The following is a 49515-nucleotide window of genomic DNA, read 5'->3' as shown; positions in this document are numbered from 1 at the left end:
GACCGCATGCTTATTCTACAACAAAGGGAGTTTTTTTGTCCTTTTCAACGCTAAAGCTTTTTTCGCTCCACCGGCACAGCCGGTGGTTGTTTGAACAAACCAAAAACCGCCTGTTTATAAAACATAAACAGGCGGTTTTTCAATCGCATTTTACTTATTTATGGTACTTAGCAGCAATATCCGCAACCGCATCAATAATATACTGTACCTGCTCATCGGTCAGGCCGGGGTAGAGCGGCAAAGATAAGCAGCGCTCAAAATGCTTCTGCGTATTCGGGAAGTCTTCGGGCTTATAACCGTAGCGCTTGGTATAAGCAGACATATTATGCACCGGAATAAAGTGAACACTGGTGCCTATATTGCGTGCATTCAGCTCGGTAATAAACTGGTCACGATCAATGGTGAGCACCTCCGGCACAATGCGAAGCACATACAAGTGCCAACAGTGCGTGGTGTACTCCGGAACAAACGGCTCCTCAATCGCATCCATTGCGCCGAACGCTTCTTGGTAACGAGCGGCAATCTTTAGGCGAGCCTCCTGCATTTCTTCCAGACGGCGCAGCTGTACCAGACCCAAAGCGGCCTGCATATCAAACATATTATTTTTGTAGCCAAACTCAGCAATATCATATTTCCAAGTGCCGCCTTTGGCATATCGGTTCCAAGCATTCTGGCTCATACCGCTGTTTGAGAACATGCGTGCTTTTACCGCTGTTTCCTCATCATCGGTTACCAGCATGCCGCCGTCACCCGTGCACAAGTTCTTTGTTGCATAAAAACTGTAACAAGCGGCGCCTTTCAGCGAGTTGCCAATCAGTCTGCCTTTATAACGGCTCCAAAGAGCATGAGCAGCATCTTCTGAAACAAATAGATTGTGTTTCTCTGCAATATCGTAAATACGGTCAAGGTCGCACACCTGCCCGCTGTAATGCACAGGAACAATTGCCTTCGTTTTCGAAGTAATCTTCTTTTCAATCTCATCGGGGTCAATACAGGTAGTGTGGTAATCAATATCTGCTAAAACGGGGGTAGCCCCCAAGTGAACAATTGTATTTGCAGTAGCCACATAGGTCATCGGTGTGGTGATTACTTCATCCCCCGGGCCGATTCCCTGTGCCGCCAGTGCCATATGAAGAGCCGCTGTACAGGAGTTCATTGCAACAGCGTATTTTGCACCCAAATACTCCGCAAACTGTTTTTCAAACTGCATGGTACGAGGGCCTTTGGCAAGCCAGCCGGATTTCAGCGTGGCAACCACTTCATCAATCTCTGCCTCTGTAATGTCTGGGACATTATAGGGAATAAATGTATCGCGGCTAACAAACTCGCTCATAACTGTTCCTTTCCCCTGCTTAGGCACTCACCGGATCGGCCGAGCAGGAATGAATACGCAAAATATCCGGTTTTCTACAATTTACTAGACGAAAGTTATTGTTTATGATAATACGAACGGAAATTCTTGTCAATATGAATCCACGGTATTGCAGATTGAAACGATTGACTCTGGTAAATAATAGCGATATAATAACTTGACGGTATTAGAAAAAGAGCGTATGGATGCCTGATGAGCTTGGGTTTGAGAGCCCCCCACAGTTTAGAGCTCACAGCAGGTTGTTCCTTTTGCCCGTTCTTTCGGTTTGTATTAAGGTTGAGAATAAACCGAAAGAATGCCGAAAACAGAGAAAAAGAGAAAATCGGAAACCGTGCGCAAAATTCGGCAGCTGCGTGCGAACTACCCGGCTATTTCTATTTTGCTGCCGAAGAATGGCGGTTACTCACAGTGAGCGAGAAAAATTTTTATGTACATGAAAGTGCTTTCGCAGATGACGGCTGTCTTGTTGGAGAAGGAAGTAAGATTTGGCACTTTAGCCATATTTCCTCCGGTTGCCAAATTGGCAAGGGCTGCACATTAGGGCAAAACGTATTCATTGCCCCTGGTGTAACCGTAGGCGATCACTGCAAAATTCAAAATAATGTTTCTATTTATGAGGGCGTAGAGCTTGGCGATTATGTTTTCTGCGGCCCCTCTATGGTATTTACAAACGTACCGCGCCCACGCTGCAAATACCCGCAGCGCGGTACTGAGTTTTACGTTCGCACACCGGTAGGCGAAGGCGCCAGCATCGGCGCTAATGCAACGATTGTGTGCGGGCACAGTATTGGCGCACACGCGTTTATTGCCGCAGGCAGCGTGGTTACAAAAGACGTTCCTGCGCACGCTATTATGATGGGCAGCCCCGCTCGGCAGCGCGGCTGGGCATGCGAATGTGGCGAAACGCTGGAGGAAGCTCTGCACTGCCCCAAATGCGGCAGGCAGTACACACAAACGCCGGAAGGCCTGAAGGAGGAACAATCACATGCAGAAAATTGAATTCAACGACTTGTCGGCCCAGTACCGCAGCCTAAAACAGGAAATTGACGCGGGAATTGCAAAGGTTTTGGAAGAATGCCACTTTATCTCCGGCCCTCAGGTAGAAGAATTGGAGCAAGAGCTTTGCAAATACGTTGGGCGCAAGTACTGCGTTAGCGTTTCAAACGGAACCGACGCACTGCAAATGCCGTTGATGGCTTGGGGCGTAGGCGCAGGCGACGCTATTTTCGTACCTGCCTTCACCTTTGTGGCAACCGCCGAGGTAGCCAGCCTGATGGGTGCAACCCCCATCTTCTGCGATGTAAAAGAAGATACCTTTAACCTTGACCCCGCTTCTCTGCGCCAGCAAATTGAGCGCGTAAAAGCAGAAGGAAAGCTCAACCCCAAGGTTGTTATTCCGGTTGACCTTTTTGGCCAAACTGCTGATTATAATGAAATTGAAGCCATTTGCAAGGAATTCGGTCTTTGGATGATGGAAGACGCCGCGCAGGGCTTTGGTGGTATTTACAATGGCCGCAAGGCATGCGCATTTGGTGATGTTTCTGCTACCAGCTTCTTCCCGGCAAAGCCTTTGGGCTGCTACGGGGATGGCGGTGCTATCTTTACCGATGATAAAGAAATGTACGACCTGCTGGTTTCCATTCGTGTACACGGTAAGGGAAGCTTTAAGTACGATAACGTTCGTGTCGGCCTGAATGCCCGCCTCGATACTTTGCAGGCTGCCATTCTTCTGCCGAAGCTTCGCGCTTTCGATACAGAAAACGAAACCAGAAACAAAGCAGCAAAGCTGTACACCTCTCTTCTCAAAGATAAATTCGATGTTCCGGTCGTTCCGGAAAACTATGTGTCGAGCTGGGCACAATATACCATCAAGGCAAAAACCACGGAAGAGCGTGACCGCCTGATGAAAGGCCTTGCAGAAAAGGGAATTCCTACTATGGTTTATTACCCCAAGGCTCTGCACCTGCAAAAGGTTTATGAAGAGTACGGCAACAAAGAGGGCGATTTCCCGGTGAGTGAAAGCCTGAGCAAGCGCGTTTTCAGCCTGCCCATGCACGGCTATATCACCCCAGAAATTGTCACCTATGTAGCTGAAGCGCTCAACGCACTGGCAGAATAATTTATTTACACGCAACGGCGGAGTGTTCCGCCTGAAGTATAAAAGTGAAAGAAATGCAAACAAAAAGGTAGGTAACAAACTATGTCAAATCGCAAGACGGAGCTTCTTTCCAAAATAGAAAGTAAAACCGCCACAGTAGGTATTATTGGGTTAGGCTATGTCGGCCTGCCCCTCGCTGTGGAAATCGCCAAGGCCGGCTACAAAACCATCGGCTTCGACGTTCAGGAGCAGAAGGTGGAGCAGGTTAACCGCGCGCATAACTATATTGGCGACGTGGTAGACAGCGCTTTGGAGGATGTGGTAAAAAGCGGCAAGCTTTCCGCCACCAGCGATTTCTCCTTTATTAGCAACGTAGACTGCGTTGCCATTTGCGTACCCACTCCGCTTGATCAATACCAGCAGCCCGACATCAGCTATGTGAAGGGCTCCACAGAATCCGTTTCAAAATACCTGCATGCCGGTATGCTGATTGTTCTGGAATCCACCACATACCCCGGCACAACAGAAGAGCTGTTAAAGCCCATTTTGGAGGAAAGCGGCCTCGTGTGCGGAGAAGACTTCTTCCTTGCGTTTTCTCCCGAGCGTGTTGACCCCGGTAACAAGCAGTACAAAACCAAAAACACCCCCAAGGTTGTGGGCGGCGTAGGCAAAGACAGCACCGAGGTTGCCGCTGCTTTGTACCGCAACGTTCTTGAGGGCGGTGTTTATGAGGTTGACTCCCCTGCTGTTGCAGAAATGGAGAAGCTGCTTGAAAACACCTACCGCAACATCAACATTGGCCTTGCCAATGAAATGGCGATTATTTGCAATCGCATGGGCATTAATGTGTGGGATGTAATCGACGCTGCGAAAACAAAGCCCTATGGCTTCCAGGCGTTTTATCCCGGCCCGGGCCTTGGTGGTCACTGCATTCCGCTTGACCCCTTCTACCTCACTTGGAAAGCTCGCGAGTTTGATTACCACACCCGCTTGATTGAAACCTCTGGCGAAATCAATACCGCTATGCCCGAATACGTAGTAGACCGTGCGATGAAGGTTCTAAACCGGAATAAAACCGCAATGAACGGTGCACGTGTTCTGATATTGGGCGTTGCCTATAAGAACGATATTGACGACTACCGTGAGTCCCCCGCTCTGAATGTGATTGACCATTTGCTGGAGCAGGGTGCAGACGCAGTTTTCTTTGACCCCTATATTTCGGAATATAAGCACAAGGGCAAGACTCACAAAGGTCTTACCGAGCTGACAGACGACGAGCTGAAAAATGCCGATATTGTTATCGTTTGCACCGCTCACGAGTGCTTTGATTACAACCGGATTCAGTCTCTCTCCAAAGCGATTTTCGATACCAGAAACGCAATGAAGGGCGTAGAAAACAGAAGCAACATTGAGCTTCTGTAATATGGTTCCTGTAATTTAAACAGCATTTCCCCTGTTAAAATGGTGAAAATAAGCCCGCTCACGGCTTGGCTGTTTTCTGTAAAAAAACAAGGCAAGGAGCGCCGGCGGGGCCAGCGCTCTTTGCTGCGTAAGAAACTAAAATATTGGATGTAAAATGAAGGATGGGAACGTTATGAAAAAACTGAATTTCCTGCTGATTGGCTGCGGAAGAATCTCGAAAAACCACATTGATGCAGCAGCGGAAAACGATGGACTTATGGAACTTGTAGCCGTATGTGACCTCATTCAGGAACGGGCAGAACAAAAGGCAGACAGCCTGCAAGAAAAAACCAGTAAGCGCCCTGCCGTTTACACCGATTATAAAAAGGCACTCGAAGAGCAAGAAATTGACTGCTGCTCCATTGCCACCGAAAGCGGCTACCATGCTGAAATTGCGCTGGACTGCCTGCGCCGCGGCAAGCACGTTTTGGTAGAAAAGCCGATGGCACTTTCTACTCACGACGCACAGCTCATGATTCAAGAAGCCAACTCCCGTGGCCTGAAGCTAGCTGTTTGCCACCAGAATCGCTTTAACGCTCCGGTTCAAGAGCTTCACCATGCGGTAGAGGCAAACCGCTTCGGGAAGCTGGTAAACGGTACTGCCCGCATTTTGTGGAACCGCTCCATGCCTTATTACGAGCAGGCTCCGTGGCGCGGTACTTGGGAACAGGACGGCGGCACACTGATGAACCAGTGCATTCATAACATTGACCTGCTGCAATGGAACCTTGGTGGTGAGCCGGAAACGATTATGGCAATGACCGGCAACTACCTGCGCGACATTCACGCGGAGGACTTTGGCGCCATCATTATTCGCTTTAAAAACGGTGCAATTGGGTTGGTTGAGGGCACCGCTTGCGTGTACCCCAAGAATCTGGAAGAAACCCTTTCCATCTTCGGTGAAACCGGTGCGGTTGTTATTGGCGGCCTTGCGGTAAACCGTGTAGAAACCTGGAATTTCTCTGCTCCCGCCGCACAGGACGAAGCGGTATCTGCCATGGCAGGAACAGACCCCACCGATGTATATGGCCATGGCCACAATGCGCTGTACGCCAATTATATAGAAGCAATTAACAACAACACACAGCCGCTTGTTAGCGGAACCGAGGGCATTAAGGCTCTCAAGATTATTTTAGCGGCTTATAAATCCCAAAAAACGGGACAGGCTGTTGGGTTTGATGATTTGGAATTCTCTACTCTCGATATGAGCGACAGCGACGTGCGCTACCGTTCAGAGGAGGCCGCCCAGTGAAGATCGTAACGATTGTTGGCGCAAGACCGCAGTTCATTAAGGCTTCTGTGGTGTCTGCCGCGCTGGCACCCGCATGTGAAGAAATTATTGTGCACACCGGGCAGCACTACGACCACAATATGTCTGACGTATTTTTTGAAGAGCTTTCTATTCCTCGTCCCAAATACAATTTGGGAGTTGGCTCTGGCTCACACGGCAAACAAACCGGTGAAATGCTGATGCATATTGAAGAAGTTCTTCTGGAAGAAAAACCGGATGTTCTTCTTGTTTATGGCGACACCAACTCCACACTGGCCGGAGCTTTGGCGGCTTCCAAGCTGCACATTCCCGTAGCGCATGTAGAAGCTGGTTTGCGCTCCTATAACCGCCGCATGCCGGAGGAGCAGAACCGTGTACTCACCGATCATATCTCCACTTGGCTGTTCTGCCCTACTCAAACAGCGGCAGACAATCTCAAAATTGAGGGAGTCACTGCAGGCGTTTCCATTACGGGAGACGTTATGCTCGATTCAGTTCTGCATTTTCTGAAGCTAGCAAAAGTTAACCCGGAGAAATCGGCAATCTATGAAAAGCTTGGCATTACTCCCAAGGGGTATCGTTTGGCCACGCTTCATAGAGCAGAAACAACAGATGGCGGCCTGCCGACTCTGGTTCGTATCTTCCGTGCATTTGAGCAGCTTCCTGAGCCTGTGGTTCTACCGATTCACCCCCGTACCCGTTCGTTAGCGGAAGAAGCCATCTCGAAAGAAGGCTTTCGCAACATCCGCCTAATTGACCCAGTCGGTTATCTCGAAATGCTCCTTCTAACCAGCGGAGCAAAGCAGGTAATGACGGATTCCGGCGGCTTGCAGAAAGAAGCATGGTTTATGGAGGTTCCCTGCGTTACTTTGCGTCAGGAGACCGAATGGGTGGAAACGCTGGTTGGCAACTGGAACATTCTTGCAAAGCTTGAAACCGAGGATATTCTTGAGAAAGCACTACACACCATTCCAGACCCCGCAGCACGCGGACTGATGCCGTTTGGAGACGGCGCAGCCAGCGAGAAAATTGCGGCGGCACTTCTCACACAAAACAACTAAGGAGGCTGCGGCATGAACATCATTTTGTCCAATCACTACGCCGGAACCGGCAAAAGCATGGAATACCGACCGTATTTCATGACAAAACGCTGGGTACGGCAGGGGCACCAGGTCACAATTGTGGCCTCCTCCTATTCCCACCTGCGCGGCGATAATCCCGACCCGGAGGGTAGACCCTACTGGGTAGAAATGATCGACGGCATTCGTTATTTTTGGATTACCGGGCCGGAATACCACGGTAACGGAATGGGGCGCATAAAAAACATGCTCTCTTTTTTCCGTGGGCTTTCTACCTTTGAGAGCGAGATTACTCAAACCGGTATGCCAGATGCGATTATTGCCTCTTCCACCTACCCGCTTGAGATTTACCCGTTGCGTAAAATGGCAAACAAGCATGGCGCAAAGCTGATTTACGAGGTGCACGACCTATGGCCGCTCAGCCCAATGGAGCTGGGAGGAATTCCCAAATATCACCCGTACATTATGCTGATGCAGGCGGCGGAGAATTACTGCTATAAGCATTGCGATACCATCGTTTCTATTTTGCCGAATGCGCAGGAGCACATGATTGAGCACGGCATGCGGCCGGATAAATTTGTGTGCATTCCCAACGGAATTGTAAAAGAGGATTGGGAAAACGCTGAAACCGGTACGCACGTGTATGCAGAAAAGCTGACCCGTTACCACGAGGAAGGTTATTTTTTGATTGGCTATACCGGAGCACATGGCGTAGCCAACGCACTCGACAGCTACTTGGAAGCCGGAGAGCTGCTGCGCGATAAAAAAATAAAGCTGCTGCTGGTTGGCCAAGGGCCGGAACGTGATCGCCTGATTCAAAAAATTAAGGATCTGGAGCTAAGCGACGTGGTAGAAGCTTTGCCCGCCGTGAAGCGCGATGAGGTTCCCGGTTTACTGGAGCAGATGGATGCTCTGTATGTTGGCTTGCAGCGTCAGCCGCTGTTCCGTTTTGGTGTAAGCCCCAATAAGCTGATGGACTACATGATGGCGGCAAAACCAGTCATCTTTGCAATTGAAGCGGGTAACGACATGGTTGCCGACGCAAGATGCGGCATTTCCATTCCGCCGGAAGACCCAGCCGAGATTGCGCGCGCCGCACAGATTCTTGCCTCTACTCCCAAAGCAGAACTAGAGGTTATGGGCAAACGCGGGCAAGACTATATTTTAAAGCACCACGAATACGATGTGCTTTCGAACCGTTTTCTGGAGGTTCTTGCCGAACCAAAATAAAAAGGTTATACCCCACTTATCCCCTGCCTATGGCAGGGGATTTTTATTTTGATTTTTTGTTTTACTTATCAAATATTAAAAAGCCGCCCTGCTCTCTTAATAAAGAAGCAGGGCGGTTTTTATATCATGTTTTTAAACTTATGACTTTGTAAATATTAGAAATTAAAGTCTGCGAACGGGTCTACATCAGCCTCTGGAATCTGGTTTACGGCCTCGGCCTGCTCCTGCGCAGATTTGCCCATGCCAACCACCGCTAGATTCGTTTGTGTCCCCAACTCAATAACGGTTTGAATGGAGCCGGAGACTTCCTCCACAGCTGAAACACCCAACTCTACCGTATGGTTCGATTTTGCGAGCAGCTCTGCGGTACGTTTTACTGCTTCCGCAGATTTTGCCGCCAAGTTACGAACCTCATCGGCTACTACGGCAAAGCCCTTACCCGCCGCACCGGCTCTCGCCGCTTCAATAGCGGCATTCAGTGCCAGAATATTGGTCTGGAATGCAATGTCTTCAATGGCACGAGTGATTCCCATAATGGTTGCAGAGGAATCGCTGATGTCGCGCATATGGCCTTCTAGCATTGCCACACTTTTGCTGATGGACTGGAACTTCTGGTTCGACTGCTCATACACAACCACCGTATTCTCTGCATTCTTGGCATTCTCTCTCGCTGAATCATCAATACGGGCAATCATGGAGGAAAGCTCTTCAATGGATGCTGCCTGCTGTGTTGCACCGGCTGCCAAAGCCTGTGCCGCGCTCGAAACCTGCTCTGCACCAGAATTTACCTGTGCTGCAATTTCATCTATGGAAGAAAGGGTCGAACCGAGTGAGGAGGAAATATCGAGCAAGGCTTTTTTAACCGGTGCAAACTCCCCTGCATACTCCTGCTGTAAATGAATCCTCATATCTCCGTCAGCCATTGTTTCCAGCGTGCTGGCAATCTCTTGAATATAACCTCTGTAATTGGAAAGCTGAGACACCGTTCGGCTGAACGCATCTCCCAAACGCCCAATCTCATCCTGGCTTTTTACAACGATTTCAACATCCAAATTCCCATCGGCTATCTGGTTAGCGGTAACCGTCAGCTTACGCAAGGGGGCAATCAGCCTTCTGGAAATAAGGATTAACAAAATTAAAATGGCGCCTAATGCAATGCCAAAGCTGATTATAAGTACCCAGCGAACTGCGTTAAACTCCTGATAATACTCTTGGTTTGGTAGCCCAGTGGCGACCATCCAGCCGGTATCCCCTACTGCACAGGTATAGCCATGGCTTTCTATTCCGTGAGAGGTGTACTGTACTGATCCCACCGTCTTGTTTTGAAAATTCTTTATAATCGAATCTGTTAATTCGGTCTTTGAAATATTCTGGTTCAGGTAATCATCTTTCGGGTGAGAGACGATATTACCATCGGCAGATACCAAAATATAATATCCCTCTTTACCGATTTTAAAATTACGTACTGCCTCACTCAAATTGGTTAATGTTAGGTCAAGCCCAACCGCACCAATGATTTGCGATGTTCCTTTTTTATAAACCGGCGAAGCAATGGTTACAACCTGCTGTTTTGTATTAATATCCTCATAAGGTTCCGTTAAGGTAACGCCATTCTTCTCCTGCATTTGAATAAACCATGGGCGTTCGGCAGTTTTGTAGTTCTTGTTATTACCACCATTTGTGTTAATGCTTTGTTCTGCATCCAAATCTGCAATAAAAATAGAAAGTATGTTTTTATCGCTACCACGCATGTTCTGCATCGTCTGGTACAAGTTTGCAAACTTTGCATCATCACTCATGTAATGGGTTTTGCTTGATTCTGTCATCATTTGCTGTAAATCTGCATTTTGGGAAAGTCTGCTTGAAATTTGCGAATACTGCATTAAAAACTGTTCTACTTGGTACGATGCACTTTCCGATTTTGCCTGAAGCTCGTTTTCCGTTAAGCGACTTACTGAGGAGCCCACTAAGCTTAGCAAAATTGCCCCTATAATTGCATAAGAAAGTAGTACTGGTACGCCAATAAAGGCCATCATTCGAGCTCCCAAGCTCTGAAACCCTATCTTTGCCGTGCTTTTGGTTTCCGTTTGATTTTCTCTTTTCATTTCTTGTTCCCTTTCAAACTTTCATTCACTTTTAAACAGAAACGCACTTACTGACGCTCTATTCAAAAGCGCTATACAGATAGCTGCCAATTCTATCCGTATCCTCTGGTATGTATATCGGTTGGTCAATTGTAAAAATTTAATAAAAAACATAGATTTAATTTATGATTTTTTCCTTATGGAATTATGAAGTCGCCAAATATCTCCATATATCCCCATTATTTGCAATTGCTAATCTACGTATTATCAAGAAAAAAGCCGTATCTTCCAGTGGGAAGATACGGCTTTTTTACTTATGCTTACGTTTCATTTGATTATTGATTTTTAAAGAATTTCTCCCAGCTCAAAATTGGACTGCGCTTCTCCCATAGGCGAAAAGGGAGACTCTTCCGCTTCATGAAGTTGGAACTTGCGAATTTCATGGTGCAGTATTTCCGACTGATTGGAAAGCTCGGCACTGGAAGCGGAGCTTTCTTCCGCTGTGGCAGCATTGGTTTGCACCACGGCAGAAATTTGAGACAAGCCCTCTGAAATTTGATTCACAGCTTCCGCCTGCTCCTGTGCCGATTTGCCCATGCCCACCACCGCTTGATTGGTTTGGGTTCCCAACTCAATCACTGTTTGAATGGAGCCAGAGACTTCATCCACTGCGGATACACCCTGCTCAACCGCCAAGTTCGATTTAGCGAGCAGCTCTGCCGTACGTTTTACCGCTTCCGCAGATTTTGCCGCCAGATTTCGAACCTCATCCGCCACTACGGCAAAGCCCTTACCAGCTGCACCGGCTCTCGCCGCTTCAATGGCGGCATTGAGAGCCAGAATGTTGGTTTGGAATGCAATGTCTTCAATCGCACGGGTGATTCCCATGATGGTTACAGAGGACTCGCTGATGTCGCGCATATGCTCTTGCAGCATCTTCACACTTCTGCTGATGGACTGGAATTTCTGGGTCGACTGCTCAAACACAACAACTGTATTTTCTGCATTTTTGGCATTCTCTCGCGCTGAGCTATCAATGTGAGAAATCATGGAGGAAAGCTCCTCAATGGAAGCCGCCTGCTGTGTTGCACCGGCGGCCAGTGCCTGCGCTCCACTCGAAACCTGCTCCGCACCGGAATTCACCTGCGCCGCTACTTCGTCAATAAACGAGAGAGTATTCCGCAGTGAATCCGAAATACCAAGCAACGCCGTTTTTACAGGGACAAACTCGCCTACATACTCATACTGCAGGTGAATGCGCATATCTCCCTTAGCCATGGTATCCAGCGTAGTGCTAATCTCTTGAATATATCCCCGGTAGTCACGAAGCTGCGCAATCATGCGTTCAAACGCCTGCGCGAGCTGGCCGGTTTCATCTTGAGATTTTACAGAGATTGATACATTCAAATTACCTTCCGCTACCTCGCTCGCCGCTTTCTCCAGCAGCTTAATGGGAGCTACCAATCGGCTCGAAATAAGCAGAATCATCAGCAGTACCAGCATCATAGATACCAGCATTACAATTTCCCAAATCCAAACAAGCTGATTAAAATTTTCGAAGAACTCTGCATCCGGTAGGCCGGTTGCTACCATCCAGCCGGTATCGCCGACCGAAGAGAGGTACCCGTAGCTGTGTGTGCTTGCGGAGGTGTAGTCTAAAAGCCCCTCCGTTTTTTCTGAAACAGCATTTTTAAAATTCTGTGAGAAAGCAACATCCGCTAATTCTTTCCCCAGATTTTCTTTGTCTGGGTGAAAAATCATTTGCCCGCCGGATGAGATTAATACATAAAACCCGGTTTTACCAAGCTTATAGCTTTGCATATCTTCGCTTAAATTATCAAGGATTAAATCGAGGCCAACTGCACCGATGATATCATTGGTGTTTTCGCGAAACACAGGAGTAACAATGGAAACTACATGCTTTTTTGCCGTCAGGTCTTCATACGGGTCCGTCATGGTCATTCCACCGCGTTGCTTCATCTCTATAAACCAAGGGCGTTCCGAGGCCGGGTAATCATTCTCAACAGAATCTTTGGAGTCAACGTATTGCATTGCATCAACGTCTGCAAGCCAAAGCGCCAGAATATTGTCGTCATTGCCAACCATATTCTTCATGGTTGCATTCAAATTCTGAAACTCTGGGTATTGCTCCATGGACTGCCCTTTACCCGTGCTGCTCATCATCTTTTGTATGGCAACATTTTTTGAAAACTCACCCGGCAAAGACATGTACTGCTGAAAGAAGTTTTCAATTTGCCTGGAAGCCGCTATGGAATCGGACGCCAACTGCTGATTGGTCAATTGGCTAATGTTATTCCTTACAAGCATTAATATAACAGAACCCACAATTAGATAAGAGAGCATCACTGGTATTCCAACAAATAAAATGATCTTACTGCGTAAGCTTTTTCTACGTTCATTTGTATTTTTTCTGATCACACGATATCCCCCATTCTTTTACCCAGATTGTATTCGTCTGCTTTTGAGAGGGAATTTGCCAGCAGACATCAAATTACTCCGGGCACATAAAGGGTATATCGGCTACTAAAATGGAATCTTTATTCAAAAACGGCAGAACATGGTGAAGAAAATATTGTAATAATTTGTAGAAAATGCTCAACTTTATGTCGTTATCCGTATATATAATGCTAAATTAGAATTAAATCTTTCTATATTCCTGAGTGGAAATTAGAAATCAAAGTCTCTTTCTGCGGCGAAATCCAATGGTGACTCTTCCGCAATCTGGTTTACGGCCTCGGCCTGCTCCTGCGCAGATTTGCCCATGCCAACCACCGCTAGATTCGTTTGTGTCCCCAACTCAATAACGGTTTGAATGGAACCAGAAACCTCATTGACCGCTGAAACACCCAACTCTACCGTTTGGTTCGATTTTGCAAGCAGCTCTGCCGTGCGTTTTACCGCTTCCGCAGATTTTGCAGCCAAATTGCGAACCTCATCGGCTACTACGGCAAAGCCCTTACCAGCCGCACCGGCTCTCGCCGCTTCAATGGCAGCATTCAGTGCCAGAATATTGGTCTGGAACGCGATGTCTTCAATGGCACGAGTAATTCCCATAATGGTTGCAGAGGAATCGCTGATGTCTCGCATATGGCCTTCCAGCATTTGTACACTTTTGCTGATAGACTGGAACTTCTGGTTCGACTGCTCAAATACAGCAACCGTATTCTCTGAGTTTTTGGCATTTTCTCTTGCCGAATCATCAATATGGGCAATCATAGAGGAAAGCTCCTCCACGCTCGCGGCCTGCTGTGTTGCACCGGCTGCCAGCGCCTGCGCCGCACTCGATACCTGCTCCGCACCGGAATGAACCTGAGCCGCCACTTGATCAATAAACGAAAGGGTATTGCGCAGTGAATCGGATATACCCAGTAGTGCCGTTTTTACGGGTGCAAATTCGCCCACGTATTCCTGCTGCAAATGAATGCGCATATCGCCCTTCGCCATAGTGTCTAAGGCACTCGTAATCTCTTGAATATAATCACGGTAATCGCGAAGCTGTGCAATCATACGCTCAAAGGCTTGGGCGAGCTGTCCGGTTTCATCTTGAGATTTTACAGAGACCATCACATTCAGGTTGCCCTCTGCCACCTCACTTGCCGCTTTCTCTAGGAGCTTAATGGGTGCTACCAAACGGCTTGAAATAAGCAATATCATTAATAGTACAAGACTCATCGAAACAAGCATGACCACGCCCCAAATCCACACAAGCTTGTTAAAGTTAGCATAGAATTCTGCGTCCGGCAGACCGGTAGCAAGCGTCCAGCCCGTATCACCTACCGGGGAAAGATAGCCGTGTGTTTTTACCTCACCGGAGAGATACTCAACAAGGCCTTCTGTATGAGTTGTTGTTGCTTTCTTAAAATTCTCAGACAAATTTACATCTGCAATGCCTTTATTTATGTTATCGTGAACAGGGTGGTAAATGACCTGCCCCCCTGCCGAAACCAAAATGTAAAAGCCCGTATCGCCCAGCTTATAGGTACCTATACTCTTTTCTAAGCTATCCAAAACCAAATCGAGTCCAATTGCGCCAATTATTTCGCTTGTATTTGCTTTTAATACCGGAGTTACAATGGAAACCACCTGTTTTTTGGTAGTAAAATCTTCGTACGGGTCCGTCATGGTTAGGCCGCCCCGTTCCTTCATTTGTAAAAACCATGGCCGTTCGGATGTTGGGTAGTTTTTCGAGTTTTGTCCATTTGAATCAACATACTGCTTTGCATCTACATCTGCCATCCACAAAGAAAGAATGTTTTCGTCTTTCCCTGCCATGCTTTTCATCGTTTCATTCAGGCTGGAAAATTGTGCGGCTTGCTCCAGCGCCTGCCCCTGACCGGTAGCCGTCATCATCTTTGCTATTTCAACATTCTTTGAGAACTGGCTCGGCATAGCCATATACTGCTGAAAAAAGTTCTCAATTTGCCGTGATGCCGCCTTGGAATCGGAGGCCAACTGCTGATTGGTCAACTGGTTCACATTATCTCTTACAATCATTAATATAACAGAACCAACAATCAAGTAAGATAAAATGACCGGAATGCCAACGAATAAAATGATTTTCCCTCGCAGGCTTTTCTTACGTTTCAATTTCTCATTCACGCTGCATACCCCCTATTTTCATCTGTTGAAGTACGACGGCTCCCACAAGTTATTCCGTCAATTTTTCACCCTCACAGATGCTTACACGATATATCGGCTTAATAAAGAAAATCATTATTAAATATCAGCAAAATATCGAGAGAGAATATGATGATAATTTTGAATTTTTTTGTAGAAAACGTGCGATTTTGTGATGAATAACCCTTTTCTTAGAAAACTGGTGAAAATTTCCAGCTGTAATGGGGTGAAAAAAGGGTCGGTACTGCAATATAGTACCGACCCTTTTCAATCACTTTGTTTTTATTTTAGAATGGAAGATCTCCCGGAGCAGGAGCAAGGTGAAGTTCATCCAGCTTTTTACGCAGCTTTAAAAAGTCTTCAAATGCAGCGGGTTTGTTGTTTGGGTTGCGCAGCAATGCCGCCGGGTGCAGCGTTGCCATCATCAAAACGCCGTTTCGCTCGTAAAACTCACCATGCTCTTTGGTTATCTTCATATCTGGCTTTATTAGCTTCATCGCCGCTACACGCCCCAAACACACAATAATTTTGGGGCGAACCAACGCAACCTGGCTGCGCAGCCAAGGCAGGCAGGCGTCCTGCTCCTTTGCCTCTGGGTCACGGTTTTTGGGCGGGCGGCATTTTACTATATTCGCAATAAAAATATTGGTGTGGCGGTCGAGGTCTACTGCTGCAAGCATTTTATCCAGTAGCTGCCCCCCACGCCCTACAAAGGGTTCCCCCTTTAAATCCTCATTTTCACCCGGGCCCTCTCCAATAAACATCACGTCTGCATTGCGGTTGCCCACACCAAACACTACATTGGTGCGTGTCTCACACAACCCACATTTTTGGCACTGCAAACACGCAGGCTCTAGTTCTTCCCATGTCATTTTCATCTCGTCCTCCATGAAGGCTTTTATTTTCAAGCTTTATTCAAACTGAAACTTAGAATATCTTTTTCTATAACTCGCTTTTTACCTGCCATACCATGCAGATACTGCTTACGCTTAAAGCGTTCTCTTGCTCCGTTAAAGTGATTCAATTATAACACAAAAGCCTTATTATCGGTTGCAAAAATTTCTTACACCTGTTAAAATAGTAGCGAAAACGGAACATGCTGCTTGTGAATCATAGAAAAGTGTTGTTTTTTTTTCAAAAATCGTTTATAATATTTTAGTTAGCTTATGATAAAGCAAGGCAGAATTACGTGCAATAGGATATGCGGGCGGGCGGGCTCTGTACGGCTGGCCGCCGTGAACCATGTCAGGCGGGGAACCGAGCAGCATTAAGCGGATTGGCTGGTGCGATGCAGGTTGTGTCTGTTCGTCCGCATATCCTATTGCATGTATCGTCAATTGGGGCGAACTGTCTTGCTTTCGGTTTATTAGCGCAAAGGCAGGTGGACTCATCCCAATGTACCAGGTTTTATACCGAAAATGGCGGCCTCGGCAGTTTTCAGATGTTGTAGGGCAGCCGCAGGTTACGTCCACACTAAAAAACGAGCTGATTTCCGGCCGTTTGGCTCATGCGTATTTATTTACCGGCTCAAGGGGAACTGGTAAAACCACCTGTGCCAAAATATTGGCCAAGGCGGTAAACTGCCTAAGCCCCAAAGACGGCGACCCTTGCGGCGAATGCGATATTTGCCGTGGGCTCGACAACGGCTCTGTTTTGGATGTTGTTGAGATTGACGCCGCCAGCAATAACGGTGTAGAAAATATTCGTTCCCTTCGGGAAGAAGCCAACTTCACACCGGCAGCCGCAAAATACCGAGTTTACATTATTGACGAGGTTCACATGCTTTCCATTGGTGCATTCAATGCACTGCTCAAAACGCTGGAAGAGCCGCCGGAACACGTCATCTTTATTTTAGCTACCACTGAGGTGCATAAGCTCCCTGCAACCATTCTTTCTCGCTGCCAGCGGTTTGATTTTCGCAGGATTGCACCGGCGGATATTGCAGACCGACTTACCTACATTGCGGGCGAAGAAAACGCAAGCATTGAACCGCAGGCTGCACTTCTCTTGGCCAGATTAGCCGACGGCGCATTGCGTGATGCTCTTTCTCTGCTCGACCAATGCCTTGGGCGCAGCCGCAACGTAACGGTAGATACCGTTACCCAAACAGCAGGCTTGGCAGGCCGCGAGCACCTGTTCCGCTTGGCAGATGCCATTACCGGAAAAGATGCTGCCGCCGCTCTTCTTGTGATAGACGAGCTGTACACCTCCTCAAAGGATATGGCAAGGCTTTGTGAAGAGCTTTCGGGTTATTTTCGCGGATTAATGCTGCTGAAAACCATGAAGGATGCTAGAGATATTCTTGCGGTTCCCGAAGAGGAATACCAAGCGATGTCATCACGGGCGCTACCCACTCCTTTGCCGGTCATTCTGCATTGTTTGGATACCATGCAGGAAACGTTGGAGAAAATGTTCCGTGGTGGAAACCGCCGAATTGAAATGGAAATGGCCGTACTTCGGCTTTGCTCCCCGGAATTGGATTCCGGCACCGATGCACTGGTTCGGCGAATCGCCGCACTGGAGAAAAAAGGAGTTTCGGCTCCTGCTCCTGCCGTTCGGCAGGAATCCGTGTCTCCTCCTGTTGTTGCTGCGGCTCCGGCTGTTACAGCTCCACTTCCTACCCCGGCTTCACCCGTGGTACAAAAGCAGGAGAAAAACGATGCACCACCGTGGTTGGAAGAGCCACCCCCTGCTCCTTATGAGCCGGAGGTACTTACGCCCCCCTCTTACCCTGAAGTGATGGCGGAACTGGAGGTACAAGCTCCAAGCACACCCTCACAGCCGACAAGAGAACCGGGTACTCCTCTTTCACTGGAGGATTTGCAAGCAACCGCCCAACCGCTTGACATTTGGCCGGAAATTTTGCAGACGATGAAAGACTATTCCAGAGTAGTTGCCGCCTCGTTTGCAGGCTCTAACGCATATGTAAGCGGGGATTATGTTTTAATTGACGCACCAAGCCCCACCGCACTTGAGCTGCTTCGCAGACCCACTCAGCGAGATAAAATGCGAGATGCGATCAAGCAGGTAACTGGGCGTACCTATAAATTGGGACCTTATAAGAAGACCCAAGCAGAACAACAAACGGAACAAGACCCGCTGAAAGCTTTGGCTGAAAACGCTGCGGCGGCGGGTATCCCAGTAATTCAACAATAACGGGAGGTTTTTTAGATATGAAAGCAAGATTACCGGAAGGCTACGGCAAAGGCGGAGCCGCAAACTTACAGCAAATTGCACGCCAGGCACAGAAGCTGCAAGAAGAAATGGATAACGCTACCACGGAGCTGGAAGCAAAAGAGTACACCGCTACCTCTGGCGGAAACGCCGTAGAGGTTGTTGTAACCGGCAAAATGGAAGTAAAATCGATTACCATTAAACCCGAGGTCGTAGACCCCGAGGATGTGGAGATGCTCTCCGACTTGATTATGGCTGCAACCAACGAGGCACTTCGCGCTGCTGTTACCGACAAAAACGAGCGCATGGAATCCCTTTCCGGCGGACTCAACGTACCCGGTATATTTTAATCCATGCCCGCGTATTATGTAGCGCCGCTGGCACGGCTGATTGAGCAGTTTGAACGACTGCCCGGGATTGGCCATAAAAGCGCCCAGCGACTTGCTTATTATGTTCTTGGCCTCTCCAAAGAGGATACGGAGCAGTTTACCAAAGCAATTAGCGAAGCGCACGAGAAAATTCATTACTGCAAAGACTGCTGCAACCTTACCGACCAAGAGCTTTGCCCGGTTTGCCGCAGCGGCGGGCGAGATCACTCCATTATTTGCGTGGTGGAAGACCCGCGAGATGTATTTGCGTTGGAGCGCACCAATGAGTTTAAGGGACTTTACCATGTACTGCATGGTGCAATCTCCCCTCTGAATGGTGTAGGCCCCGAACAGCTTTGCATTAAAGAGTTACTCGCCCGCATGAACGACGAAGTGAAAGAAATCATTATGGCTACCAACCCCACCGTAGAAGGTGAGGCCACCGCTATGTACCTTTCACGCCTGCTCAAGCCCTTGGGCATTACCGTAACACGTTTGGCCTACGGCATTCCCGTTGGCGGCGATTTGGAATACGCCGACGAGATTACCCTAACCCGTGCAATGGAAGGCCGCAGAGAAATTTAAATGTTAGGAGGCTTTTTTGTATGGCCGGAAAAGTAGCAACCAAAACTATCGCTCAAAACAAAAAAGCCTTTCATGATTACTTTGTGGAAGAAAGCATGGAGGCCGGCATTGAACTGACGGGAACTGAAGTAAAATCCCTTCGCCAAGGGCGCGTAAACCTGAAGGATGCTTGGTGCTCGGTCATAAATGGCGAACTTCTTATCAACGGCATGCACATTAGCCCGTATGAGCAAGGGAATATTTTTAACAAAGACCCGCTTCGTGTACGACGCCTGTTAATGCACAAACGTGAAATCATGCGGTTGTTTGGGCTGGTCAAGCAGGATGGCTACTCCCTGATTCCCATTTCACTGTATTTTAAAGGCTCTATGGTAAAAGTACAGGTTGGTCTTTGTAAGGGCAAAAAGCTATACGACAAACGGCAAGACCTAGCAGAGAAAGCTGCAAAACGAGACATTGAACGTGCTATGAAAGACAAAAACAGGGCATAATACCAGAAGAAACCCTTATTCAATTTTTATATGGGGATGTAATGGTTTCGACGGGGGTTGTGAGCCTAAGTAAGCGAGTAGCGGCGCGGATCCGCTTTAAAAGCCGCAAACTTAAAATTAAACAACAACAATAAAGTTGCTTTAGCAGCCTAATTTAGGCTGCTCGTTCTTACCGGGAGTACCGCGGCCTGGATAAGAGCGTCATTTAGCGGTGAACATGAACCGGGCTACGCCTTTAACCCGGTCATGGATCAAAGGCTACTAAAGCACAGAGCCTGCCGACGGGCGCTGTGTGGAGGGAATGTAAAAACACCGGCTACACTCGTAGAAAGCTTTGGTAGGCGGTCTTCGGACAGGGGTTCAATTCCCCTCATCTCCACCAAATGGACATTACACGAACACTTATTATTTTAAAGGCGGCTTTGCCGTTACGGTGTGGATGTAATACCAAACAGAAAAGCAGCAGTTAAGGTAGAAATGCCTTGACTGCTGCTTTTTTGTTCAATCGTGAAAAATATTGCTTCAATCCAAAATATAGAGTATGATGATATTTAAGAGGTAAAGAGAATATGGAACAAAATGTATTTTTCCCAATATATAAACAATTAGAAAAAGAATTTATCGAGCTTAGTTATTTCATTACTTTTGATAAGAGGCAATTAAGTGTTTACTCCATTAAAATAGCTGACTTAATTTTAAGGTCAGTATCAGAATGTGAAAATATTATTAAGGAATTATGTAAAAAGGAAGGAATAAAATTTTACGATAAAAATCATCACATAAAGAAGATGATATATTTTCAAGAATATTTTGAAAAAATTGATTCACTTTATAATCTCAGCGACAAATTTGTTTCTGTTTGCTTAGATAATTGTGCTCCAAACACATTTGATGAAAAGTTAATTCCTTTTCGAAAAGATATTGAAATCAAAAAAAGTGCTTCAACACGAAAAATATGGTCTTGGTATAACGCTTATAATAAAATCAAACATGACCGCGTTAAACATTTTAAGCAAGCAAATATAAATAATCTTGTTTTATCTTTAGCTGCTTTATTTCTATTAAATGTATATTACAAAGATCAGAAATTTTATTCGGAAGACAATTATAATATTGAGCCTATTGGGGCGAAAATCAAAGAATTTTCAAACATATTTGAAGTTGATTTCGCTATGGATGTGAGTGAAATGGTTACAAAAGCTGATACTTATAATGATACTTTTTTTCACCCATTAACTTATTGGGAAGTTGCTCGCAATTCATCTACATATATTTTATATTATGATAAACAAATAAAGACCGACGCGGATAAAGGATCAGATTTAATGGATAAACTTGAATCTTCAGTTTACATTCGCGCTGAAGATGGAGCGCTTAAAAGAAAGTATGATTCTTATAAATTCACCGACCATACCACTAAATGTGCGTTAGTAGCATTATTAAACAAATTGTATTGAATATAACTCATTTTGGGGGGGAATTAATTATGTTCAAGCTTGAAAATATTTTAGCGAATGAGTACTTTCCACAAGAATTGCCACCGTGTTTTAATAGTGAAATGATTGCTGAAAATGTAGAAGATATAAGAAAATGGATTACAAGTTGTAATCCTAAACAGTCCATCCCACTAATTTATAGCGGATATAAGAGCGAAAATTCCAGACGGCGTTTTGCTGTTCCTAATATTTTTCATTATTTCAAAGCGGCCTGTTGCATAGTTGACTATAGTCAAGAGATTATTGATATTACTTCATCAAGTCATGCATCGCTTTCTGCTCCGATAGATAAGCCTGCTGAAACGAATAGACCATATTGTAAGAAATCAAATTCAATACAAGATACGAAAAAGGAAATAGAAAGTTTATATCAGAATAATATGTATTGCTGTAAGCTAGATATAGAATCGTTTTTCGATAGTGTATATACTCACACTATTTCGTGGGCGATGCATACACAAAAAGTCGCAAAAAAAAGCAAAGAAGAAACCCTCATAGGTGGTCAATTAGACATAGCGGTTCGAGCAATGAATTATAGTCAAACTAATGGAGTTTTAGTCGGTAATGCCATATCCAGAATTATTTCAGAAATAATATTATGCACCGTAGATAAAGAAATACAAAAACAATTTCCAAACCTAAAATATCGGCGATTTGTAGATGATTATACTATTTTTCTTGAAGATGCCTCAGAAATACAGCATGTTATATCCTTTGTTCGTAATCAGCTAGGCAAATTTGAACTTGCATTAAATGAAAATAAAATTGAAATAACCCAAAGCCCTTTCTTATATGGGAAAATGTGGGTCGAAGAAATAAAATTATTTTTGCATTTAGATAGTGAAGTATTCTTAAATAAGGCAATATCTTTGTTTTCTCAATATAAAGACATCAGTATTTTAAGATATGCATTAACGGTAATTTCATTTCATGATATAAAGAAAGATGAATGGAGTCATATTGAATCAAAAATATTAAATTTATGGGTTCGTTTTCCATCCTTGGCTGACTTAATACTCGAGATTTTATTTGACAAAAAAGATTATTTACATAAATCAAATGTTAAAGAAGCAATTTATGCAGTACTAAATCGTTGTATTCCATTAAGTCAAGACCAAGAAGTTATCTGGGCAGTATGGTTTGCTAAAGTTTTTTCTGTCCAGTTGAATAAGCAATATGTGATAAAAGTTCTAGAATCTAGCAATCAATTGGCTAAAATCATTCTTTTAGATATGATTTCTTTAAATATTATTGAAAAATCTGCTGATGTTGTAAATGCACTGGAAGATTTAGTGAATCAATTATATGATAGTGATTTAGATGAAAATCAAAATCCTGGAAATTTAATGTGGACTGAAAATTGGCTCCTGGCATATGAAGCGGATTTAAATAAGTGGTTAAATAGTGAAAATAAAGATTTTAATCCACCAAGGAACAATGTGTTCTTTAAATGTTTAATAAAAAAGAGGATTAAATTTTATAATACTTCATTTTCCTATTTACCCAAACAAAAGAAAACATTGCAGTATGTTACTAGAGATGAATTCTATACTTATGTAAAAAAGGTTAACCAATTTTTATTAAGGGGAACCGGTTCTAAAGAAATAGATAATGAGATGCTTATTGATGTAAAAAACTTGCAGAAAGAATTAATTGAGAAGATTGAATCCAAAGCCTTTAATTACTAAACTCAAAACAAGTTCATTCTCACTAGCAGTTATGGCGTGGCTGTATTGTCAATAGAAAAAACAGCAGTTAAGAAAAATCTTATCTGCTGTTATTGTTTACTTATCTTTGTTATGCTTTAGTTTCCATTCCTGAAATTCTCGTTGCCCTTCTTCGCTTGCGTAAAACTTGCGAATTTCCGGGAGAAGAAAACGGGCGAAGGATTCTATAACGGACTGCGGCAGTTCCACATCATAAGGCTTTTGTTGCTCCTTAGGTTTTTCCATCACCTATCCCCCTCTCTGTGAAAGGGCAATCCCTTGTGTCCTTGATTTCCGTCCTGCCATCCAACACCTTTTGGCGTGGTGCAAAATATTCCTGTGTGGTCATTTCATCATACTGGTTAATGCCGGTAAAATGCACCACCTTGTGAATACGGCGTATAAAGGCGTTCCAGACCGTAGGAGTATCCAAGCGCACATTGGCATATTGGTATTCCAACGGAATGTTGCTGATGATGTACGCCTTTGAATAGCACGCCACACGGTTTGCATACCGGCAGGGTAGCATAAGCGGGTAGCCATCAAGGAAATTGTTCATATCATTACGCTTGTCGAGAGTTTTTCCTCGATTTATTCTAGAAATAAATGTCGAAAAAATTATCTTTTCTTTTTTCAAGCCTTGTGTTATGATTTGGGTATTCCCAGATGCTTCATTTTCTGGGTCTGTAATCACATTTTACAAACATGAAAAAGAAGGAGACTATTTTTTGAAACTGTTTAATTCTATGGATATAGTTGTAAACCGGGAGGTTTGCGACTAATTGTATCCGCATTCCTCCCAAAAGGAACAATTCACTTTTTGGAGGAGTTCATTCATGAACCGTGAAAATAAACGCAAGCAATACGAAAAAGGGTATTTAAAAACACACGCCTGCAATGATGTATTTACCTGCAAGGTTTGCGGCCGTGAGGTTGTACCCACCGGAGCGGGAAGTAACCACCGCAACCATTGCCCCAATTGCCTTTCAAGCCTGCATTTGGATGTTGAGCCGGGCGACCGAAGCTCTGACTGCGGCGGGATTATGGAACCCGTAGCCGTTTGGGTACGCAAAGGCGGCGAATGGGCCATTATTCACCGATGCCGGCGCTGCGGGGAGTTTTCATCGAACCGTGTTGCGGCAGATGATAACCCGATGAAGCTGATGAGCATCGCTATGAAGCCGTTATGCGAGCCCCCCTTCCCAATTGAAAGAGTGGAAGAAATGGTTCGGCAAATGGGTGGAGACGGCAGCTATTAAACTAAAAAAAACAGCGTTCTTACTTTTTTGTAAGGACGCTGTTTTTCTGCCCGTAAACCCTTATTTACCGTCTACGATTTCCTGCAAGCATCGCATTAAGTCGTTCATGGTGTATAGCTTTACATCACGACCAAGAATCTCATTTTTTAAATCAATGGACAGAGATTCAAACTTCGGCTTAATTTTAGGGTCAATATAAGACATACCATCACCTCAAAGCTAGTGTGCGCAAACGGTTTGCCTTTATGAAGGCATTCTCTTATTTTCACACATAATATCTAATCTTTAACATTTTAAACTTCTTCTGATTCATGAAGAGAAAGCTATTACGCCTGGTTTAAATTATTTACATATGAGCGCATTTCTTGTTTGGAAGAAACCTGCTTTGCCCCTATGATAAAAGAGTCCTGTGCGGCTGGTGGCATAGCAGTAAACTGGCTTAAAGCGTCCAAGTTTTCAGTAAGTGCCATTCGCAAGCCTGCCGGCATTTCATGATTGTTCTTTTGAAAATTCAAGTAAAATCACCTCAGTGATTAGTGTTTGCAAGGAATGTCTGATTATCAAACAAAAATATACGAGCTATAAAAATCGAACCGTAATAAATCTTTTTATACATACAAAAAACGTACTTTCCATGGAATAGACAAGCTAAAATAAAGACTGCCAATTTTTGGCATAACAATTTGTTAAATTCATCACTAAATCAAAAAAAATCAGAAAAATACACAATTAATTATTTTATTCTTATCTTTATTTAAGATAGTTTAAGGACACCAACTGTGCTACAATATGGTCAATTTCGATTATTTTTTAACAAGGCAAGGAGTTGACATACTGTGAAAGACAATGTAAATCTGTTTTTGGCAATTTCTGTAATCGTCTCTCTCTGTTCCTTTCTTTTCGCCGCATGGCTGTATAAATGGGTGGATCGGCAGCCATCCTCCAATGAAAAAATCGCCAAAGTTGGCGAGCTGATCCGCGGTGGTGCCAATACATTCCTAAAAAAGGAATACACCGTGCTTGCTAAATTTGCAGGCGCTGCGGCTGTACTCATCTTTGTGTTTTTGCCATCCCCCGTGTGGACAGGCGATGTAACCGCTAATATTATTATGGCAGTCTCTTATTTAGCCGGTACCGTTTTTTCTGCTGCGGCAGGTAAAATCGGCATTCAAATTGCTACCATTGCCAACAAAAAGACAGCTGAGGCCGCACAAAAGGGCATTCAGCCCTCGTTTATGTGCGGGTTCCGCGGCGGTGCGGTAATGGGCATGGCGGTAGTAGGCAGCACCCTGTTGGGCGTATCGCTGGTATTCATTTTAACCAATAGCACAACTTCTCTTCTCGGCTTTAGCTTTGGCGCAAGCTCCCTTGCCCTGTTTGCAAAAGCAGGCGGCGGTATTTTTACCAAAACAGCAGACATTAGTGCGGATCTGGTTGGAAAGGTTGAGCTTGGTATCCCAGAAGATGACCCTCGTAACCCTGCTGTAATAGCGGACAATGTTGGCGATAACGTAGGCGATGTTGCCGGTATGGGAGCCGACCTGTTTGATTCAAACGTCGCCTCAATGGCGGCCGCTCTTGTAATGGCAGTTACGTTAGATAAAGCAGCAGGCGGCACGCAAAATGCGGCAACGGTTTTCTGCTACGCGGCAACCGGCTTATTGGCCTCGATTATTGGTGTAGCAACCGCTCGTATGGGTAAAAACGGGAACCCCACTCGAGCACTCAATAGCAGCACGTACGTTACCACCGCTATTTTTGCTCTGTTAACCGCTTTGGCAACCTGGTTCTTCGGTTTAGAGTGGAGAATTTGGGGCGCAAGTATTATTGGTTTGCTCGTTGGCGTTGTCATCGGTATCGCAAGCGACTACTTTACCGACGATACAAGACCGCCCGTACACCACGTTGCAAACGCTTCGGAAACCGGTCCTGCATTTACAATTCTATCCGGTGTATCGTTTGGTTTCATCAGCACGCTACCGGCCATGATTGGTATCGGTGTTTCTGCTCTGGCGGCTTACAAAATCTGCGAACCGCTGGGCGGCAACTACCCCATGTTCGGCATAGCAATGTCTGCCGTAGGCATGCTCTCCATTGTTGGTATGATTATTTCGAACGATGCGTATGGGCCGATTGTAGACAACGCCCGCGGGCTTGCTGAAATGGGCGATTTGGGTGACGAAGTACTCGACATCACCGATTCGCTGGACAGCGCCGGTAACACCGTAAAGGCAGTAACAAAGGGCTTTGCCATTGGCGCCGCTGGCCTTACCGTAATTGCTCTGTTAGGCGCATTTATCAGCGAGGTAAACGAAGCCGGCGCATCCATTGCCGGGTTTGTGCCCATCACTGGGTTTGATATTATGAACCCCACTGTATTCTTTGGTATGCTGGTGGGTGCATCGATTCCTGCCGTATTCAGCGCTATGCTGATGCTTGGTGTTGACCGCAACGCACAGCGAATGATTGCCGAAATTCATCGCCAGTTCCGTGAAATCAAAGGCCTGAAGGAAGGCGACCCGGATGTTGTTCCGGAGTATGACAAATGTATTGAAATCGCCACGCATGGTGCATTAAAAGAACTCATCCCTGCCGGACTTATGGCGATTCTTTCAACCATTATTGTTGGCTTTATTGGCGGAGTCGAAGCCATTGGCGGCTTCTTAACGGGTAATATCGTCAGTGGACTTTTACTGGCTCTGTTTATGAGCAATGCCGGTGGACTTTGGGATAACTCAAAGAAATTCATTGAATCTGGTCACAACGGCGGCAAGGGCAGCGATGCTCATAAAGCGGCTGTGGTGGGTGATACGGTTGGCGATCCCTTTAAGGACACCGCAGGTCCCTCCATTAATACGCAAATTACCGTTGTTTCTCTAATTGCCTCCTTAATGTCTACCCTATTTCTTACCATGTCTCTCTTCCATTGAGTTTTGTATTTATATTAAAAAAACGCACTTTACATCTGTAAAGTGCGTTTTTATTCTAAATTTGTTTTAAACCTATAAATCCTGTAAATCGGCATCCGGAATATTATTCTCTAAATTGTCACGAGCTAAGTCTGTATCAATTACCGGGTATATATCCTCCGGAATTGGTTTTTCTCCCCGCTCCTCAATTGGCCATACACTTTTTGGTTTTTTCGGTTCCATGTTACAGTCCCTCTTATTGTTTTAGTTTAAATCGCTCAATGCAGTCGTGAAGATCTGCGCCGGAACGAAATTCTTCCCGTAGGATCTCTTTTTGTGCGTCTTCCGGCAGGGACAAAAAATCATCTTTCATTCCTGTGTCTTTATCAAAGAACTCACGGAAAGCAATTGGAAAGATTAAGCCATTGGTTCCACTTTCAATCACACAAATCACCTCAAAAATAGCTTGCACCAATTCCATCCGATTTATCCGTAAGTAGATTTCACGTAATATCAATTCAACTTTTTAAATTACAAACGCAGAACAACCCTGCTTTCGCAGGGTTGTTCTTTACATTTTGTGGTCTTCATTTCCAAGCAGCTCAACGCTTTTACAAATTCCTCTTAAACGCTTTTCAATTGCGGATACATCAGTACCGGTGCTGTCATAATCGACTGCAACCCGGTCTTCCTGTGCGTTTGCACTTACGGAAATCACACCCGGAATTTCGTCTAAGTCGTGCTTAATTTGCTTAATTTCATGAATTCCGTGAAGTCCCGGTATTTTGAAATACGCACTTTGTTTTGACACAAACATCACCTCGCCCATAGTATCGGCTAAGGCAATACGGTTATTCACCCATTGTGGCGAGCTTTTCAACAAAGATATTTTATTCTGTTGATAAGTAAAATCTGAAAGAAGACGGCATTATAAAAGCTCATGAAAATCTCGAATAAATCGGTCTGCATGCTCCCGTAAGCGAGGTTCTTCCCCCGCGCTATATGGGTCAAACACACCAACCGTATAAAACCCGCCTTCCTTTGCACCGCGCAGTGCATCCGGTAAATCTTCAAAAACCGCACATTGCTGCGGATTAAACTCGATTCTTCGAGCCGCTTCTTCATAAATATCTGGGAAACCCTTGCCCCTGCTTACTTCCGATACCGTTACGATTGCATCAAACCAATCTATAATTCCATGGCGTTCCAAGGTAGGAAGAAACAACTCACGGTAAGACGATGTGGCAACTGCAAGCCTAACACCCCGCTCCCGCAAATGCGAGAGATATTCCTTTGCGCCGGGCTTTAGCTCTACCCGCAAGCGGTATGCGTCAAGCGCCATTTCGCTCCATTCTTCGGTTAGCTGCTGCGGTGTTTCGCTCAGGCCAAACCGGCGAATGGTATACTCTGCCGACTGCCAAAAGCCAAGAAGCGCCACGGCTTGTGCGTAATCTTCCGGCACCGGTATTCCTCTTCGCCCCAACGAGCCTTGGTCAATCTCTTTCCATACGCCCATGGAATCGAGCAAGGTACCATCCAAATCAAAAACTGCACCCTGAATCTGTTTCACACGCATTCTCCTATTTCCATTCTCATGAAGCGGATTCAATCTGCTATGTATAAGAAGAACCCGAACATTCTTTCTGCTATTCTAGCACACAACGCTCAAACATTCCATCCCTATATATAGGCAAAATTGAGACAAAAAAGGAGCCCTCTTTTCAGAGAGCTCCTCATATAAATAATGGTTATTCCCCAATGGGTGTTTCAAAGAATGCCTTAAAACCACGATATGCCATGTGAATATCGAGCTTTGCCGCAATCTCAAGCGGTGCATGCATGGAGAGCACCGGAACGCCAACATCCACAACATCCACATTCAGGTTTGCAATGAACATGGCTACCGTTCCGCCGCCGCCTGCGTCTACCTTGCCAAGCTCACCCGTCTGCCACAGAACATCGTGCTGGAAGAACAGATTGCGAACCTGTGCCATAAATTCCGCAGAAGCGTCAGATGTGCCGGATTTGCCGCGTGAACCGGTGTATTTCATCACCGAAACACCGTTATTCAGGTAGCAGGAGTTTGCCGGCTCGTAAGCACTGGCATAAATGGGGTCATATGCTGCGCAAACATCCGCAGAGAGGCACTGGGATTGTGTGAATACATCTCTGGCCTCCACACCGTCCTGCTGTGCTAAGGTTTCTACAAAATAGCGCAGGAACGAGGAGTTCAGACCGGTGTTGCCGTCACTGCCCACTTCCTCTTTGTCTGCAAGAACGGTAATGGCGGTATGCTCGGGGGTTTTGCAATCCAATATCGCCATCAGCGCCGGGTAAGAGCAAACGCGGTCATCGTGACCATAAGCACCTACCATGCTGCGGTCAAAGCCCAAATCTTGTGCATGCCATGCGGGAACAAACTCAATTTCAGAAGAAACAAAGTCTTCTTCCGTTACCCCATACTTTTCGTTAAGGATACGCATGACATTGAGCTTAAACAAGCTTTCGCCTTTTCCTGTTTCGGTGCGAACGGGGCGGCTGCCAACCAAAATATTCAGGTTCTCCCCTTCAATGGCTTTTGAAAGCGGCTTCGACATTTGCTCCGCTCCCAAATGAGGGAGAAGGTCTGTTACGCAGAACTGCGGCTCGCCCGGCTCTTCACCAATGCGAATATCTACAAAGCTGCCGTCTTTGCGCACAATGCGGCCGTGCATAGCAAGCGGAATCGCCGTCCACTGGTATTTTTTAATACCACCGTAATAGTGAGATTTGAGCAGTGCCAAATCATTGGATTCATAAAGCGGGTAGGGTTTTAAATCGAGACGAGGGGAATCAATATGAGCGGCAGAAATACGCACGCCCTCGCGGCAGCCCTTTTTGCCGATTACCGCCAGAACAATCGATTTGCCCCTGTTGTTGTAATAAACCTTATCGCCGGGCTTATAAACCGCTTTGGAATCGAGCTCGCGATAGCCGCGCTTCTTGGCTTCTTTGATCGCAAACGCAACGCACTCGCGCTCTGTTTTGCACTGGTCGAGGAATTCTTTATAGCCCTCGCAGTACTCATCTGCTTCTTTTACCTGCTCATCGGTAACTGAGAAAAAGCCATTTTTACGGTTAATTAAAAGCTCTTCACGCAGTTTATCTACCTCTGTCTTTTCCTTTTCCGCGGTTTTCTTCTCGCTCTTTTTTTCTTCTTTCTTCGCCATAGCAAATACCTCCTTCGTCATAATAAAGCCATACGGCTTTTCATCAGGCGCCCTCTGCTCCACAAAAATAAAGCAGATTCTTCCTTCCAAATAGTTAGTATCTATTCAAACAGGAACTAAAAATCGTATAATTCCTGATAGATTTTATAATTCTCCGTCACTGCTTTGGCATAGTGCGCCGTTTCTGGGTAAGGGATTTTCTCAAGCTTTACACCATCTGGCGAAATGGAACGGTCTGCCAGCCAGCGGTCAACCGAACCCATACCAGCGTTATACGCACACAGCACCGTAGTTTGGTCGGAATAGAGTGTTTTAAGCAGCGCCAAAAGGTAGCAACCGTATTTTACGTTGATTGCCGGGTCTAACAGTGATTTCTCATCCATCACCGATTGCCCGGGGAGCTTCGTTTGCAGCCATTGAAAAGTTTTAGGCGTAATTTGCATTAGCCCCATTGCCCCCGCACGAGATTTTGCATCTTCGTCAAAATTGCTTTCTGCCTTTACTAAAGCATACACCAAAGCAGGCTCCAAACCATTTGCTTTGGCTTCCTTCTCTATGATGTCCTGATAAGCCAGCGGATACTGTTGTTTCTTAAAAATTTCGTAGCTCTGAGACAGACAAAAATAACCAATTCCAGTTAAAAACAGCAGAAACAGCAACACAGGCAGAATTCGCTTCTTCTTTTTTCTCTTATTACCGTTTGCATAAAGGATTTTCATCTGTGCCACCTTTCCAGAAGGGCGGCCATTTGTCGCCGCAATTCCCCAGGCTCTTCGTCACCGCGGAGGGTAGCATCCGAGCGCTCTGTATAATAAGAGTCTTCCTGCTGGGCATGAATTCGCGAAAGCGCCATTTCGCGGTCAATTTGGTCGCGCCGAATAATGCGCTCTAACCGCACAGGCATTGGTGTGATTACCGCAAGGTTTTTATCGCAAAACGCTTCGGCACCACTTTCAAACAGCAAAGGAGCATCCACAATAATAAACTCCTTGCCTGCTGTCTTCCATTGCTCAATTTCATCCTTAACTCTCCGCAGAATCCACGGGTGTGTAATTGCATTGAGCCGGTGAGATTTTTCAGGGGTAGAGAACGCACGGCGCGCTAAAAGCGCTCTGTCTACGCTTCCGCTCTCAGTAATAATATCTTCCCCAAACTCGTTACAAAGCTCCTGCACACAAGGCTTGCAATCCACAAGCACCTGCCGTGCGGTTTTGTCGCAGTCAATTACCGCACAGCCCAATTCAGCAAAGATGCCTGCCACAGTCGATTTTCCCGCTCCGGTTGGCCCGGTAAGCCCTATTACCACAGTGTTAGCCAAGCTCTACCACCTCAAATCCTGCTGCGCGAATCAGCCGGTTATACACCGCCAAGCCAACGCCGCTTGGCTGGGGACTATGAGCATAAACTACCTCTGCTCCTAGTTCATCGAGTTTGCGAAGCGCATCAAACAAATGACGTGCCTGCGAGCAGGCATCCTCCTGTTCGCCGTAGGCGACCGCAGGAACCTGCAATGACCTTTGCTCGCCATTGTAACAAAGTGCAAATACACCTTCGTTCGCATGGCTGTTCACGTAATCAATATAAGCCGAAAGATTCCCTTTTACTAACACTACGTTCGCCCTCGGCGAATAATGCTTGTACTTCATACCGGGAGAAAGAACTTTTTCACCCGCGGCAAGCGGATTGAGCACTGCGGGGTCAACCTCCACATGCCCTAAGACCTGCGAAAGCTGCTCCGGAGTAATTCCACCCGGGCGAAGGAGCCGTGGAACCTCTTGCGCTAAAGTGATTACGGTTGATTCCACTCCAACGTCACATGCACCGCCATCTAACACCGCATCGATTCTACCATCCAAATCCGCCAATACATGCTGGGCTTCTGTTGGACTTGGGCTGCCGGACAAATTTGCTGACGGAGCTGCCAGCGGCACGCCTGCGGCATCAATTACCGCGCGGGCAACCGGGTGTGAGGGAAAACGCACCGCCACCGTAGCTTGCCCTGCGCTCACTTCATCTGGAATCAGCTCAGACTTTGGTAAAATAATGGTAAGCGGGCCTGGCCAAAAGTGCTTTGCCAGTTCCATTGCGCGCGGTGGTATTTCGCTTACCAAAGGCGCCCATTGTTCTAAATGTGAAATATGAACAATCAAGGGATTGTCCATCGGCCGCCCTTTGGCAGCAAAAATTGCGGCAACGGCCCTACCATTGAGCGCATTTGCCGCAAGGCCGTAGACCGTTTCTGTAGGTATGGCAACAAGGCCACCCTCACGGAGCAGCCTGCCAGCCGTTTTTATCTCTTCTTCCCTGTTCGCCGAAAGGCGCAGGGTTGTTTTTTGCTCATCCATGAATTTGCTTTAATACTCCTGACGTTCCATCGTTTCTTCCAGTTGTCTGGCGCGGTCCGCTGTAATCAGCGCATCGATTACTTCGTCAATATCTCCGTTGAGCAGTTCCTCCAACCGGTAAAGCGTAAGACCGATACGATGATCGGTCAACCGCCCTTGCGGGAAGTTATAGGTACGAATGCGCTCCGAGCGGTCACCCGTGCCAACCTGCGATTTTCTCTGCTGTGCTACCTGTGCATCCTGCTCGCGCTGCTTTGCTTCATATAAGCGTGAGCGCAGAACTTTCATCGCTTTATCTTTATTTTTAAACTGACTTCGTTCATCCTGGCATTCCACCACCGTGCCAGTAGGCAAGTGGGTAATGCGGATTGCCGATTCTGTTTTATTAATGTGCTGACCGCCCGCACCGCTGGCACGGAAAGTATCAATCTGTAAATCGACTGGGTTAATTTCAATTTCCACATCGTCGACTTCTGGCAAAACAGCTACCGTTGCTGTTGAAGTGTGAATACGCCCCTGCGTTTCCGTTTCCGGCACACGCTGAACGCGGTGAACACCGCTTTCGTATTTCAGACGCGAATACGCACCATCACCGGTAATTTGAAAGCTAATTTCTTTATACCCGCCAAGCTCCGTTTCGTTTACGTTTAAAAGCTCGGTTTTCCAGCCGCGCCTTGTAGCGTACATGCTGTACATACGGAAGAGTCGCGCCGAGAATAGGGCTGCCTCTTCGCCGCCTGCACCGCCGCGAATTTCTAGAATGACGTTGCGGTCATCATTGGGGTCACGCGGTAAAAGCAGGATTTTCAGTTCATCCGCCGTTGTTTCAATCTGGTCTTTGGCGTCCTCCAGCTCCTGCTGAATCATTTCCTTCATTTCGCGGTCAATGCCGGATTCGCCGAGCATTTCGGTCGATTCCTGCACGGTTTGAACGGCTTTTAGATACTCGCGGTATTTATCTACAATAGGCTCCAGATTTTTATATTCCTTCATCAGCTCGGCATAACCCTTGGCATCTGCCGCGACGGCAGGGTCGAACATCCGCTGATTCAATTCCTCCAGCCGGTTCACAAACACGGTTAGATTTTCAAACATTTAAGCTACCACCTTAATCATTGTTTTATTGCCTGTATTCTACAAAACAGTTTTAACTGGTTTGGTAGCTACAACGTATCCTGCGTTTCTTCTCTCAAGATTTTCTTAATGTTTTTTTCGCATTTCAACCTTGGTACCATTACCTCATGCCCGCAGCCCTTGCAGCGGATTTTAAAATCCATACCGGCGCGGAGCACTAAAAAATCTTTACTGCCACAGGGATGCGCCTTTTTCATTTGCAAAACATCACCGGGTCTTATGTCCATTCCGTACCCCTCCCGCTATTTTATCTCTACACGAGTAAAACACTACGTTAAAAACACCTTTATATTCTAATATTATAACATGATAAGCACCATAAAACCATTCTCTTCCTCAAAAAGAGAGTTTGCAGATTTTACAGTTGCCCCAGCACATGCGACACCATCCCTGCATGCACCGTGTGATAAATTTAGGTGCACTTTATTATAACACCATTTGAAAAAAAGTCCCACGATTTTCCGAAAATACTTGTGTTTGCTGTTCTATGCTTGCCTATTGAGTGGCATACGGGCTATAATGGAAAAACAAGCGTATAAAAAAGGACGGAGAATAGAATATGAAAAAGGAAGAAATTATTCTTCAATATTTAAAAGAAAGCACAGATTACCTTTCCGGCGAGGAGCTAAGCCGTAGGCTTGGAATTTCACGCTCTGCTATATGGAAGAACATTAACAGCCTGCGGGAAAGCGGCTACGTCATTGAGTCGGTAACCAACCGCGGTTACCGCATTGTAAATTCCTCCGATGCACTCACTCCTATGGAGATTCAAGGCGGGCTTAAAACCAAAGCATTTGGCAAAACAGTCAGCGCGTTTGCAGAAATAGATTCCACCAATGAAGAAGCCAAACGCCAAGCACATAATGGCGAGGTACATGGGGCTGTTTTTGTTGCAGAGCAGCAAAATGGTGGTAAAGGCCGGTTGGGCCGCCCTTGGCAAAGCCCTCCCAAATCTGGTCTTTGGTTTTCCCTCTTGCTAAGACCCGATGCAGCACCGGCACAGGTTTCGAACCTGACTTTGCTGGCGGGGCTTGCCGTGAGCCGTGCCATTCGCACATACACGGGGTGCGATGCAAAAATCAAGTGGCCGAACGACATTGTCATCGGCAGTAAAAAGGTGTGCGGCATCTTAACCGAAATGACTGCCGAAATTGACCGCGTCCATTTTGCAGTGGTCGGAATAGGCGTAAACGTAAACGATGAGAGCTTCCCCGAAGAACTCAAGGAAAAAGCAACCTCACTCCAGCTTGAAACAGATGCACCGGTTTCACGTGTGGCTTTACTGCAAGAAATTTTAAAGGAATTTGAAGCATTATATGAGGAATACTTTGTACAAGGTAGCAATCATTGGCTTGTATCCTACAAAGAAAATTGTATTTCGCTCAACCGCACCGTCGGGGCGACCCGCGGGCACGAAAAAATCGTTGGCACAGCGGTAGACATTACCGAGGGCGGCGAGCTGGTCGTGCAAAAGCAGGACGGTGAACGCATCGAAATTAACTCTGGCGAGGTTGTTGTGCAGGGCATTTACGGACAAACTCCGGAGTTGTAACGAACAGGAGACTTCTATGGCAAGCTACGATTACAAAAGCAAAGAAGAGTTGCTCGAGGCCATTGAGCAAAAATATCAGCTATTTGCCACCGAATTTGATGGGATACCTGAGGAGGACAAAGACCTTTTACTGGAGGGGGTAGACAAAACCCCTGCGCAAATGCTCGCCTACCAAATTGGCTGGCTTCCACTGGTGATGGGCTGGGATAAAACAGAGCTTTCCGGTAAAATACCAGAAATGCCTGCATCCGGCTACAAATGGAACCGGCTGGGGGAGCTATATGCTAACTTTTACCGCAATTGTGAAGGGCTTACGTTACAGGAGCTTCGCGAACGCTTTGCCAAGGAAAAAGATACATTTTTAAGCTGGGTGACAAATCTCACCGAACAGGAGCTGTTTGTGCAAGGCGCACGCCGATGGACGGGAGATAAATTAAACTGGCCGATGGCTCGGTGGATACACATTAATTCTGCCGCTCCATTCCAAACCTTCCGTGCAAAAATTCGGAAATGGAAGCGCCTTCGCTCTCGGGCAGGCTCGAAATGAAGCAGAGGAAAAAGACATTCTTGGGTATCCGATTTTTTCAGGTTTCTTACTCTCTGTTACTATTTTTATCCATTACGAGTCTTTTTATATCAAAGCAAAGCGATGTTATTTGGATATGGATTTGGTTGTTCTATATGCCTTTTATTTTCTTTGGTGCTTACCTATATGGTTTTGTAATGGGCATTTTAACGCAATTCCGCATTAGAAGCACCATAAAACAGCTATTCTGTCAGGCAGGGATTTATTTTGTTTTGTCTCTGTTTCTTACTCTATTGAGTTATTTGTCTTTTGCTGAAAGCTTTGACTTTTTACGCGACCCTTACTACACTTTTTACCCTGCGATTGGTTCTTCTCTTCTTTTTATAGTGGGTTCCCTGCTTACGAAATGGATACAGAAGAAGATTGGGAATCTTAAAGCCGAGTAAAGAATCCCAACAGTGAGAGTATAGAAAAAGGAGTTTTCACTGTTGTGAAAACTCCTTTTTTGATTGCATGTTCTTTACTGCTTTCGAAGCTTATAAAAACGGAACCCAAACATAAGCCAAAAAGCAAGAATTAACATTAATAAAAAATAATCAATTACTTGTAAATGGCCAAAATCCATCGTGAAATAACAGAATACAAAAAGACAAATGTTTTCAACTATAAAAATGATTAATTCTTTTTTCATGTTTCCCTCATCATCCATATAATTTGAGCCATCAAACCAATGAGTATTAACGTCTTGATAAATGATATATCAAAAATCATACTTCTACCCCGTTTAATATTATAATTGATAAAACTTATACGACAATCTTATTTATATAGTACCATTATAAATATTTATTATCAACTATTTTAGTTTAAAAAGCAGGAGCTAGCGCAACCGCGCTAGCTCCTGCTTTTATAATGAAATTATTTTCCCGCTTAATAGGGAAAAATTTTAAGGAGGCTTATTGATCGATTACCTCTGGGAAGAATTTGTTATGAATTGCCGCAACTGCCTTATCGGCATCCTTGCGCTCAATCAGAACCGAAATCTTAATTTCGCTGGTGGAAATCATTTGAATGTTGATGTTAGACTCAAACAGGGATTCGAACATCATAGCGGCTACGCCGGGGTGTGTTTCCATACCGGCGCCAACGATAGAAACCTTTGCAACGTCTTCATCGTATACCACGCTGGAGGCACCAATCTGCTCTACATAAGGGGTAAGAACCTCCATGGCAGCCTGCAGGTGATCTTCTGAAATGGTAAAGCTGATGTCCTTTGTGCCGTTGCGCCCGATGGACTGCAAAATAATATCGACATTAACGCCCTTTGCAGAGAGCTTAGAAAACACCTTAAATGCCAAACCGGGACGATCCGGTACACCAATAATTGCTACACGGGCTACCCCGTTATCCTTTGCAATGCCGCTAATCAACATTTTTTCCATTTTGCTTGCCTCCTTAACAATCGTACCCGGTACCCGGTTATAGCTGGACAATACTTCCATCTCAATATTATATTTCTTTGCCATTTCCACAGAGCGGTTATTCAGCACTTGCGCACCAAGTGTCGCTAACTCCAGCATTTCATCGTAGGAAATCACATCAATTTTCTTTGCATTTGGTATTTTACGGGGGTCTGCGGTATACACACCCTCCACGTCCGTATAAATCTGGCACAGGTCTGCGTGCATTACTGCCGCAATAGCTACTGCGCTTGTGTCGGAGCCGCCGCGGCCGAGCGTGGTCATATCATTGTAGCGGTTAACACCCTGAAAGCCTGTTACAATCACAATGTTCCGCTTATCAATTTCTTTCTTGATGCGGTCTGGCACCACGCGCTTAATGCGGGCAGAGCCATAAGCGGTATCGGTTTGAAAACCAGCCTGCCAGCCAAGAAGAGAAACCACCGGGAAGCCCATCTGCTCAATGGTCATAGCGAGAAGTGAGGCAGACATTTGCTCACCGGCTGTTAACAGCATATCCATCTCCCGTTTGGACGGGCGGGGATTTACCTCTTTTGCCTTGGCAATCAAATCATCCGTCGTATCTCCCTGCGCAGAAACCACAACGACCACGTCGTTATTTTGGGAATACGTTTTGGTGATGATGTCGGCGACGTTGCGTAAACGTTCCGCATTTGCAACGGAGCTGCCGCCGAATTTCTGAACAATCAAGCTCATAACGTTCTGTCCTCCAATATCAGATAATATATCGCTAAATCATTAGTTTTTACTGGTTTCTTTAAATACCTTTGCACCGTGTGCCTCTGCACTGCGAACCGATATTTCCCAATCCGCTACGCCCCACTCTGCCATATGCACCTGTGCGCGCTGTGCAAAGCTTTGTGCCTGCTCCGCCTCCACCATTGCAATAATTGTCGGGCCTGCACCACTCACATAAGTGCCTAGCGAACCCAGCGATTCACACAATTCAAATACCTTATCGCAGTGGTCAATGAGTCCCTTTCGGTATGGCTGGTGAATGCGGTCTTGCACCGCAACACGCAGGTTTTCCAAATTCCCCGAAAAGAGAGAGGCCGTCATCAGCGCGGAACGCGATAAATTATAGACCGCATCCTCTCTCGAATATTCTTTCGGCAAAACCTTGCGAGCCGTCTCGGTTTTTAGCTCAAAGGGAGGCACAAACACTGCAAACCGAATTTTATTGGAAACCGGCACGCTCACGCTGTACACTCTCCCCTGCTCCATCGCCGAGGTAACAAGGCCACCTAAAAGGGCGGGCGTGGTATTGTCGGGGTGACCCTCAATTTCGGCAGCAAAATCAATTAATTCCTGCTGATTCAGCGGGTTACCTAGAAAATGATTGGCGCCGAGCAAACCGGCCACAATACAAGCCGAGCTGCTGCCTAGGCCGCGCGCCATGGGGATGTTGTTCTCCTGCTCAATCCGCAAGCCTTGCAGGCTGTACCCGCAGCGCTCGTACAGGAGTTTTGCTGCCCAATAAACTAAGTTATGCTCATCTTGGGGTACTGCGGTCGCATCTCTGCTAGAAATCTGAAGCGTATCGCTTGGCTCCATCCAAACCTGATTGTACAAGCTCAGGGCAATTCCCAGCGCATCGAAACCGGACCCCAAATTTGCGCTGGTCGCCGGTACTTGTATTCGAATCATAATGGGATTTCCTCTTTCTAAATTAAGCATTCAATTATAAGGCAAATTTATATATTACTTAAGATATCAATTTATCAAATGGATTAAAAGTCACCCAGACGCAGGGTAGAACGAATCTCAATGCCTTTCGCTTTCATTTCCTCTACGGAATGAAGGAAGTCTTCCTCCACCATGGGCTCTGTTACGAAAGCAAACTCATCTTTCTCTGCTCCCTTACGCACGAGCTGGCGAACGGCTCCAAATAAGCCCTCTGCCTGACCCAATGCAAAAGCGGAATCTTTAGATTTAGCTCGTACATAGAAAGCAACGGTATCCTTACGGTAATCGCGCACATAGTTCGGCACAGCGTCTTCCCAATATAGGTACTTGCGTGCCTTGAAGTGACGAACACAATCAATCACATCTCCTACTACCGCACTCGCGGTGGGCAGCTTACCGGCTCCCTTACCATAGAACACAACATCGCCAATGGAATCGCCACGCACCTGTATACCGTTGAACACATCGTCCACAGTGGCAAGTTGGCTGCTGCGGGGAACAAACATGGGGCAAACAATAATGTGAATCTGGTCGTTCTCCAGAATCTTCACACGGCCAATCAGCTTGATGACACCACCCCAAACCTCTGCGTACTCTACATCTGCCAAGGTTACTTTGGTAATTCCCTCTGTGTGAACCTGGTCAGGGTATACATGCTTGCCGAATGCCAAGGAGGCCAGAATGCAAATTTTGCGGCAGGCATCCATGCCCTCCACGTCCGCGGCAGGGTTGCGCTCTGCGTAGCCAAGCTTCTGCGCAAGTGCCAGTGCGTCTTCAAAATCCATTTGATCGCGAATCATCTTTGTTAGTATAAAGTTGGTAGTTCCATTGAGGATACCGTCAATCTCAATGACATCGTTTGCCGCAAGGCACTGGCTCATCGGGCGAATAATCGGGATACCGCCGCCAACACTTGCCTCAAACAAAAAGTTCAGGTTCTGCTTTTGTGCCAGTGCAAGTAAATCGGCACCCTTTGCCGCTACCAGCTCTTTATTGGAGGTAACCACGTTTTTACCTGCCAACAGGCAGCTACGCACAAAATCATATGCCGGGTGTAGGCCGCCCATAACCTCAACTACCACTTTTACATCCGGATCATTTAAAATATCGTCAAAGGATTTGGTAAAACGATCCGCAAGCGGATCCTCCGGGAATTCCTTTAAATCCAGAATGTATTTGATTCGTATTTCTTCTTTCGCGCGTTTTGCAATATTTTCTGTATGGTTGGTTAGTACCTCTGCCACACCAGAGCCAACTACACCATACCCCATGATTGCGATTTCCACCACTTCATCCACACCCCTTAATCTAATTTTCCCTGTAAGTTGTTCCCCCATCCTACATAGCAGGGAAAGAACCATTTTTGAAAAGCCATTTGAAAGCCACAGGATTCATTTCAATAGCAAAATTCGATTTATTGATCGGTAATGTTATCGATACTGCACACGCCCTCCACATTGAGAAGCAGCGCAAGCAATTCGTCTATTGTGCCAAGCAAATTGTTAATACGAGCTGAAATAGAAACCATTGCTTTCCCACCAACCGGAATATTCTGATTAATGGTCAATATATTAGCTCCCGCTCCGTAAAACTCAGACACCAAAGACATTAAAACACCGGGGCGGTCAAACAACACCGCCTGAATGGTTAAAATACGGTTGGTCGCCTCTGGCTGGTACGGATACACAGAGTCTTTGTATTTGTAAAACACGCTGCGTGAGATCCCCGCCATCCGTGCCGCCTCAGATGTGCTGGCGGCTTCAGAGTTCATAATATACTGCTTGGCTTCCACAACCTTGGAATATACCTTTGGCAGAACCTTTTTATCTACCAGAAAAAAAGTTGACTCTTTCATTGTCCACCACCCACGAACTATTGTATTGTAATAAAATACAGTTTATCATTTTCCGACGTTAATTTCAATAGTGAAAAGTGTAAAAATCTGAATCTTCCTTTCAAAAAAGCAGTATGCTTTGACCAAGAGACGCAGTGAAATTGAAAAAAGCGCCTGAAAAATAATTTTTTCAGACGCTTTTGATGATTCAGTTGCTATGCTCCGGGTCACACTTACGTATCTGGCGGAACCCAAAGGCCGTTATTGTCTTGCCCTGGGCGATTCCCATCTACAGGTGAATGAGACGAGGGGGCAGACGAATGCGGGTTTTCCGGTTTCGAGGGCTTTGATGGCTCCCACTCCGACTTAGAGCTTGTTCCCGGAGATGGCTCCTCTTGCGATTCTCCTTGTGAATTCTCCGGCTTGGAATTCTCCGGCTCTGAAATCACCTCGGAATTAACCTCAGAATTCAAAGGCGGACTGGTGTCTACCTCTGGCATATTGCCACGTTCATACCAACCGGTTTTCGTAGCAACGCCAACATTTGCACCAGAAAGCTTTCCGTTATCGGTACGGAAGGTTGCGGAAACCACATTGGAATCTGTGGGAAAAGAAACTTTCTTCTTTCCATCCAAATACTGGGTCATAATACTCTTCCAAATTTTTGTGGCATACCGGGTATAGTTTTCTTTTTGGTTATGAGACAGTGATTTTGGTGTCTCATATCCCGTCCAAATACCGGCAACACATTGGGCAGTACCACCTACAAACCAACTGTCCTTATCTTCGTCGGTCGTACCGGTTTTACCGAAGACTTCCCAACCGCTTACGGCTGCTCCGCCGCCAGTGCCCTCTGAGCCATATACAACGGTACGCAAAACACGGTTCATAATGGTAGCCGTTGATGATTTAATAACCTGTGTTCCCGCATTCTGGCGGTTGTCCAAAATTACGTTTCCATCGTGGTCTTCTACATAGTAATAGGTAAATGGTTTAAAGTATTGACCGCCGTTGCCAAACATTTGGTATGCGGCAGTCATTTCTTTTACTGTTACACCGCCATTCATACCACCAATTGCCATTGCAGAAATTTGCACGCTGTCCGTTTTAGGATTCAAGTGCGTAAATCCAAGTTGTTCTGTTAAGAACCGATAGGATACGCTAGGAGTAATCTTCTTTACAAGGCGAGCAGCCGCAGCGTTTGAAGAAATTTCCAAAGCGCGCTGTACCGTAATGGAACCGTAAAACTTACGATACCAGTTATTCGGGCCGGGTTTTCCGGGGCCGAAATAATTATCTACTGGTTCATCTGGTAAAATAGTGGAATAATTGATGACTCCCATATCGATTGCCGGGCCATAAGATGCGATTGGCTTAATCGATGAACCAGGCTGTCGCTGGCTGTCTGTCGCGTAGCTTAAAAGGCGGTTGCCAGTTTTCTCACCGCGGCGGCCAATGGTCGCAAGCACACGCCCGTTATAGTCCATCATATAATAGCCCAACTGAATTTTTTTATCGGACGGCATACCGTTGCCAGAGACAACCTCCTCTGCCACCCTCTGCGCTTTTGGATCCATCGCGCTGTAAATTTTAAGGCCACCGTGGTACATCATGTACACAGCCTTTTCTTTTGAGATGCCCTGTGTTGCTTGCAGGTCTTCCACAATATCCTCAAACATCGCATCCACATACCAGTTCCACACCGGTGAGTCGTTCACTACATTCTCGTTTTTATTGCCCACAAACACCATGTGGTTCGTTTCCTCCATGGCGGTGTTGTATTCATCTTGGCTAATCATTTGCTGGTCGAGCATTTCTTTTAAAACAATTTGTTGGCGAGTCTTATTATTCTGTGGAAAGTTTAAGGGATTGTATTTATACGGATTCTGTGTAATCGCAGCTATTGACGCACACTCAGCGAGTGTAGCCTGGCTGATCTCTTTATCAAAATACAGGTTTGCAGCCGCCTGTACCCCTTGGCACCCACTGCCATAGTTTACTACATTAAGGTATGCCTCCAGAATTTGCTCCTTAGAATAGCGGGAATCTAAATTCACGGCACGAAAAATCTCTTTGACCTTACGGGTGAGGCTTACCTCATTATCGCCGGTAATATTTTTTACCAGCTGCTGTGTGATTGTAGACCCGCCGTAGCTGCCACCTTTGGTAAACAGAGTTGTAACTGCACCGGCTGTGCGGCGCCAATCTACCCCGTTATGTTCCATAAAGCGCTTGTCTTCAATTGCAACCATTGCGTTTTTCATGTTTTGAGGAATCTTATCGTAATCCACCCAAATACGGTTCTCAGAGCTGTAAAGACGCTGGTATTCCACCGGTTGATCCGACTCGTTATTCACATAAATAAAGCTGGTATAATTGAGTTTCAAATTATTGAGGTCCATTTTGATGGATTCATTGCGAAAACTCATGACAAAAGAGATTAAAAAAAACAGTACAATTACTCCGGCAACTGCCAGAACCGCCACTATACTGCCAACTCCCCTTGCAGCAATTCGCACGGCGATGGATGCACTCCCGGCGCGGCTGGTATCTGGTGCACCAACGTACTTGTTTAAATCAGTTTTTCTCATAGGCGGTCACCTCCTTTTGCTGTTCTTTTACTGTGCCCGAAACCTTTGTCTATCTATAAGGATGGCACAAATTACCGATATTCTTGCAGATATGTATAAAATTCCCATCTTGAACTAATACTATCGCTGAGGTGATTCCTTTTGAAAAAATTCGTCAGTCTAGCCGTGTGTACCGTATTGGTCCTGGTCGGCCTGATGCTGATTGCACATTTCAGTCCTCAGGTGAGCGGCAATCCCGCCCCTTCTGCAGTAGAAAATCAGATTCATTTTACCTCAAATGCCCCATCAAGTCAAGAAAACGGTAACCTGCCTGCCATGGCAAGCCAACAGGGCGGCTATTGGGTGCGGAGCTATGATGGTAAAATCGGGATTTTTAAAAATGAAGAAAATACCCCGTTTGAAATGATAGACGTGGACGTTTCTTCTCTTCCACAAACCGACCAGCTTTTGCTCGCAACCGGGATTAAAGTAGATTCCGAATCGGACCTTCAGCGTATTCGAGAAGATTATGAAAGCTAAGAATGATTGATTTGTTTTTAAAAACCCCTCCTCCTTAAAAAATTGGAGCCTCATATCCGGCTGGATATGAGGCTCCTTTCATTTAGCAGATTTTATTTCATGTTCTGCTCATAGGACTGGATCATTTTCTTAACCATCTGGCCACCAACTGAGCCAGCTTCTCTGGAGGTCAAATCACCATTGTAACCCTGCTTGAGGTTTACGCCAACTTCAGAAGCAGCTTCCATCTTAAACTTATTCAGTGCCTCACGAGCCTGAGGAACAACATTCTTATTGCTTGCCATAATAAAATACACTCCTAATCTTTTTTTTAAATAATTTTTTTAAAACTCTTTGTGCGTCTGCAAAGTTATTGTGTGCCATCATAGATTTTTTATAACTGACAATTTTTTGTAAATTTAAAAAGAATATCCATTTTCCGATTCTATACCGCACAACAGGCATACGGCGCAGGCTGCCAGCAAGGAATACGTTCCTATTTCTTTTTGCAAAACCACTGTAATATCTTTTGGTTCTAAGATTTCATCTGTGAGTGTACATAAGCTTCGCAAAAGGCTCACACAAGCGCTACCATCCGAAAGGCTTGCGACACTAAGCGTATCTTTGGAAGAAGTACCGCATACCACCGGAATCACAGGCTCGCCCAAAAGCTGTTCTACCGCTTTTTCACAGCGCGAACTAAACACAGCGGGGATTCCATAGGGGAGCTCACTTTTCTCCGTGCTGGGAATAAAGCTGTTTTTAAACACTAAAATTGTATTTGGCGTGTCTATCACTGGCAGCTTTTCGCAATCGTAAATACAAAAAACTTCTTGCGCTATACCGGGAATATTTTTTAAATGTGTTCCGTTAAAATATTGCACCCGGCCATGCCGGCGCAGAACTTTCAGCAGCACTTGTGAAAGAGCCGTATCGCTCTGCTTTCCACACAATACAATGGTTTTCATGCTCCCCCTCTTTTCTTTTGCTCACTGTAAAACGCAAAAATTTGCCATATGCCTATATCCGCATCCATTTTGAAAACACGATTGCGGTACTGATTAGTATAATTCTTCCACTGCGGTTTATGTGGGTTTGCTGCTAAAAAAGTATTTTGTGTCAGAATCAAAGTACAACCATATACTGTGTTAAGGCTATTTTTCGCAAATTGTATCAAACAAGGAATGAGCTATATGCCCTATAATGAAAGAGAATTGCTCGCAAGGCTGATAAAATGCGAAGCCGGTGGCGAAGGCGATACCGGAATGAAAGCCGTAGCTACCGTAGTGGCAAATAGAGCCAACGTTCCATATGGCGAATTTTTTCGAGTCAGCCAAGGCGGCAGCATCCGTAACATCATTGAACAACCCGGCCAGTTTACTTGCATGATGACAACGGTAGGTGGACAGTACAACGCACAAAACGTGTATAACATGGATCCAGAAGAGATTCACTACGAAATTGCAGACGCAATTATTGCTGGCAATTTGTTTTCCGGCATCGGCAATAGTCTGTTCTACTTTAATCCATTTCGTCCTACTTGCCCAAGTTCATTCCCTCCCGGAGGCGTTGGAGCCTTTTACAGCCATATCTATCAACACTGCTTTTACGCGCCCACAGAAAAATACAAACTCACATAATGAGGTGACCACACCATGAATCAACCAAACATGGGGTACAGTGCGGTTTATTCCCAAACTGGCCCTTGCCCATCCTGCGGAATGGGTGGATGGCCGCAGGCCGCTGCACAAAATATGCAGCCCACCACAAGTGCACAGGCTCAAATGGCCGCACAAATTCCCCCGCAGACAATGCCTAACATGACGCCCCCTATTACTACCACACCCTACCAGCAGGTGGATTTTCAACAGCCCGCCGGCGCATCTCCCTCGGCGACTCTTACACAGGGAGCAACCTCCGGCCAAGGAGCTTTTGTACCCAACTCTCCACCAGAAAGCTTCTCCGGTGCAATTACGGACCTAACGCAGCCTATGCCGATGACGGTAGAAAGCCTGCAGTATTTAAACGGATTCCTGCGCACCCAAATCGGGCGCCGGGTTCGTGTTGAATTTTTGCTTGGAACAAATACTTTAACAGACCGCACCGGCACGTTGCTGGGTGTTGGCGCAAACTATATTTTGATAAACGAATCTGATTCAGATGACTTATTGGCTTGCGATTTTTACAATATTAAATTCATTCGTTTTTATTATTAACCAAAGTATTTCAGTTCATAAAAAGCTCTGTTTCCATTGCATAAAGGAAACAGAGCTTTTTTATTTTAATTACATTATGAAAATGAATTTTCACATTATACTAATTCTTGATAAATAAATATTTAATTAATATAAAGTAACCTTTTAACGTCATCAATCGTTTTATAGGTGAAAGGAGTGATGAAATGCTCGATTCGGACGAAGCTTTGCTTGAAGAGAAATACGATAATTACAGCACCATACTTTATCGTCTCTGTATGGTATTGCTCGGAAATCAACAGGATGCCGAGGACGCTGTTCAAGATACATTTGTACGTTATTGGAAGAAAAGACCCGTTTTTCAAAATACAGAACACGAGAAAGCATGGCTGATTCGCGTTGCGACCAACCGAAGCAAGGATAAGCTGCGCAACTGGTTTCGCCGCTCCACCGTTGGAATGGATGTACTTAATAACATGGTTGTTTCTGAAAATGACACCTTTGTGCTAGAGCAGCTTTTTACATTGCCAAGCCGAGAAAAAACTGTTTTGTTTTTCATTATTCAGAAGGCTATAAAGTGACAGAAATCGCTTCCATATTAAAAATCAGCGATAATGCAGTAAAGGCAGCACTTTATCGCGGCCGTAAAAAACTGAAAATACAACTGGAGGAGGTTGCGGTAAATGAATGAAAGGGATATTACAAAGTCGATTGAGAACATAATGCCAAATCCCAACCTAAAAGAGAAGGTGATTATGGCTGCACTTTCTTCACCGCAAAAATGGACAATCCGCAAAAAACTGCAAGTTGCCACATGCTTTAGTTTATTTGTATTAATTACGCTAAGCGGTCTGCGAGTTGGATGGACTCCAACTACTACTCCCCCAAAAAATCAGTTTTCACTGGTTGCCATGGCAGAAAACCAAACGGAAAGCTCTGTGGAAAAAGGCAAAAAGATTAACCTTAGCCTTATTAATCAAACTTATGGCTACCAACCCATGCGCGCCAGACTCGATAACGCTGATGAGGAATGGAAACATTATGGTTTTTTAGGTCTAAAATGCAAGGGAGAAAACATTAAAAGTATTACTTATGATTCACAAGAAATAGACTTCGCAAAAATTGTTTTGTTAGATAATAAGCAATTAGATATTCTGTTTAATGCCTATTTTAAGGTGGACGACCTTAATGGTAATTTTCCAAATATGCAAGGAACCAAAAAACCAGAGGAAATTCCAGAAGAATACAAGGTTTACCCTTGTCAGGATTGGGTGGACCCTTATTCAAATGATTCTTCTTACAATTTGGATAGTCTTTACACCGCATTCCCTGACGCAAAAAAATACGAATATTATGACAAGGATTTTAATGAATCGGTAGTAACTTGGTGCTATAAAACAGTAGGAAAGAGTTACACCATTTCTTATGAAGACCAATACGATTTCAGCAAGCAGTTCGGCTATAAAGTTGGCAAAATTGTGACCCGAAAAGAAATGGCCGAAATGAATAGTAATGCTGAAAAAGCTCTAAAACAGGGCAAAAGCGTAAAAGAAGTAGACCATATGTATTATTCCAAGTTAGAGAATGACATTTTAAAAGAGTTAGATGCTAGACTCGATGGAGAAATTCTAAAGGTAACCGTTCATTTTAAAGATGGTAGTAGCCAGCAAAAGCGCTTTCAGTTATATTACGACGAAATCTGGAACCTCTGTATAAAACAACTGTAGCGAGCGCTACTCTGAAAATAAGAAGAAGGATTCCTCATGGAATCCTTCTTTTTATTGGTTTTCTATTATTCTCCCCAGAATGAAAGGGCTATTTTCTGGCCTTGGTCAATTTTTGCCCACTGTTCCTCTTCTGTGAGCTCGTTGCCGCAGTCGCAAGAGGCAAAGCCGCACTGGTGAGACAATAATAAACGCTCCTTGGGGATGATTTGTGCCGCCTCATTGAGCAAACGCAATACACGCTCTTCATCATCTAGTGTATTCGTTTTACTAGAAAGCAGACCCAGCACAATTTCAGTATTTGGTTTTTCTTGGAATACGGCAAGCGCCTCCAATGAACCGGCTCTATCATCATCCCACTCCAAGAAAAAGCGGTCATATTTGAGCTGCTTTAGGAACAGGTTGGCAATCTTGAGGTAGGAACCGCCGCCCATGTTGCGGGAGTCATAGTTACCACGGCAGTTATGAGTCCACATTTGTAGACCAAGGCTGTGTCCATAATCAATTACGGTATTGTTAATGTCAATAAACTCGGATGCCAAGGCATGTACCGTAGCTTGATCCACATTCTCACCCGTGTAAGGAGAATTGGGGTTATCGTCTGCAAAAAGCTCCCACAGGCAGTCATCCAGCTGCAAAATCTTTCCGCCTGCTGCGGCAAACTCCGCAAGAAACTCGCAGTATGCTTTCACAAGTCCTGCCTTTAGCTCCTGTGTGGTAGCATAAACGGAATCTTTGCCACCAATATTATCCGACCAAGAGAGCTCCCCGAAAATATGGGATGGCGAGGGGATGCAAAGCTTTGTCTCTTTTTCCCCCGCAATGGATTGTAGGCGTTTGAACACCTCAATAAAATGGTGATTCTTTCCGCTAAGAGGAGCTGTAATGCGTAGCCCAATATCGCGGCGTGTTTCGTATTTTTGCGTATCGTCTTTATCACGGAAGAAATAGCCATGGTCTGCAATATATCGACTTACGCCCTCAAAGCCCCAAACAAAATCCAGATGCCACATCGATTTTGAATATTCACCGTCTGTTATAATCGCAAGGTCATGCTGTATTTGTTGTTTCACAACCTCTTTGGTTGCCTCGAGCTCGCATTGCTCATAGCCTTCAAAATCGGAATAGAATGGGTACGTAATGTCATCCCGCTCTTCAATTTGGTGTTTGTAGCCCAATAGGTTTTGGGGACGCAGTAAACTGCCGACCGTGTGGAATCTTTTGCTCATTTTGAAGCCCTCCCTGATTTCTTTGTTTAGACCATTATATTATAGAAGTAAACATATATGGTAACTCCTATTCTCTATACGTTGTTATAGCTATTAACTATACCTTTTGATATTTCGAAATAAATACCTATATTATATTCTTTCTTCTTAACATGTAATGTCATTTGAAAAATTTGATTGCATATCTAGCAAATAATAAATATCCGCCGGCTAAGCCGGCGGTTTTTCTTAGTCGCCTATAAGGCTCCATTACTGGCCGCCCTTGCAAGGGCATATTACGGTCTGACACTT

At 45.4% G+C, this 49515-nt stretch carries 50 protein-coding genes and 2 other RNA genes; 25 read left to right on the top strand and 27 right to left on the bottom strand.

Annotated features, from left to right (window positions below; translation table 11 throughout):
• Positions 1–154 precede the first annotated feature (154 nt).
• Entirely contained in the window at positions 155–1333 is a 1179-nt protein-coding gene (locus E7L17_RS13745) for a DegT/DnrJ/EryC1/StrS family aminotransferase (RefSeq protein ID WP_316323705.1), read from the bottom strand.
• A gap of 447 nt (positions 1334–1780) precedes the next feature.
• On the opposite strand from E7L17_RS13745, the gene E7L17_RS13740 reads away from it, so the two are divergent.
• The 6 genes from E7L17_RS13740 (at position 1781) to E7L17_RS13715 (ending at position 8510) form a co-directional block, all read left to right on the top strand.
• On the top strand, positions 1781–2371 hold the full coding sequence (locus tag E7L17_RS13740) for an acyltransferase (protein ID WP_316323704.1): 591 nt from the start codon (positions 1781–1783) through the stop codon (positions 2369–2371).
• Entirely contained in the window at positions 2358–3491 is a 1134-nt protein-coding gene (locus tag E7L17_RS13735) for a DegT/DnrJ/EryC1/StrS family aminotransferase (protein ID WP_316323703.1), read from the top strand. The genes E7L17_RS13740 and E7L17_RS13735 overlap by 14 nt, the downstream gene beginning before the upstream one ends.
• 81 nt (positions 3492–3572) lie before the next feature.
• Positions 3573–4892, top strand: a complete 1320-nt coding sequence (locus tag E7L17_RS13730; RefSeq protein ID WP_316323702.1) for a nucleotide sugar dehydrogenase — start codon at positions 3573–3575, stop codon at positions 4890–4892.
• A gap of 172 nt (positions 4893–5064) precedes the next feature.
• The gene (locus E7L17_RS13725; RefSeq protein ID WP_316323701.1) at positions 5065–6183 is read left to right on the top strand and encodes a Gfo/Idh/MocA family oxidoreductase; all 1119 of its coding nucleotides are present in this window, start codon (positions 5065–5067) and stop codon (positions 6181–6183) included.
• Positions 6180–7262, top strand: coding sequence for a non-hydrolyzing UDP-N-acetylglucosamine 2-epimerase (wecB, locus tag E7L17_RS13720; protein ID WP_316323700.1), 1083 nt, complete (start codon positions 6180–6182; stop codon positions 7260–7262). The genes E7L17_RS13725 and wecB overlap by 4 nt, the downstream gene beginning before the upstream one ends.
• 12 nt (positions 7263–7274) lie before the next feature.
• Positions 7275–8510: a glycosyltransferase family 4 protein gene (locus E7L17_RS13715; protein WP_316323699.1), complete on the top strand. Its 1236-nt coding sequence runs from the start codon at positions 7275–7277 to the stop codon at positions 8508–8510.
• 155 nt (positions 8511–8665) lie between these two features.
• On the opposite strand, the gene E7L17_RS13710 is transcribed toward E7L17_RS13715, so the two are convergent.
• The 4 genes from E7L17_RS13710 to E7L17_RS13695 all read right to left on the bottom strand — a co-directional run bounded on the left by E7L17_RS13710 (position 8666) and on the right by E7L17_RS13695 (position 16110).
• Positions 8666–10615 carry a methyl-accepting chemotaxis protein gene (locus E7L17_RS13710; RefSeq protein ID WP_316323698.1) on the bottom strand — a complete coding sequence of 650 codons (1950 nt, stop codon included), beginning with the start codon at positions 10613–10615 and terminating at the stop codon, positions 8666–8668.
• Positions 10616–10939: 324 nt separating this feature from the next.
• The gene (locus E7L17_RS13705; RefSeq protein WP_316323697.1) at positions 10940–13033 is read right to left on the bottom strand and encodes a methyl-accepting chemotaxis protein; all 2094 of its coding nucleotides are present in this window, start codon (positions 13031–13033) and stop codon (positions 10940–10942) included.
• A 249-nt stretch (positions 13034–13282) separates the two neighbouring features.
• Positions 13283–15214 carry a methyl-accepting chemotaxis protein gene (locus E7L17_RS13700; protein WP_316323696.1) on the bottom strand — a complete coding sequence of 644 codons (1932 nt, stop codon included), beginning with the start codon at positions 15212–15214 and terminating at the stop codon, positions 13283–13285.
• 305 nt (positions 15215–15519) lie between these two features.
• Positions 15520–16110, bottom strand: a complete 591-nt coding sequence (locus E7L17_RS13695) for a uracil-DNA glycosylase (protein WP_316323695.1) — start codon at positions 16108–16110, stop codon at positions 15520–15522.
• A 331-nt stretch (positions 16111–16441) separates the two neighbouring features.
• Here E7L17_RS13695 and ffs point away from each other — a divergent pair.
• From ffs to E7L17_RS13655, 8 genes are all read left to right on the top strand, one after another.
• Positions 16442–16542, top strand: an RNA gene (ffs, locus tag E7L17_RS13690) — signal recognition particle sRNA small type.
• A gap of 85 nt (positions 16543–16627) precedes the next feature.
• The gene (gene dnaX / locus E7L17_RS13685) at positions 16628–18388 is read left to right on the top strand and encodes a DNA polymerase III subunit gamma/tau (protein WP_316323694.1); all 1761 of its coding nucleotides are present in this window, start codon (positions 16628–16630) and stop codon (positions 18386–18388) included.
• A 17-nt stretch (positions 18389–18405) separates the two neighbouring features.
• Positions 18406–18756 carry a YbaB/EbfC family nucleoid-associated protein gene (locus E7L17_RS13680; RefSeq protein WP_085834166.1) on the top strand — a complete coding sequence of 117 codons (351 nt, stop codon included), beginning with the start codon at positions 18406–18408 and terminating at the stop codon, positions 18754–18756.
• A gap of 3 nt (positions 18757–18759) precedes the next feature.
• A complete protein-coding gene (gene recR / locus E7L17_RS13675) occupies positions 18760–19359 on the top strand; it encodes a recombination mediator RecR (protein ID WP_316323693.1) in 600 nt (199 codons plus the stop codon).
• Positions 19360–19379: 20 nt separating this feature from the next.
• Positions 19380–19850, top strand: coding sequence for an SsrA-binding protein SmpB (smpB, locus tag E7L17_RS13670; protein WP_085834168.1), 471 nt, complete (start codon positions 19380–19382; stop codon positions 19848–19850).
• 32 nt (positions 19851–19882) lie between these two features.
• Positions 19883–20232: a transfer-messenger RNA gene (gene ssrA, locus E7L17_RS13665) on the top strand.
• A 187-nt stretch (positions 20233–20419) separates the two neighbouring features.
• A complete protein-coding gene (locus tag E7L17_RS13660; RefSeq protein WP_316323692.1) occupies positions 20420–21307 on the top strand; it encodes a hypothetical protein in 888 nt (295 codons plus the stop codon).
• A 29-nt stretch (positions 21308–21336) separates the two neighbouring features.
• On the top strand, positions 21337–23034 hold the full coding sequence (locus E7L17_RS13655; RefSeq protein WP_316323691.1) for an RNA-directed DNA polymerase: 1698 nt from the start codon (positions 21337–21339) through the stop codon (positions 23032–23034).
• 96 nt (positions 23035–23130) lie between these two features.
• Here the strand turns inward: E7L17_RS13655 and E7L17_RS13650 are convergent, their stop codons facing one another.
• Both E7L17_RS13650 and E7L17_RS13645 read right to left on the bottom strand, forming a co-directional pair.
• Positions 23131–23298 carry a hypothetical protein gene (locus tag E7L17_RS13650; protein WP_316323690.1) on the bottom strand — a complete coding sequence of 56 codons (168 nt, stop codon included), beginning with the start codon at positions 23296–23298 and terminating at the stop codon, positions 23131–23133.
• A complete protein-coding gene (locus tag E7L17_RS13645) occupies positions 23285–23611 on the bottom strand; it encodes a hypothetical protein (protein WP_316323689.1) in 327 nt (108 codons plus the stop codon). Before E7L17_RS13645 ends, E7L17_RS13650 begins: the two co-directional genes overlap by 14 nt.
• Before the next feature lie 277 nt (positions 23612–23888).
• On the opposite strand from E7L17_RS13645, the gene E7L17_RS13640 reads away from it, so the two are divergent.
• Positions 23889–24311, top strand: coding sequence for an RNHCP domain-containing protein (locus tag E7L17_RS13640; RefSeq protein ID WP_316323688.1), 423 nt, complete (start codon positions 23889–23891; stop codon positions 24309–24311).
• 60 nt (positions 24312–24371) lie between these two features.
• Here the strand turns inward: E7L17_RS13640 and E7L17_RS13635 are convergent, their stop codons facing one another.
• Together E7L17_RS13635 and E7L17_RS13630 are read right to left on the bottom strand one after the other, a co-directional pair.
• Positions 24372–24515 (bottom strand): hypothetical protein, encoded by a 144-nt coding sequence (locus tag E7L17_RS13635; protein ID WP_187138335.1) that lies wholly within the window; start codon positions 24513–24515, stop codon positions 24372–24374.
• Between the two features lie 122 nt (positions 24516–24637).
• Positions 24638–24826 (bottom strand): hypothetical protein, encoded by a 189-nt coding sequence (locus tag E7L17_RS13630; protein ID WP_316323687.1) that lies wholly within the window; start codon positions 24824–24826, stop codon positions 24638–24640.
• A gap of 321 nt (positions 24827–25147) precedes the next feature.
• Here E7L17_RS13630 and E7L17_RS13625 point away from each other — a divergent pair, with 321 nt between their 5' ends.
• The gene (locus E7L17_RS13625) at positions 25148–27241 is read left to right on the top strand and encodes a sodium-translocating pyrophosphatase (RefSeq protein WP_316323686.1); all 2094 of its coding nucleotides are present in this window, start codon (positions 25148–25150) and stop codon (positions 27239–27241) included.
• A gap of 72 nt (positions 27242–27313) precedes the next feature.
• On the opposite strand, the gene E7L17_RS13620 is transcribed toward E7L17_RS13625, so the two are convergent.
• From E7L17_RS13620 to E7L17_RS13575, 10 genes are all read right to left on the bottom strand, one after another.
• A complete protein-coding gene (locus E7L17_RS13620; RefSeq protein WP_316323685.1) occupies positions 27314–27463 on the bottom strand; it encodes a hypothetical protein in 150 nt (49 codons plus the stop codon).
• A gap of 13 nt (positions 27464–27476) precedes the next feature.
• A complete protein-coding gene (locus E7L17_RS13615) occupies positions 27477–27701 on the bottom strand; it encodes a hypothetical protein (RefSeq protein ID WP_316323684.1) in 225 nt (74 codons plus the stop codon).
• Between the two features lie 90 nt (positions 27702–27791).
• Positions 27792–28037, bottom strand: a complete 246-nt coding sequence (locus E7L17_RS13610) for a heavy-metal-associated domain-containing protein (RefSeq protein ID WP_316323706.1) — start codon at positions 28035–28037, stop codon at positions 27792–27794.
• 111 nt (positions 28038–28148) lie between these two features.
• Complete coding sequence (locus E7L17_RS13605; protein ID WP_316323683.1) at positions 28149–28796, bottom strand: HAD family phosphatase; 648 nt, start codon at positions 28794–28796, stop codon at positions 28149–28151.
• 172 nt (positions 28797–28968) lie between these two features.
• Positions 28969–30429, bottom strand: a complete 1461-nt coding sequence (locus E7L17_RS13600; RefSeq protein WP_316323682.1) for an aminopeptidase — start codon at positions 30427–30429, stop codon at positions 28969–28971.
• A 116-nt stretch (positions 30430–30545) separates the two neighbouring features.
• Positions 30546–31148, bottom strand: a complete 603-nt coding sequence (locus E7L17_RS13595) for a lytic transglycosylase domain-containing protein (RefSeq protein WP_316323681.1) — start codon at positions 31146–31148, stop codon at positions 30546–30548.
• Positions 31145–31747 (bottom strand): dephospho-CoA kinase, encoded by a 603-nt coding sequence (coaE, locus tag E7L17_RS13590; protein WP_316323680.1) that lies wholly within the window; start codon positions 31745–31747, stop codon positions 31145–31147. Before coaE ends, E7L17_RS13595 begins: the two co-directional genes overlap by 4 nt.
• Positions 31740–32774 (bottom strand): L-threonylcarbamoyladenylate synthase, encoded by a 1035-nt coding sequence (locus tag E7L17_RS13585; RefSeq protein ID WP_316323679.1) that lies wholly within the window; start codon positions 32772–32774, stop codon positions 31740–31742. The genes coaE and E7L17_RS13585 overlap by 8 nt, the downstream gene beginning before the upstream one ends.
• 9 nt (positions 32775–32783) lie before the next feature.
• Positions 32784–33869, bottom strand: coding sequence for a peptide chain release factor 1 (gene prfA / locus E7L17_RS13580; protein ID WP_316323678.1), 1086 nt, complete (start codon positions 33867–33869; stop codon positions 32784–32786).
• Between the two features lie 68 nt (positions 33870–33937).
• Complete coding sequence (locus tag E7L17_RS13575; protein ID WP_316323677.1) at positions 33938–34135, bottom strand: DUF951 domain-containing protein; 198 nt, start codon at positions 34133–34135, stop codon at positions 33938–33940.
• A gap of 332 nt (positions 34136–34467) precedes the next feature.
• Here E7L17_RS13575 and E7L17_RS13570 point away from each other — a divergent pair, with 332 nt between their 5' ends.
• The 3 genes from E7L17_RS13570 to E7L17_RS13560 all read left to right on the top strand — a co-directional run bounded on the left by E7L17_RS13570 (position 34468) and on the right by E7L17_RS13560 (position 36432).
• On the top strand, positions 34468–35460 hold the full coding sequence (locus E7L17_RS13570; protein WP_316323676.1) for a biotin--[acetyl-CoA-carboxylase] ligase: 993 nt from the start codon (positions 34468–34470) through the stop codon (positions 35458–35460).
• 16 nt (positions 35461–35476) lie between these two features.
• Positions 35477–36007, top strand: a complete 531-nt coding sequence (locus E7L17_RS13565; RefSeq protein ID WP_316323675.1) for a ClbS/DfsB family four-helix bundle protein — start codon at positions 35477–35479, stop codon at positions 36005–36007.
• 134 nt (positions 36008–36141) lie between these two features.
• A complete protein-coding gene (locus tag E7L17_RS13560; protein WP_316323674.1) occupies positions 36142–36432 on the top strand; it encodes a hypothetical protein in 291 nt (96 codons plus the stop codon).
• Between the two features lie 510 nt (positions 36433–36942).
• Here E7L17_RS13560 and E7L17_RS13555 read toward each other — a convergent pair.
• The 5 genes from E7L17_RS13555 to E7L17_RS13535 form a co-directional block, all read right to left on the bottom strand.
• Entirely contained in the window at positions 36943–38163 is a 1221-nt protein-coding gene (locus tag E7L17_RS13555; RefSeq protein WP_316323673.1) for an aspartate kinase, read from the bottom strand.
• A 42-nt stretch (positions 38164–38205) separates the two neighbouring features.
• Positions 38206–39114 (bottom strand): homoserine kinase, encoded by a 909-nt coding sequence (gene thrB, locus E7L17_RS13550; protein WP_316323672.1) that lies wholly within the window; start codon positions 39112–39114, stop codon positions 38206–38208.
• 83 nt (positions 39115–39197) lie between these two features.
• The gene (locus E7L17_RS13545; RefSeq protein ID WP_316323671.1) at positions 39198–40442 is read right to left on the bottom strand and encodes a homoserine dehydrogenase; all 1245 of its coding nucleotides are present in this window, start codon (positions 40440–40442) and stop codon (positions 39198–39200) included.
• A gap of 125 nt (positions 40443–40567) precedes the next feature.
• Complete coding sequence (locus E7L17_RS13540; protein WP_316323670.1) at positions 40568–41008, bottom strand: ACT domain-containing protein; 441 nt, start codon at positions 41006–41008, stop codon at positions 40568–40570.
• Positions 41009–41220: 212 nt separating this feature from the next.
• Entirely contained in the window at positions 41221–43578 is a 2358-nt protein-coding gene (locus tag E7L17_RS13535; RefSeq protein WP_316323669.1) for a transglycosylase domain-containing protein, read from the bottom strand.
• Positions 43579–43719: 141 nt separating this feature from the next.
• Here E7L17_RS13535 and E7L17_RS13530 point away from each other — a divergent pair, with 141 nt between their 5' ends.
• Complete coding sequence (locus E7L17_RS13530; protein ID WP_316323668.1) at positions 43720–44097, top strand: hypothetical protein; 378 nt, start codon at positions 43720–43722, stop codon at positions 44095–44097.
• 92 nt (positions 44098–44189) lie between these two features.
• On the opposite strand, the gene E7L17_RS13525 is transcribed toward E7L17_RS13530, so the two are convergent.
• Positions 44190–44381 carry an alpha/beta-type small acid-soluble spore protein gene (locus E7L17_RS13525; RefSeq protein WP_085834189.1) on the bottom strand — a complete coding sequence of 64 codons (192 nt, stop codon included), beginning with the start codon at positions 44379–44381 and terminating at the stop codon, positions 44190–44192.
• Between the two features lie 114 nt (positions 44382–44495).
• On the bottom strand, positions 44496–45044 hold the full coding sequence (locus E7L17_RS13520) for a hypothetical protein (RefSeq protein WP_316323667.1): 549 nt from the start codon (positions 45042–45044) through the stop codon (positions 44496–44498).
• A 225-nt stretch (positions 45045–45269) separates the two neighbouring features.
• Here E7L17_RS13520 and E7L17_RS13515 point away from each other — a divergent pair, with 225 nt between their 5' ends.
• The 5 genes from E7L17_RS13515 (at position 45270) to E7L17_RS13495 (ending at position 47998) form a co-directional block, all read left to right on the top strand.
• Entirely contained in the window at positions 45270–45716 is a 447-nt protein-coding gene (locus E7L17_RS13515; RefSeq protein ID WP_316323666.1) for a cell wall hydrolase, read from the top strand.
• 15 nt (positions 45717–45731) lie between these two features.
• A complete protein-coding gene (locus E7L17_RS13510) occupies positions 45732–46292 on the top strand; it encodes a hypothetical protein (RefSeq protein WP_316323665.1) in 561 nt (186 codons plus the stop codon).
• A gap of 185 nt (positions 46293–46477) precedes the next feature.
• Positions 46478–46852 (top strand): RNA polymerase sigma factor, encoded by a 375-nt coding sequence (locus E7L17_RS13505; RefSeq protein ID WP_316323664.1) that lies wholly within the window; start codon positions 46478–46480, stop codon positions 46850–46852.
• Positions 46849–46962: a sigma factor-like helix-turn-helix DNA-binding protein gene (locus tag E7L17_RS13500; protein WP_316323663.1), complete on the top strand. Its 114-nt coding sequence runs from the start codon at positions 46849–46851 to the stop codon at positions 46960–46962. The genes E7L17_RS13505 and E7L17_RS13500 overlap by 4 nt, the downstream gene beginning before the upstream one ends.
• The gene (locus tag E7L17_RS13495) at positions 46955–47998 is read left to right on the top strand and encodes a hypothetical protein (protein ID WP_316323662.1); all 1044 of its coding nucleotides are present in this window, start codon (positions 46955–46957) and stop codon (positions 47996–47998) included. The genes E7L17_RS13500 and E7L17_RS13495 overlap by 8 nt, the downstream gene beginning before the upstream one ends.
• A 65-nt stretch (positions 47999–48063) precedes the next feature.
• Here E7L17_RS13495 and E7L17_RS13490 read toward each other — a convergent pair whose 3' ends face one another.
• Positions 48064–49224 carry a cobalamin-independent methionine synthase II family protein gene (locus E7L17_RS13490; RefSeq protein WP_316323661.1) on the bottom strand — a complete coding sequence of 387 codons (1161 nt, stop codon included), beginning with the start codon at positions 49222–49224 and terminating at the stop codon, positions 48064–48066.
• Between the last annotated feature and the right edge of the window lie 291 nt (positions 49225–49515).

Origin of the sequence: Clostridium sp., from assembly GCF_032576335.1 — a bacterium.
GTDB lineage: Bacteria > Bacillota > Clostridia > Oscillospirales > Acutalibacteraceae > Faecalispora.
This window is presented reverse-complemented; position numbering and strand designations above follow the sequence as displayed.

Coding starts and splice junctions, on each gene's coding strand:
- E7L17_RS13745 (WP_316323705.1), bottom strand. CDS start 1,333: ATGAGCGAGTTTGTTAGCCGCGATACATTTATTCCCTATAATGTCCCA.
- E7L17_RS13735 (WP_316323703.1), top strand. CDS start 2,358: ATGCAGAAAATTGAATTCAACGACTTGTCGGCCCAGTACCGCAGCCTA.
- E7L17_RS13730 (WP_316323702.1), top strand. CDS start 3,573: ATGTCAAATCGCAAGACGGAGCTTCTTTCCAAAATAGAAAGTAAAACC.
- E7L17_RS13725 (WP_316323701.1), top strand. CDS start 5,065: ATGAAAAAACTGAATTTCCTGCTGATTGGCTGCGGAAGAATCTCGAAA.
- E7L17_RS13715 (WP_316323699.1), top strand. CDS start 7,275: ATGAACATCATTTTGTCCAATCACTACGCCGGAACCGGCAAAAGCATG.
- E7L17_RS13710 (WP_316323698.1), bottom strand. CDS start 10,615: ATGAAAAGAGAAAATCAAACGGAAACCAAAAGCACGGCAAAGATAGGG.
- E7L17_RS13695 (WP_316323695.1), bottom strand. CDS start 16,110: ATGAAAATGACATGGGAAGAACTAGAGCCTGCGTGTTTGCAGTGCCAA.
- dnaX (WP_316323694.1), top strand. CDS start 16,628: ATGTACCAGGTTTTATACCGAAAATGGCGGCCTCGGCAGTTTTCAGAT.
- E7L17_RS13680 (WP_085834166.1), top strand. CDS start 18,406: ATGAAAGCAAGATTACCGGAAGGCTACGGCAAAGGCGGAGCCGCAAAC.
- recR (WP_316323693.1), top strand. CDS start 18,760: ATGCCCGCGTATTATGTAGCGCCGCTGGCACGGCTGATTGAGCAGTTT.
- smpB (WP_085834168.1), top strand. CDS start 19,380: ATGGCCGGAAAAGTAGCAACCAAAACTATCGCTCAAAACAAAAAAGCC.
- E7L17_RS13660 (WP_316323692.1), top strand. CDS start 20,420: ATGGAACAAAATGTATTTTTCCCAATATATAAACAATTAGAAAAAGAA.
- E7L17_RS13655 (WP_316323691.1), top strand. CDS start 21,337: ATGTTCAAGCTTGAAAATATTTTAGCGAATGAGTACTTTCCACAAGAA.
- E7L17_RS13650 (WP_316323690.1), bottom strand. CDS start 23,298: ATGGAAAAACCTAAGGAGCAACAAAAGCCTTATGATGTGGAACTGCCG.
- E7L17_RS13645 (WP_316323689.1), bottom strand. CDS start 23,611: ATGAACAATTTCCTTGATGGCTACCCGCTTATGCTACCCTGCCGGTAT.
- E7L17_RS13640 (WP_316323688.1), top strand. CDS start 23,889: ATGAACCGTGAAAATAAACGCAAGCAATACGAAAAAGGGTATTTAAAA.
- E7L17_RS13635 (WP_187138335.1), bottom strand. CDS start 24,515: ATGTCTTATATTGACCCTAAAATTAAGCCGAAGTTTGAATCTCTGTCC.
- E7L17_RS13620 (WP_316323685.1), bottom strand. CDS start 27,463: ATGGAACCGAAAAAACCAAAAAGTGTATGGCCAATTGAGGAGCGGGGA.
- E7L17_RS13615 (WP_316323684.1), bottom strand. CDS start 27,701: ATGGAATTGGTGCAAGCTATTTTTGAGGTGATTTGTGTGATTGAAAGT.
- E7L17_RS13610 (WP_316323706.1), bottom strand. CDS start 28,037: ATGTTTGTGTCAAAACAAAGTGCGTATTTCAAAATACCGGGACTTCAC.
- E7L17_RS13605 (WP_316323683.1), bottom strand. CDS start 28,796: ATGCGTGTGAAACAGATTCAGGGTGCAGTTTTTGATTTGGATGGTACC.
- E7L17_RS13600 (WP_316323682.1), bottom strand. CDS start 30,429: ATGGCGAAGAAAGAAGAAAAAAAGAGCGAGAAGAAAACCGCGGAAAAG.
- E7L17_RS13595 (WP_316323681.1), bottom strand. CDS start 31,148: ATGAAAATCCTTTATGCAAACGGTAATAAGAGAAAAAAGAAGAAGCGA.
- E7L17_RS13585 (WP_316323679.1), bottom strand. CDS start 32,774: ATGGATGAGCAAAAAACAACCCTGCGCCTTTCGGCGAACAGGGAAGAA.
- prfA (WP_316323678.1), bottom strand. CDS start 33,869: ATGTTTGAAAATCTAACCGTGTTTGTGAACCGGCTGGAGGAATTGAAT.
- E7L17_RS13575 (WP_316323677.1), bottom strand. CDS start 34,135: ATGGACATAAGACCCGGTGATGTTTTGCAAATGAAAAAGGCGCATCCC.
- E7L17_RS13570 (WP_316323676.1), top strand. CDS start 34,468: ATGAAAAAGGAAGAAATTATTCTTCAATATTTAAAAGAAAGCACAGAT.
- E7L17_RS13565 (WP_316323675.1), top strand. CDS start 35,477: ATGGCAAGCTACGATTACAAAAGCAAAGAAGAGTTGCTCGAGGCCATT.
- E7L17_RS13560 (WP_316323674.1), top strand. CDS start 36,142: ATGCCTTTTATTTTCTTTGGTGCTTACCTATATGGTTTTGTAATGGGC.
- E7L17_RS13555 (WP_316323673.1), bottom strand. CDS start 38,163: ATGAGCTTGATTGTTCAGAAATTCGGCGGCAGCTCCGTTGCAAATGCG.
- thrB (WP_316323672.1), bottom strand. CDS start 39,114: ATGATTCGAATACAAGTACCGGCGACCAGCGCAAATTTGGGGTCCGGT.
- E7L17_RS13540 (WP_316323670.1), bottom strand. CDS start 41,008: ATGAAAGAGTCAACTTTTTTTCTGGTAGATAAAAAGGTTCTGCCAAAG.
- E7L17_RS13535 (WP_316323669.1), bottom strand. CDS start 43,578: ATGAGAAAAACTGATTTAAACAAGTACGTTGGTGCACCAGATACCAGC.
- E7L17_RS13525 (WP_085834189.1), bottom strand. CDS start 44,381: ATGGCAAGCAATAAGAATGTTGTTCCTCAGGCTCGTGAGGCACTGAAT.
- E7L17_RS13520 (WP_316323667.1), bottom strand. CDS start 45,044: ATGAAAACCATTGTATTGTGTGGAAAGCAGAGCGATACGGCTCTTTCA.
- E7L17_RS13515 (WP_316323666.1), top strand. CDS start 45,270: ATGCCCTATAATGAAAGAGAATTGCTCGCAAGGCTGATAAAATGCGAA.
- E7L17_RS13510 (WP_316323665.1), top strand. CDS start 45,732: ATGAATCAACCAAACATGGGGTACAGTGCGGTTTATTCCCAAACTGGC.
- E7L17_RS13505 (WP_316323664.1), top strand. CDS start 46,478: ATGCTCGATTCGGACGAAGCTTTGCTTGAAGAGAAATACGATAATTAC.
- E7L17_RS13495 (WP_316323662.1), top strand. CDS start 46,955: ATGAATGAAAGGGATATTACAAAGTCGATTGAGAACATAATGCCAAAT.
- E7L17_RS13490 (WP_316323661.1), bottom strand. CDS start 49,224: ATGAGCAAAAGATTCCACACGGTCGGCAGTTTACTGCGTCCCCAAAAC.